This window comes from Mucilaginibacter sp. P2_A4 (assembly GCF_056405015.1).
Genome location: NZ_JBFUCX010000014.1, coordinates 1 through 57671 on the forward strand (window position 1 = coordinate 1; position 57671 = coordinate 57671).

General features: G+C 41.6%; 56 protein-coding genes. 32 read left to right on the plus strand and 24 right to left on the minus strand.

Annotated elements, in window-relative coordinates; genetic code table 11:
* Nucleotides 1–509 (minus strand): 6-phosphogluconolactonase (locus tag AC1DYB_RS22750; RefSeq protein ID WP_477438260.1); only part of this gene is annotated, 509 nt, incomplete at its 3' end.
* A 103-nt stretch (nucleotides 510–612) separates the two neighbouring features.
* Here AC1DYB_RS22750 and AC1DYB_RS22755 point away from each other — a divergent pair.
* The 3 genes from AC1DYB_RS22755 to AC1DYB_RS22765 all read left to right on the plus strand — a co-directional run bounded on the left by AC1DYB_RS22755 (nucleotide 613) and on the right by AC1DYB_RS22765 (nucleotide 4166).
* Nucleotides 613–1800, plus strand: coding sequence for an anhydro-N-acetylmuramic acid kinase (locus tag AC1DYB_RS22755; protein ID WP_477438262.1), 1188 nt, complete (start codon nucleotides 613–615; stop codon nucleotides 1798–1800).
* 46 nt (nucleotides 1801–1846) lie between these two features.
* On the plus strand, nucleotides 1847–3352 hold the full coding sequence (locus AC1DYB_RS22760) for an NAD(P)H-hydrate dehydratase (protein ID WP_477438264.1): 1506 nt from the start codon (nucleotides 1847–1849) through the stop codon (nucleotides 3350–3352).
* Between the two features lie 250 nt (nucleotides 3353–3602).
* Nucleotides 3603–4166 (plus strand): pyridoxamine 5'-phosphate oxidase family protein, encoded by a 564-nt coding sequence (locus tag AC1DYB_RS22765; protein WP_477438266.1) that lies wholly within the window; start codon nucleotides 3603–3605, stop codon nucleotides 4164–4166.
* Here AC1DYB_RS22765 and AC1DYB_RS22770 read toward each other — a convergent pair.
* The 6 genes from AC1DYB_RS22770 to AC1DYB_RS22795 all read right to left on the minus strand — a co-directional run bounded on the left by AC1DYB_RS22770 (nucleotide 4163) and on the right by AC1DYB_RS22795 (nucleotide 8927).
* Nucleotides 4163–5029: an anti-sigma factor gene (locus AC1DYB_RS22770; RefSeq protein WP_477438268.1), complete on the minus strand. Its 867-nt coding sequence runs from the start codon at nucleotides 5027–5029 to the stop codon at nucleotides 4163–4165. The two genes, AC1DYB_RS22765 and AC1DYB_RS22770, sit on opposite strands and share 4 nt — an antisense overlap.
* Nucleotides 5030–5031: 2 nt before the next feature.
* Nucleotides 5032–5583, minus strand: coding sequence for an RNA polymerase sigma factor (locus AC1DYB_RS22775; RefSeq protein ID WP_295712080.1), 552 nt, complete (start codon nucleotides 5581–5583; stop codon nucleotides 5032–5034).
* Between the two features lie 24 nt (nucleotides 5584–5607).
* Nucleotides 5608–6489: a lipoyl synthase gene (gene lipA, locus AC1DYB_RS22780; RefSeq protein WP_477438270.1), complete on the minus strand. Its 882-nt coding sequence runs from the start codon at nucleotides 6487–6489 to the stop codon at nucleotides 5608–5610.
* Between the two features lie 400 nt (nucleotides 6490–6889).
* The gene (ytxJ, locus tag AC1DYB_RS22785) at nucleotides 6890–7219 is read right to left on the minus strand and encodes a bacillithiol system redox-active protein YtxJ (protein ID WP_295712087.1); all 330 of its coding nucleotides are present in this window, start codon (nucleotides 7217–7219) and stop codon (nucleotides 6890–6892) included.
* Nucleotides 7220–7568: 349 nt separating this feature from the next.
* Nucleotides 7569–8063, minus strand: coding sequence for a 6,7-dimethyl-8-ribityllumazine synthase (ribH, locus tag AC1DYB_RS22790; protein ID WP_295712090.1), 495 nt, complete (start codon nucleotides 8061–8063; stop codon nucleotides 7569–7571).
* A gap of 186 nt (nucleotides 8064–8249) precedes the next feature.
* Nucleotides 8250–8927, minus strand: coding sequence for a tetratricopeptide repeat protein (locus tag AC1DYB_RS22795; protein ID WP_295712093.1), 678 nt, complete (start codon nucleotides 8925–8927; stop codon nucleotides 8250–8252).
* A gap of 341 nt (nucleotides 8928–9268) precedes the next feature.
* On the opposite strand from AC1DYB_RS22795, the gene AC1DYB_RS22800 reads away from it, so the two are divergent.
* Both AC1DYB_RS22800 and AC1DYB_RS22805 read left to right on the plus strand, forming a co-directional pair.
* Nucleotides 9269–10075 carry a helix-turn-helix domain-containing protein gene (locus AC1DYB_RS22800; RefSeq protein ID WP_477438272.1) on the plus strand — a complete coding sequence of 269 codons (807 nt, stop codon included), beginning with the start codon at nucleotides 9269–9271 and terminating at the stop codon, nucleotides 10073–10075.
* Nucleotides 10076–10122: 47 nt separating this feature from the next.
* Nucleotides 10123–10602 carry an anthrone oxygenase family protein gene (locus tag AC1DYB_RS22805; RefSeq protein ID WP_477438274.1) on the plus strand — a complete coding sequence of 160 codons (480 nt, stop codon included), beginning with the start codon at nucleotides 10123–10125 and terminating at the stop codon, nucleotides 10600–10602.
* A gap of 740 nt (nucleotides 10603–11342) precedes the next feature.
* Here the strand turns inward: AC1DYB_RS22805 and AC1DYB_RS22810 are convergent.
* The 3 genes from AC1DYB_RS22810 to AC1DYB_RS22820 all read right to left on the minus strand — a co-directional run bounded on the left by AC1DYB_RS22810 (nucleotide 11343) and on the right by AC1DYB_RS22820 (nucleotide 12805).
* The gene (locus AC1DYB_RS22810; protein WP_477438276.1) at nucleotides 11343–12050 is read right to left on the minus strand and encodes a DNA alkylation repair protein; all 708 of its coding nucleotides are present in this window, start codon (nucleotides 12048–12050) and stop codon (nucleotides 11343–11345) included.
* 73 nt (nucleotides 12051–12123) lie between these two features.
* On the minus strand, nucleotides 12124–12372 hold the full coding sequence (locus AC1DYB_RS22815) for a 4a-hydroxytetrahydrobiopterin dehydratase (RefSeq protein ID WP_477438278.1): 249 nt from the start codon (nucleotides 12370–12372) through the stop codon (nucleotides 12124–12126).
* A gap of 184 nt (nucleotides 12373–12556) precedes the next feature.
* Nucleotides 12557–12805, minus strand: coding sequence for a hypothetical protein (locus AC1DYB_RS22820; protein ID WP_477438280.1), 249 nt, complete (start codon nucleotides 12803–12805; stop codon nucleotides 12557–12559).
* 740 nt (nucleotides 12806–13545) lie between these two features.
* Between AC1DYB_RS22820 and AC1DYB_RS22825 the strand changes: the two genes are divergently transcribed.
* The 3 genes from AC1DYB_RS22825 (at nucleotide 13546) to AC1DYB_RS22835 (ending at nucleotide 16813) form a co-directional block, all read left to right on the plus strand.
* Nucleotides 13546–14652 (plus strand): redoxin family protein, encoded by a 1107-nt coding sequence (locus tag AC1DYB_RS22825; RefSeq protein WP_477438509.1) that lies wholly within the window; start codon nucleotides 13546–13548, stop codon nucleotides 14650–14652.
* A 777-nt stretch (nucleotides 14653–15429) separates the two neighbouring features.
* Nucleotides 15430–16530: a DNA replication/repair protein RecF gene (gene recF, locus AC1DYB_RS22830; RefSeq protein ID WP_477393891.1), complete on the plus strand. Its 1101-nt coding sequence runs from the start codon at nucleotides 15430–15432 to the stop codon at nucleotides 16528–16530.
* Complete coding sequence (locus AC1DYB_RS22835) at nucleotides 16523–16813, plus strand: DciA family protein (RefSeq protein ID WP_477393887.1); 291 nt, start codon at nucleotides 16523–16525, stop codon at nucleotides 16811–16813. The genes recF and AC1DYB_RS22835 overlap by 8 nt, the downstream gene beginning before the upstream one ends.
* A 77-nt stretch (nucleotides 16814–16890) precedes the next feature.
* Here AC1DYB_RS22835 and AC1DYB_RS22840 read toward each other — a convergent pair whose 3' ends face one another.
* Nucleotides 16891–17100, minus strand: a complete 210-nt coding sequence (locus tag AC1DYB_RS22840; protein WP_295715485.1) for a hypothetical protein — start codon at nucleotides 17098–17100, stop codon at nucleotides 16891–16893.
* A gap of 160 nt (nucleotides 17101–17260) precedes the next feature.
* Complete coding sequence (locus AC1DYB_RS22845; protein WP_295715487.1) at nucleotides 17261–17680, minus strand: nucleoside-diphosphate kinase; 420 nt, start codon at nucleotides 17678–17680, stop codon at nucleotides 17261–17263.
* Nucleotides 17681–17880: 200 nt separating this feature from the next.
* On the opposite strand from AC1DYB_RS22845, the gene AC1DYB_RS22850 reads away from it, so the two are divergent.
* The 5 genes from AC1DYB_RS22850 (at nucleotide 17881) to AC1DYB_RS22870 (ending at nucleotide 22794) form a co-directional block, all read left to right on the plus strand.
* Entirely contained in the window at nucleotides 17881–18891 is a 1011-nt protein-coding gene (locus AC1DYB_RS22850; protein WP_477393884.1) for a DHH family phosphoesterase, read from the plus strand.
* Between the two features lies 1 nt (nucleotide 18892).
* Complete coding sequence (locus AC1DYB_RS22855; RefSeq protein ID WP_295715490.1) at nucleotides 18893–19858, plus strand: FKBP-type peptidyl-prolyl cis-trans isomerase; 966 nt, start codon at nucleotides 18893–18895, stop codon at nucleotides 19856–19858.
* A 61-nt stretch (nucleotides 19859–19919) separates the two neighbouring features.
* The gene (locus tag AC1DYB_RS22860) at nucleotides 19920–20909 is read left to right on the plus strand and encodes an FKBP-type peptidyl-prolyl cis-trans isomerase (protein WP_477438282.1); all 990 of its coding nucleotides are present in this window, start codon (nucleotides 19920–19922) and stop codon (nucleotides 20907–20909) included.
* A gap of 48 nt (nucleotides 20910–20957) precedes the next feature.
* On the plus strand, nucleotides 20958–21725 hold the full coding sequence (locus AC1DYB_RS22865; RefSeq protein ID WP_477438284.1) for a TatD family hydrolase: 768 nt from the start codon (nucleotides 20958–20960) through the stop codon (nucleotides 21723–21725).
* Between the two features lie 46 nt (nucleotides 21726–21771).
* On the plus strand, nucleotides 21772–22794 hold the full coding sequence (locus tag AC1DYB_RS22870) for an asparaginase (RefSeq protein ID WP_477393877.1): 1023 nt from the start codon (nucleotides 21772–21774) through the stop codon (nucleotides 22792–22794).
* A gap of 420 nt (nucleotides 22795–23214) precedes the next feature.
* Here AC1DYB_RS22870 and AC1DYB_RS22875 read toward each other — a convergent pair whose 3' ends face one another.
* Nucleotides 23215–23925: a LytR/AlgR family response regulator transcription factor gene (locus tag AC1DYB_RS22875; protein WP_477438286.1), complete on the minus strand. Its 711-nt coding sequence runs from the start codon at nucleotides 23923–23925 to the stop codon at nucleotides 23215–23217.
* A complete protein-coding gene (locus AC1DYB_RS22880) occupies nucleotides 23922–24941 on the minus strand; it encodes a sensor histidine kinase (protein ID WP_477438288.1) in 1020 nt (339 codons plus the stop codon). The genes AC1DYB_RS22875 and AC1DYB_RS22880 overlap by 4 nt, the downstream gene beginning before the upstream one ends.
* Nucleotides 24942–25179: 238 nt before the next feature.
* Between AC1DYB_RS22880 and AC1DYB_RS22885 the strand changes: the two genes are divergently transcribed.
* Both AC1DYB_RS22885 and AC1DYB_RS22890 read left to right on the plus strand, forming a co-directional pair.
* The gene (locus AC1DYB_RS22885; RefSeq protein WP_477438290.1) at nucleotides 25180–25992 is read left to right on the plus strand and encodes a DUF3108 domain-containing protein; all 813 of its coding nucleotides are present in this window, start codon (nucleotides 25180–25182) and stop codon (nucleotides 25990–25992) included.
* Between the two features lie 264 nt (nucleotides 25993–26256).
* Nucleotides 26257–26787, plus strand: coding sequence for a hypothetical protein (locus AC1DYB_RS22890; RefSeq protein WP_477438292.1), 531 nt, complete (start codon nucleotides 26257–26259; stop codon nucleotides 26785–26787).
* A 207-nt stretch (nucleotides 26788–26994) separates the two neighbouring features.
* Here AC1DYB_RS22890 and AC1DYB_RS22895 read toward each other — a convergent pair whose 3' ends face one another.
* Nucleotides 26995–28479, minus strand: coding sequence for an aldehyde dehydrogenase (NADP(+)) (locus AC1DYB_RS22895; protein ID WP_477438294.1), 1485 nt, complete (start codon nucleotides 28477–28479; stop codon nucleotides 26995–26997).
* A gap of 679 nt (nucleotides 28480–29158) precedes the next feature.
* On the opposite strand from AC1DYB_RS22895, the gene AC1DYB_RS22900 reads away from it, so the two are divergent.
* The 3 genes from AC1DYB_RS22900 (at nucleotide 29159) to AC1DYB_RS22910 (ending at nucleotide 32726) form a co-directional block, all read left to right on the plus strand.
* Nucleotides 29159–29491: a hypothetical protein gene (locus AC1DYB_RS22900; protein ID WP_477393865.1), complete on the plus strand. Its 333-nt coding sequence runs from the start codon at nucleotides 29159–29161 to the stop codon at nucleotides 29489–29491.
* A 125-nt stretch (nucleotides 29492–29616) separates the two neighbouring features.
* Nucleotides 29617–30036 carry a winged helix-turn-helix domain-containing protein gene (locus AC1DYB_RS22905; protein ID WP_477438296.1) on the plus strand — a complete coding sequence of 140 codons (420 nt, stop codon included), beginning with the start codon at nucleotides 29617–29619 and terminating at the stop codon, nucleotides 30034–30036.
* Between the two features lie 101 nt (nucleotides 30037–30137).
* Complete coding sequence (locus tag AC1DYB_RS22910; RefSeq protein ID WP_477438298.1) at nucleotides 30138–32726, plus strand: TonB-dependent receptor; 2589 nt, start codon at nucleotides 30138–30140, stop codon at nucleotides 32724–32726.
* Nucleotides 32727–32815: 89 nt separating this feature from the next.
* On the opposite strand, the gene AC1DYB_RS22915 is transcribed toward AC1DYB_RS22910, so the two are convergent.
* From AC1DYB_RS22915 to hemA, 4 genes are all read right to left on the minus strand, one after another.
* Nucleotides 32816–33802: a helix-turn-helix domain-containing protein gene (locus AC1DYB_RS22915; protein WP_477438300.1), complete on the minus strand. Its 987-nt coding sequence runs from the start codon at nucleotides 33800–33802 to the stop codon at nucleotides 32816–32818.
* Between the two features lie 24 nt (nucleotides 33803–33826).
* On the minus strand, nucleotides 33827–34330 hold the full coding sequence (locus AC1DYB_RS22920; protein ID WP_477438302.1) for a cupin domain-containing protein: 504 nt from the start codon (nucleotides 34328–34330) through the stop codon (nucleotides 33827–33829).
* Nucleotides 34331–34369: 39 nt separating this feature from the next.
* Nucleotides 34370–35446: an alkene reductase gene (locus tag AC1DYB_RS22925; protein WP_477438304.1), complete on the minus strand. Its 1077-nt coding sequence runs from the start codon at nucleotides 35444–35446 to the stop codon at nucleotides 34370–34372.
* Between the two features lie 162 nt (nucleotides 35447–35608).
* Nucleotides 35609–36952 carry a glutamyl-tRNA reductase gene (hemA, locus tag AC1DYB_RS22930; RefSeq protein WP_477438306.1) on the minus strand — a complete coding sequence of 448 codons (1344 nt, stop codon included), beginning with the start codon at nucleotides 36950–36952 and terminating at the stop codon, nucleotides 35609–35611.
* A 243-nt stretch (nucleotides 36953–37195) separates the two neighbouring features.
* On the opposite strand from hemA, the gene AC1DYB_RS22935 reads away from it, so the two are divergent.
* Entirely contained in the window at nucleotides 37196–40027 is a 2832-nt protein-coding gene (locus tag AC1DYB_RS22935; RefSeq protein WP_477438511.1) for an FAD-binding and (Fe-S)-binding domain-containing protein, read from the plus strand.
* Between the two features lie 237 nt (nucleotides 40028–40264).
* Here AC1DYB_RS22935 and AC1DYB_RS22940 read toward each other — a convergent pair whose 3' ends face one another.
* Nucleotides 40265–41128 carry a helix-turn-helix domain-containing protein gene (locus AC1DYB_RS22940; RefSeq protein WP_477438308.1) on the minus strand — a complete coding sequence of 288 codons (864 nt, stop codon included), beginning with the start codon at nucleotides 41126–41128 and terminating at the stop codon, nucleotides 40265–40267.
* Nucleotides 41129–41252: 124 nt separating this feature from the next.
* Here AC1DYB_RS22940 and AC1DYB_RS22945 point away from each other — a divergent pair, with 124 nt between their 5' ends.
* The 3 genes from AC1DYB_RS22945 to AC1DYB_RS22955 all read left to right on the plus strand — a co-directional run bounded on the left by AC1DYB_RS22945 (nucleotide 41253) and on the right by AC1DYB_RS22955 (nucleotide 44699).
* Entirely contained in the window at nucleotides 41253–42968 is a 1716-nt protein-coding gene (locus AC1DYB_RS22945) for an IlvD/Edd family dehydratase (RefSeq protein WP_477438310.1), read from the plus strand.
* Between the two features lie 9 nt (nucleotides 42969–42977).
* A complete protein-coding gene (locus AC1DYB_RS22950; protein ID WP_477438312.1) occupies nucleotides 42978–43748 on the plus strand; it encodes an SDR family NAD(P)-dependent oxidoreductase in 771 nt (256 codons plus the stop codon).
* Nucleotides 43749–43811: 63 nt separating this feature from the next.
* On the plus strand, nucleotides 43812–44699 hold the full coding sequence (locus tag AC1DYB_RS22955; protein ID WP_477438314.1) for an SMP-30/gluconolactonase/LRE family protein: 888 nt from the start codon (nucleotides 43812–43814) through the stop codon (nucleotides 44697–44699).
* A gap of 335 nt (nucleotides 44700–45034) precedes the next feature.
* On the opposite strand, the gene AC1DYB_RS22960 is transcribed toward AC1DYB_RS22955, so the two are convergent.
* Together AC1DYB_RS22960 and AC1DYB_RS22965 are read right to left on the minus strand one after the other, a co-directional pair.
* Nucleotides 45035–45835, minus strand: coding sequence for a hypothetical protein (locus tag AC1DYB_RS22960; protein ID WP_477438316.1), 801 nt, complete (start codon nucleotides 45833–45835; stop codon nucleotides 45035–45037).
* A gap of 58 nt (nucleotides 45836–45893) precedes the next feature.
* Complete coding sequence (locus AC1DYB_RS22965) at nucleotides 45894–46505, minus strand: hypothetical protein (RefSeq protein WP_477438318.1); 612 nt, start codon at nucleotides 46503–46505, stop codon at nucleotides 45894–45896.
* A gap of 571 nt (nucleotides 46506–47076) precedes the next feature.
* On the opposite strand from AC1DYB_RS22965, the gene AC1DYB_RS22970 reads away from it, so the two are divergent.
* Both AC1DYB_RS22970 and AC1DYB_RS22975 read left to right on the plus strand, forming a co-directional pair.
* Nucleotides 47077–47295 (plus strand): hypothetical protein, encoded by a 219-nt coding sequence (locus AC1DYB_RS22970; protein WP_477438320.1) that lies wholly within the window; start codon nucleotides 47077–47079, stop codon nucleotides 47293–47295.
* Nucleotides 47296–47329: 34 nt separating this feature from the next.
* Nucleotides 47330–49117 (plus strand): tetratricopeptide repeat-containing sensor histidine kinase, encoded by a 1788-nt coding sequence (locus AC1DYB_RS22975; RefSeq protein ID WP_477438322.1) that lies wholly within the window; start codon nucleotides 47330–47332, stop codon nucleotides 49115–49117.
* On the opposite strand, the gene AC1DYB_RS22980 is transcribed toward AC1DYB_RS22975, so the two are convergent.
* A complete protein-coding gene (locus AC1DYB_RS22980; protein WP_477438324.1) occupies nucleotides 49112–49753 on the minus strand; it encodes a response regulator in 642 nt (213 codons plus the stop codon). The two genes, AC1DYB_RS22975 and AC1DYB_RS22980, sit on opposite strands and share 6 nt — an antisense overlap.
* Before the next feature lie 390 nt (nucleotides 49754–50143).
* Entirely contained in the window at nucleotides 50144–50629 is a 486-nt protein-coding gene (locus tag AC1DYB_RS22985) for a cupin domain-containing protein (protein ID WP_477438326.1), read from the minus strand.
* 431 nt (nucleotides 50630–51060) lie between these two features.
* On the opposite strand from AC1DYB_RS22985, the gene AC1DYB_RS22990 reads away from it, so the two are divergent.
* From AC1DYB_RS22990 to AC1DYB_RS23025, 8 genes are all read left to right on the plus strand, one after another.
* Entirely contained in the window at nucleotides 51061–51585 is a 525-nt protein-coding gene (locus tag AC1DYB_RS22990; protein ID WP_477438328.1) for an RrF2 family transcriptional regulator, read from the plus strand.
* A 223-nt stretch (nucleotides 51586–51808) separates the two neighbouring features.
* Complete coding sequence (locus AC1DYB_RS22995; protein ID WP_477438330.1) at nucleotides 51809–53098, plus strand: NAD(P)/FAD-dependent oxidoreductase; 1290 nt, start codon at nucleotides 51809–51811, stop codon at nucleotides 53096–53098.
* 31 nt (nucleotides 53099–53129) lie between these two features.
* Nucleotides 53130–53576 (plus strand): DoxX family protein, encoded by a 447-nt coding sequence (locus AC1DYB_RS23000; RefSeq protein WP_477438332.1) that lies wholly within the window; start codon nucleotides 53130–53132, stop codon nucleotides 53574–53576.
* Nucleotides 53577–53610: 34 nt separating this feature from the next.
* Nucleotides 53611–54432, plus strand: coding sequence for an isocitrate lyase/PEP mutase family protein (locus AC1DYB_RS23005; RefSeq protein WP_477438334.1), 822 nt, complete (start codon nucleotides 53611–53613; stop codon nucleotides 54430–54432).
* Nucleotides 54433–54789: 357 nt separating this feature from the next.
* Nucleotides 54790–55647 carry a helix-turn-helix domain-containing protein gene (locus AC1DYB_RS23010; RefSeq protein WP_477438336.1) on the plus strand — a complete coding sequence of 286 codons (858 nt, stop codon included), beginning with the start codon at nucleotides 54790–54792 and terminating at the stop codon, nucleotides 55645–55647.
* 96 nt (nucleotides 55648–55743) lie between these two features.
* Nucleotides 55744–55968 (plus strand): hypothetical protein, encoded by a 225-nt coding sequence (locus AC1DYB_RS23015; protein WP_477438338.1) that lies wholly within the window; start codon nucleotides 55744–55746, stop codon nucleotides 55966–55968.
* A 73-nt stretch (nucleotides 55969–56041) separates the two neighbouring features.
* Complete coding sequence (locus tag AC1DYB_RS23020) at nucleotides 56042–56950, plus strand: NAD(P)/FAD-dependent oxidoreductase (protein WP_477438340.1); 909 nt, start codon at nucleotides 56042–56044, stop codon at nucleotides 56948–56950.
* A gap of 89 nt (nucleotides 56951–57039) precedes the next feature.
* Nucleotides 57040–57636, plus strand: a complete 597-nt coding sequence (locus AC1DYB_RS23025) for a short chain dehydrogenase (RefSeq protein WP_477438342.1) — start codon at nucleotides 57040–57042, stop codon at nucleotides 57634–57636.
* The last annotated feature ends 35 nt before the right edge of the window (nucleotides 57637–57671 follow it).

Here is a 57671-nt window from a genome sequence, read left to right on the forward strand (position 1 = left end):
GAGTTGGGTGCAGAGCCCGGCTCGTTAAAACCGATGTGACCGGTACGGCCAATCCCCAGGATCTGGAGGTCCAGGCCACCCAGTTCCTCAATCTGGTGCTCATAAGCGAGACAGAAAGCGGCCACGGCATCTTTATTTAGGGTACCATCGGGAATATGCACATTGGCGGGTTCAATATCCACATGGCTAAATAAATTCTCGTACATGAAAGTAACATAGCTTTGAGCGGCATTGGGCTTCATGGGATAGTATTCATCCAGGTTAAAGGTGATGACATCCTTGAATGATAAACCTTCCTGCTGGTGCAGGCGCACCAGTTCGGCATACACGCGCACGGGGGTAACCCCGGTAGCCAAACCCAGCACCGCTTTTTCGCCTTTGCTTTGCTTGTCGCGGATCAGTTTTGCTATCCTTGATGCTACCGCAATTGATGCTTCCTGCTGGTTGCCATAAACGGTTACCGGCAGCTTCTCGTACCGGGTTTCTTCCAATAAATTTAATCGAGCCATGGGATGGGGTTGAATTTGGTTGAAAACAAATATATCAGATATTTACTTAGTGCGCCTATTATTTTAACTTTTGTAAATGCCCAACAAGTAGTAATTTAACCGGATGTTACCTTTTAATCCAAATTTGCAGCAGCTTTTCCATATCGCCCAAAAAACGACTAAAATTGGGATTGGTTTAATGTCGGGAACCTCGCTGGATGGCTTGGACATTGCTTTGTGCAGTTTTACAGGTAACGGTTTGCAAACCAGGTTTAAGTTATTGCAGTTTGTCACTATTCCATACCCGGAAAGTTTTAAAAACGAAGTACAGCTGATATTTGCCCGCAAGACTATCGACCTGGAAAAGTTGACTGTTTTAAACGCTTATATTGGTAATTATCATGCCGACCTGGTGCTTCAGGCACTTTCAAAATGGGAGATAGCGCCGGATACGGTTGACTTTATAGCAAGCCATGGGCAAACCATTTATCATGCGCCTAAAAGATTGCATAAACAGGCGGATTATCCTAACGCCACCCTGCAAATTGGTGATGGCGATCACCTCGCTGTAAAAACTGGAATATTGACGATTAGCGATTTCAGACAAAAACACGTAGCTGCAGGCGGCGAGGGGGCACCGCTGGCATTATACGGCGATGTGCTATTAGGTAGCAAACCCGGCGAAAACAGGATATTGCTTAATATTGGTGGCATTGCCAACCTAACTTATTTACCTGCTGATGGCGATACCGCCAACGTGTTATGTACGGATATTGGCCCGGGGAATACCCTCATTGATGCCGCCTGCCGCAAATATTTTAATAAGCCTTATGATGAAGATTCCAATATTGCCAATAGTGGTAATGTAAATGATGAATTGATAAGGGCTTTACTTGGTCATCCATTTTTTGATGAATCGGCCCCAAAAACTACCGGCCCCGAATTGTTTAATTTGAGTTTTGTTGAAAACGTACAAATTAGTTCGGCAACTGAGGGAATCAGTCACGAAGATTTGGTAGCTACTTTAAGTGAGTTTACTGCAACATCTGTCATCAATTTTATAAAAACTAATATTAAAGCTGCTGATCTTAAAATATTTGCAAGTGGCGGCGGCGCCAGGAATCCTTTTGTGATGGCCCGTTTAAAAAAAGCTTTTGGTAACATTGAAAACACCAACAGCTTGGGTATTGACCCGGATGCTAAGGAGGCTATTTTGTTTGCCCTGCTTGGTAATGAGGCTTTGTGCGGCGAGCCTATGCATATTGGCAAAAATCCAAGAGTCTTGATGGGGAAGTTTAGTTTCGCGGTTTGAAAATATTTATCAAAACAAAAGATATAGTTCCTTACTTTAGAAGTATATGCTACCCCTACTCATTTCCGAACAAATACGAAAGGCCGATGCATTTACCATTGCTAATGAGCCTATCACTTCCGTAAACCTAATGGAGCGGGCCTCTAAGGCATTTGTTGGCTGGTTCATCAATCATTTTCCTGATAGGGCTTTATCCATATCCTTTTATTGTGGTACGGGCAATAATGGCGGCGATGGGCTGGCTATTGCACGCTTGCTGAATGAACACCATTATAAATGTATAAAAGTTGTTATAGCCCGCTTTAGCGATAAGCAGTCAAATGATTTTACTATTAACCTGGGGCGGCTAATACAAACGGATATTCCTATTACAGAAATAGACGCTGGTGGCGGCATCCCAGATGAAAACAGCGCTATAATTATTGATGCCTTATTAGGAACCGGCTTAAATAAACCCCTTGCAGGTGACTATGAACGCCTGGTAAAACATATCAATACTTTAAACAGTACGATAGTTGCAGTAGATGTACCCACCGGATTTTTTTCGGAAGGGGAAGTTGACCCGAACGCAACGGTTATAAAAGCCGACCTTGTAATTACTTTTCAGCAACCGAGGATCAATTTTTTATTGCCGGAATCTGCGCTACATATTAGCTGCTGGGAGGTAGTAAACATTGGCCTCAGTGAAAAATTTATACACGATTTAAACTCTTCCTACCAGTTTGTGGAGGAAAGGGACATTCGTCGTATTTTGAAACCGCGGCACCGTTTCAGCAATAAAGGCACCTATGGGCATGCCCTTATTATTGCTGGGCAGGCAAAAACAATGGGCGCAGCATTGCTTTGCGCGTCGGCCAGTGCTCATGCCGGTGCGGGATTGACAACAGCCTGCGTTCCAGATAGTGGTTTAGTGGCCTTAAATAGCTATTTACCCGAAATTATGGCCATCGTTCGTAACGAAGATGAACCGCCGGAAATTGAATGGGATAAATTTAACGTCATAGCGGTTGGCCCAGGCTTAGGTAAGGGGGCGGATGCCGTTGAATTATTATCAGCCATCATCAAAAACTATAAAAAGCCATTAGTAATTGATGCCGACGCGCTTAATTTATTAGCTGCGGATAACAAATTATTAAAAGCGATACCCGCTGGAAGTATTTTAACGCCGCATATGAAGGAGTTCGATCGCTTATTTGGTGAGCATAAAAGCTGGTGGAAGAGATTGCAAACCGGGATAGAACAAGCGAAGAGCCTTAATATTTATATCGTATTAAAAAACGATTATACTATAATAATAACACCCGACGGTAAATGCTATTTTAACCCAACGGGTAATGCCGCAATGGCGTCGGGGGGTATGGGTGATGTGCTTACCGGGGTTATTGCCGCTATGCTGGCTCAAAAATATTTTCCTTTAGAAGCTTGTTTGATTGGGACATATGTTCACGGCAAGGCTGGCGATGAGCTTGCCCTGCCAAACCGCCTCAATGTTATTTTACCGGGTAAGCTGGCTGCTCAGCTTCCGGCTACCATGGCAAAATTAATGGCATAAAAAAGGGATGCAAGTATCGTACATCCCTCTTTGATTAACTATTAACTGATCTTATAAAGAACAAAATACTCATGTTTATGAGTTAGATCTATCACTTTAATTTTCGTTACTTCACAGGTTCTTTTTAATCTAACTGGTTATAAGACGTCTCTACCGTCCTAATAGTTACAAAAAAACGAATAAATGGTTTGGGTTATTGTTAAATAACCATTAAATAATTTACAAAGTGCATATTTCTTTAACAAATATTGTGAAAAATAGCTGGGAGTGCCTTGAAAAGGGGAGTTTGCAGCCCGGTCATCCTTTCAGGAACATGGTGATATCTACACACGGGGATGGCAATATAGGTATGGCTACTGTTATTTTAAGAGCAGTTTCTGCCGATGATGGCTTGCTTATATTTTATACTGATGTGCGATCAAATAAGGTGTTTAATTTGCAGAATAATAATAGCATTAGCATGTTACTTTATAGTGATGCCGATAAATTGCAACTTATATTAAAGGGAAATGCAACTCTTCATAATCAGGATGATGTTACTGCCGGGCATTGGGCCGCTTTAACAAATCAGGGCAAAAGATCATACATGGCGTATCCTGCCCCCTCATCAAACATAAATGATCCGGCTGATGGATTGGAGTACATCAATGATGATACCTGGAATGATGCATTAATAGCGGGGTATCAGAATTTTGCTGTTATAAAGGTTGCAGTTAACTTAATGGAATATTTGAAACTAAACCAAACCGGGCATCGCAGGGCAAGCTTCAATCTTATAAAAAATAGTTGGATGGGTAGCTGGCTGGTGCCTTAGTACTTGCCAAGAACCATCATTTGGTCCATCGTTGGGTTAACACTACCGCCCCGTGGCTCCAGGGTTACTGCAAAGGCATCGGCGGAGGCAATTGATTTCATCTCCTTAATATCGGTAATGGTATCTCTTTTGGCATCAAATACGCCAAGATCAACCGGTTTGCCACCTACAAGTGCCCAAAGCTGGTACTGATGTTCCTTATCATTTTCAGGCATTTTCATATTTGCCATGTCGATAACTACTTTTTTCTGCCCCGGGCTAAACGCAACGGTTACAACAGAGGAAGGAGTTTTGGCTGTACCTTTTAAATGAATCAGCTTATATGAAGTATCACGAAAAACAGATAATTCCTTATCCATCAGGTTAACCCTGTTGGCAAAATGCTGCTTATCGAGCTGCAATGCAACCAGCTGATTGTTTGAATCCTGTAATTTGCTGTAAACGCTTACCAAAGCAATGGTGCTGGCTATTAATAGGGCAAGACTTGCTGCGAAGGCGTATTTGTAGAAATCGTTTTCTTTTCGCGCAGGTAAGGGTATTATATTGTCGTCTTCTTCATCTGCCACATCGGTATCATCTTCAACATCAGTATCGGTATGCCGGGGGGCGGCGGTAAAGTTTCTGTCATCACCTAAGTTGGTAAGCAGGCTGCCTAAAACCCGGCTGCGTAAATTTTTTGAAGGCTCAACCTCATTTTCTTTTGCATACAGTTCCATTGAGCGCTCTATTCCATCCAGTTCTGTTTTTATTTCCGGATATTTTGAAGCCATCTCTTCCACCTGTCGCTTTTCGTTGGGGGTTACATCCCCCAAAACGTAAAGTTCCAGAATGCCTGATTCTATATATGCCTTTATCTCTTCCACTTTCAATTAAAATATTTTCTGAGCTCCTGTATGCCCATTCTTAACCTGGTTTTAATGGTACCCAAGGGGATGCCTAACTCTTCGGCAGCTTCCACATGCGTGAAGCCTTTAAAGTAAACCAAATCGATAATCGATTTTTGATCGGGTTTTAGTGACTGTACCAGTTCTTTAACGCCCATTAACTCAGGTTTGTAAACTGTACTCCTTTGCGAGTCTATGGAAGTTACGTTATTTTCAATCTCCTGGTTTTTGTTTTGATTCTTAAAGTCTTTTGATCTGATTTTGTCAATTGCAAGGTTACGTGCAATATTAACCATCCAGGTAAATAAGCGTCCTTTTTCGGTAGTGTAGCTTGAAAAGGAATGCCAGATTTTTACGAAAGTTTCCTGTAAAACATCTTCCGCTATTGCGGTATCAATAACAATGCGTGAAATAACACCATACAATGATGATGAATACATATCATAAAGCGCTTCAACGGCGATCTTTTCATGATTTCTCAATGCAAGAACCAGTTCTTCTTCAGAAAGCGATATTTTATGTTTTTTACTCAACTTGGTGAATATATAAAGGATTTTCTACAAATCAAACAGGTGTTTTTCTGCATGATAGGATGAACGAACCAATGGCCCGCTTTCCACGTACTTGAAACCTTTATCAAGGCCAATTTGTTTTAAATGAGCAAATTGATCTGGATGGATCCAATCGAGTACCGGGTGATGGTTACGTGTTGGCTGTAAATACTGGCCAAGTGTTAAAATATGTACACCGGCTGTTAACAGATCATCCATAGCCTCCAAAATATCGTCTTCTGTTTCGCCCAGACCAAGCATTATGCCCGATTTTGTACGAAGGCCGGCTTCAGATACGTGTTTTAAACACTCCAGGCTACGATCATATTTGGCCTGGATGCGCACTTCTTTGGTAAGTCGCCTTACGGTTTCCAGGTTGTGTGAAACCACCTCGGGCCGGGTTTCCAGAACGCGGGCAAGGTTATCCCAGTTACCCCTGAAATCAGGAAGTAAGGTTTCTAAAGTAGTATCGGGGCTTTCGCGGCGGATGGCATTTATAGTTTCGGCCCAGATGATAGAACCACCATCTTTAAGGTCGTCACGATCAACAGAGGTGATAACGCAATGTTTCACCTGCATTAGTTTTACGGAAGTGGCTACACGGTTAGGCTCATCAACATCAACAGCTAAAGGCCTGCCGGTTGCTACGGCGCAAAACGAGCATGAGCGGGTACAAATATTACCCAATATCATAAAAGTAGCTGTGCCGGCTCCCCAGCACTCGCCCATATTGGGGCAATTACCACTCTCGCAGATAGTGTGTAGTTTATGTTCATCAACCAAACCGCGCACATGTGCGTATTCTTTTCCAATTGGAAGCTTTACCCTCAGCCAATCTGGCTTACGTTGTACCTGGCTTACTGCGGGAACTACCGGCAATTCAATCATGTTACAAATGTAGTTAAAAACCGTATAACCAATTATAGGATTACGGCCTGGTTGTACGAATTATTACAGAACACTGATGTGGCCGACGTGCAGCCGGAGGTGTTCGCTTTTATGGATGTACACACCCGATTTTGATTTTATTAAAAACAACCTACTTATAACCAGTTACTTAAGTGTTCGTGAAATGTGTGGGCGTTTTTGGAGGTGTTTTATTGTGCTTGAATATCAGCAAGTTATGTATTTGCCTGATAAAAATCCGAACACCCCGAACACTTGGTTTATAAAAATCCGAACACCTGTTTTACTTCGCAATCTGTACAAACAAAAAATAGCCCCGGAATGGTTTGCCGGAACTATTTTTTATCAATTATAAGTATTGAAATTATATTTTGGTCTGTTATCAGCTTAAAACCGATAGCGCTTCTTCCACCGAAATTGCGCCGTGGGATTGATCAAGCACACACTCGCCATCCTTAATGAGCAACAATTGCGGCGACTCATGATGCACCTGGAAAAGTTGTGCTACCAAACCCGATAGTTCGCGGTGTTTGATGAGATCCAAAAAATAAAGGGGCATATCTTCAGGGAGGTCTTCCCAATCCAGCTCAAAACGTCTTTTGGCCATCATGCTGATGGAGCAACGTGTACTATGTTTAAATATCAGGCTATGGCCCTGGTGTTGTTTTATCTCGTTAAGTTGATCTGCCGATTCAAGCGGTATCCAATTCATAAAAAAAATATATATAGTGAAAGAGTCAGGAATCAAGAGTTAAGAATCAAGACAATTGTATGGTAATCTGCACTATGCTTTATGCATTTGCTTAAATACTCCAATTATCTCAATTCTTACTTTTAAGTCCCGGCTCCAATCATAACGTTATTATAACACCAAAACTGATGATAGTTTTTAAGGAGCTGCAAAAAATGACATTTGCCTGTTACCGGCCGGCTTTAGGATATGATCCGTAAGCGGGGCATAATTTGTTTGAGCATGATGATATGCTGCCAATTACCAGGGCTATAATAGCTATGTAAATTATTTTTTTCATCGTTTTAACGCAATAGTTGTTTAACGCAAATTAGCTGTTTAAAGTTGCGGCAAGCGCTGCCATTTTTATAGCAGTAATTGCAGCTTCATCACCTTTATTGCCATGTTTACCGCCTGCGCGGTCAATGGCTTGTTGTTGGTTATCAGTTGTTAATACACCAAATATAACAGGTTTTGAATATTTTATGGCAACATTACTTACTCCGTTTGCAACCGCGTTGCAAATAAAATCAAAATGCCTGGTTTCGCCTTGTATCACACAGCCTAAGCAGATCACTGCATCCAACTTACCGCTTTTTAGTAAAAGATCGGCACCTGATGTGAGCTCAAAGCTGCCTGGTACGGGATGCACGAAAATATTTTCTGGCAGGGCGCCGTGAGCAATCAGGCTATTATAAGCACCCTGGTAAAGGGCGTTGGTGATCTCTGCATTCCACTCGGCTACAGCAATGCCAAAGCGGTAGGCCGCGGCAGACGGGATTTCGGTATTTGAAAAATCTGAAAGGTTTTTTAATTGTGTAGCCATTTTTTTATTTCGGATTTCGGACGTTCGATTTGGAATTTATTTTTTTATTTCGGAATTGAGCGTTCGGATTTTTTACTTACTGTTTGATATAAAAAAGAAATGTTCGATTCCTGATTCGTGCAAAGGTAATATTACCAATTCACAAATCCGAAATCGAACATTCGAAATCAAAAAATCCGAAATCAATTATAATTTCGCTTCGGCACGAGCGATGTACTCGTCTATATTTTGTGCTTCTGCGCTTTCAGGATATTCCGTTTTTATCCTTTTGTAAGCATCAACAGCAGATTTATTGTCTTTAGTTTCTTCGTAAACAAGACCCAGCTTCTTTAAATAAAGAGGCGATAAAAATTTGTTTTTTGCTTTATCAACAGCCTTGCTAAAAGAAGTTGCTGCTTTATCGTATTCTTTTAATTCTACGTAAGCATCACCGGTGTTGCCAAGAGCTTCGGCAGCAACCATGCTATCGTCGCCACGGTAGCTGTCTAAGTTTTCAATGGCTTTGCGATATTCACCTTTGTTTAAATAAGCGGTACCTAAATAAAAATAAGCAAGGTTTGCAGCTTTAGTATTGCTGTAATCGCTGATGATCTTTTTAAAGCCGGGGTAGCTGGCATCACCATTAATGGCTTTATCCCAGTCTTTTTTGGCCCAGAAATCCTGAGCTACATACATTTGATTGGTAGCAGTAACTTCACGTGGACCTAAATACAATTTCAGGTATAAAAAATAAATTGCGATGAGAGCAATAACGGCTCCACCGATAAATAATAAGCTCTTTTGGTTCTCGCGTACGAAATTGCTGCTCTGTCCCAAATTGGTTTCTGTTGCTGCAACTTTGGTATTCGCCTGGTTTTTTGACATTGTTATAACAAAATTAAGTTTGCAAAGTTACGGTTTTCAAAATTTCTGGCAATAGCTTTTGTGTTAATTCTTTAGGGTATGTTTTTTTAGTGGTTTTGCGGGGTGGGCGGTGAGTGGAGAATGGTTGATTGGGTGAGTGGTTGGGCGCCTGGCTCGCAGGCGTTTTATGCCTGTTTCACCCTTATTTTACGCCATGTTGTTTTGGGCTGCATTTAGCTTATGTTAAACTCCGGAAAGCGCAAAGTTCTCAAAGTTAATTACTTGCATCTTGAAATAAAAATCCGTTCCTTTATTATGCTTACCGAAAATTTTTATGGTACTAATAATCAATTGCCTGGAAATTGAACTACAACTATTACATACCAAAGGAGCCCTGTTTTAAGAATGTGATACATTCTGTTTGGCAGGTTGATGTTTTCCATCTCTTTCAAAAGGAATACATTATACCCAAAGGAGTGGTAGAAGTTATTTTTAACTTTAGTGACAGCGCTTCTATCCCGGCTCAATTGGGCAGTAAATTACAGTATTTATCAAATTGCTTTATTAGTGGATTTAACACAGCGCCCATACAGCTCCATCTTCCAAAGCAACAGGTTTTTTTTGGTGTCCTGTTTCAACCTTCGGCGGTAAAAGAGATTTTTAAAGTACCTGCCTGCGAATTGTTAAATATTACAGTGGACTTAACCCTGCTTGATTCAACTTTTCAATCGCTTTGGCACCAGCTTGCCGAACAAAATGATTTTGATGCCCGGCTATCTGTTTTTCTTGCCTGGCTGAGGCGGAATTTGGTTGATTGGCAACCCCGGGAACAATTAATGAATAGTTTTATATATGCGCCCAATCAATATGATGCATCCGTAACAGCGCTGGCCAATTCATTATGTTACTCGCCCCGGCATTTATCAAGAAAACTTTTTGAAGCAACGGGAATGAATACCGAAGAAATTTTGCTTTATAAAAAATACCTCCATGCGGTGGATTTAATTCACCAGGGTAATTTATCACTGACGGAAATTGCTTTACAAAGCAACTTTGCCGACCAATCGCATTTTATCAGAACTTTTAAGGCTTATGCAGCAATAACACCCGGCGAGTACAAACGGAGCATGAGCAATATCAAGGGGCATATCTATGAAGATGTCCGTTAAATACAATTCTGCGGCTTATTGGTGAAGCATCTTTGCAGAAAAAAAACATGAAAACAATATTCTTATTTGCGTCCATCAGTATTGCCAGCGGGCTGCTGTTTGTAAACCTTTATACTTCTTTGGTTGATGCGAGGTCGTGGGGCGGCGACATTCCTAACTCTATAGCTACAGCAAGGGAGTATTTTAAAACGGTAAGTCCGGGCAACTTTTTCAGACTAATTTCGCCTGTTAACCAGGTATTGGGCCTGCTGGTTCTGATCCTTTTTTGGAAATCGGCGCCGTCTATCCGGCTGTGTTTAGGGGCTGCGTTTGTTTTATACATTTTGGCAGATGTATTCACCTTTGCTTATTTCTACCCCCGTAATGACATTATGTTTAAAACTGCGCAACTCAGCGATGTTGATTTGCTTAGAAAAACAGTATCAGAATGGAGTTCTATGAACTTGATCCGCTCCTTAATTATCCTGGCAGGGCTCTTTTTCTCTTTTATCTCGCTGCATAAAATTTATTCGCTTAATATTAAATAGCGGTATTGAGGGGGATAAGTCCTTCCTTGCGGGTTACATTTTGAATGGGGAAAAGGTGTAAACTAACCAAGGCTTAGACTCACCCTGTCGAGGCTTCGCCCGACTTTCCCTCTCTTCAACTTCGTTGGAAAGAGGGGCTTTAACTTACGGTAATAAAAAAAATCTTCCCCTCTTCCCGCCGCAGGCGAAGAGAGGGGCGACCGGCAAAGCCTGGTCGGGGTGAGTCGTTGCCAGTATACAGAGCCGATTACAAGGTTTAACCTAAACAAGTTATAGACTAAGTATAAAATCAGAGAGATCTTAAAAGCGAAATGACGTTTGAAAAGTTTGTCATGCTGAGTTTTAAAATCCGTTTTGGCCTCTGAAGGAGAAAATGACGTAACAAAAATGGCTGTCATCCTGAGCCTGTCGAAGGATAGTGGGCAAAGGCCTCTCCGCGCGAGTCTTCGACAGGCTCAGACTGACAGGTCCACACGCCTCAAAATTCAATACGTCATGGGTAGGAACAAAGGATCTTCTTCGCCATGCTCTTCGCCGATTTTTATAGTGAACAAGATCCTTCACTGCGTTCAGGATGACAAAAAGTTTTTTTAGCCAATATGTTATAGGTAAGAACGAAGGATCCATTTGCAGACTGTAAAGGGCGGAGAAGCATGGCGAATAACAGATCCTTCGCTACGCTCAGGATGACAAAGGAAATTTGAATGCCGAAGCTTCTTGCTTATAAAGAAGCGCAAAGTTCAGCACTTCACCGTTTTTTTCTTTTTGCCGAGTGATCCGCGGTCTTTTACCTTGTTTATATAGTCAATGGCATCGGGTACTTTGCAGCTGGTGCCATTGGTATCAACATAAACGGGGCCAATTTGGGCGGCGGCGGCCATGGCTTCGTTGCTGAGGCTGCTGATATAGCAGCCTACATTTATTACAAAAATATTCATGCGTGACCTTACCCTATTGGCCGCAGTATGGATATTTTTTATCACCCTGGCCAGCAAAGTGCGGTATGCATCCAAATTCAGGTCGCTATCTGCCTTTAAGGCGCTGAGGTTGCCCAGGGTTGACCATCCTGCTGCCGCAATATGGTCATGTTCGCTATCTATCCATTCCATAGCCAGTTCAAAACCGTAGTTGCTGCCGGCAGCCACCCATGGCACCGTATATTCATTAATGTTATTGGAGAGGGCCTGCTCTGCCCAGGTTTGCAAATCGGCCTTCGTCATTTTGGCATCATCGGTAACAAGGCCGGCCAGGTACATGGCATCGGCATTGCCGGTGGCGTAAAGCTCCTTAGCCAAAGGGTAATCTTTCTTTACCTTTTTTTGGATGGTTTTTAAATGCTCAATCTTTACACCAAAAAAAGGTTCTTTAACGCCATGCTTTAACAGAATGTTTTTGATGCTTTCGCTGCCATGCGCTTGCAGGTCGGCCATAATTTCGGTTACAGTCATTACTAAGCAGTTTAAATAATTGATTTAAAAATACCTATTTTCAATTATTAAAAATACCCCGACTATTAAAAATTTACACCGAAGCAATTCCCAATAATTTATCAATGCTGCTGGCCAATGCCCTGTCCTTATCAGTAACGATATTGCCCTTATCATGAGTAGAAAGCCAAATTTCTACTTTGTTCCATTCATTTCTCCAGGTAGGGTGGTGATTGTTCGTCTCCGCCAACAGCGCAATACGGGTCATAAATGAAAATGCTTCCGAAAAATCCTTAAATACAAATGCTTTATAAAGCTTGTTGTCAATTTCCTGCCACGCCATAATTTTATTACCTCCAATTGCTTAACAGGCGAGTTGATGACATGTTTTATTATAGCAGCTTTTGTCATCCTGAACGGAGTGAAGGATCTATTATTCGCCATGCTTCTTCGCCCTGTAAAGTCTGCGAATAGATCCTTCACTCCGTTCAGGATGACAAATCTTTTAAGGGTGTACAAACAGCAGTTCACATCTTTTCCGCTGTAATCAGCGCCGTTCCGGTTTCATCAATGTGCACATGACAATCGGCGACAGAAATATGATGTTTAAATTTATTGATAGGTTCAATCCAATCGCGGGAAGTAAAAACCGGCGCGTGGATGTTTACAGAATCGACCAGTATTTCTTCACCATCCAAAACCAGGCGCCAGCACAGATCCTGGCCATTACTCTCGGTATTAAAACGTATTTGGGCAAGCGCCACTTGTTTGTTCATGTTGCAAATTGTGATGGAGGCAAAACGCTTGATTGGTGGGATTAGTATATAGGTGAGCAGGTTTTAAATGAAAGGATATATAATTGATACATATCATAATAAAATAGTTTATTACTGAGCATGCGGCTTCCAACGGATTAAAATCCGTTGTTACAATATGAGCCGGGGCCACGCCCCTGGGTTATTTAGAAGAATAATATTGGGCCTTTTAAAATGTAACCCTGCCCCTTAGTATGCGTCTTCAGGATGCTTATTTCAAAGAGAGCCTGAGGGGACTAAAGAGAAATTCGATTTTCAAGCCGGGTTAATTATCTTTTTTTCATAGAGCCATCGGCTCGAAAATATTGTAACAACGGATTTTAATCCGTTGACCATAGGCCAAAAGGAAAATGAGTGCCGTAGGCATGGCGCATAACTTTAAATAGAATTTAGCCTAACCCTCCTTCTATATTATCGTTCACGATTTTCTTATATAAAAATATTATATTGCCCTTATATCTAAATCGCTATCAATGTTTCATAATAATATTTCCGTTGTGGCCTGGTTTTTATCAGGTACAATTCTTCCCGTAGGTATAGTACCCCAACAAGTCGATTTTTTAGCTATTTGAAATCAATGGGCGTTTCAAATAATCCCCTCAAAATGTGTGTAAGACCGCACGCAATCTAATGATGTTAATTAAAACTTTGTGATGCAAAAAATATCAAGTACACTAACCTTCTTTTTTTGTTTTTTTTTAATGTTCCAGGCAAATGCGCAAATTACCAGGGAGAAAGGCTATCTGATTAATGGTACTATAATAGGTATAGACACCGGTGTTGTGCACATGGTTTCAAACGATTCGGATGTAATAGATAGCGCAATCATTGTGAAAGGTAAATTTGTTATGCGAGGAAAAATAGGGTTGCCCGATAGAAGGTCATTTTTGATCGCGCCGGGAAATTGGGCATTCCGGGGTTTTGTAGAGGATACAGTAATATCATTTGGCATTGATACCTCGGACGCTATGCACCAATATTCCGGAAAGAAAGATTACCCGATGATATGGCAAATCAAAGAAACGGGATCTAAACTATCTGATATTTACACCAAATATCAAAATGAAACAGGACAGACATACTATCTTTCCCTTGTTAAAAAACTTAAAACAGCTCACCCTGACTCCATTGTTAATATCAAGAACAAAATAGATTCTATCCACGAGCTTCTGATAGTTAAGGCAAAAAAATGGCTTGAAAGTTATATTCAGCAATACCCTGCATCTACCGCCGGGATTTACATGTTTAATGAATTGTGCAGTACATTACCTGATATCTCGCCAACTTATTTGCAGTCCGTTCTTAATCAATTTTCAGGTTTAGCAAAAAGTTCCACTTATTATGAGGCGTTAAACAAAAAATTGGCAAACTTAGAAAATAAGCAGGTAAATAACCTTGCACCTGATTTTACGCTGTTAAAAAAAGATAAAACAAGATTTACGCTTTCTGCCACTCGTGGAGACTTTACAATGATAGACTTTTGGGCAAGCTGGTGTGTGCCCTGTAGAAAAGGTATTCCTAACTGGAAAAAAGTATATGCAAAATATCATCAAAAAGGGTTTAATATCATAAGCGTGTCTGACGACAGGAATTGGGATAATTGGATACGTGCGCTTGATAAAGAGAAAATGCCATGGTTACAAGTTGTTGATGAATATCATTCAAAGAGCTCAGCAGGTAGGGTGGGTGAGTTATATGGAGTAAGATTTTTGCCTTTTTTTGTATTACTGGATAAAGAAGGCAAAGTGATTCTTGCTTCAGGTGATGAAGGTGTAATGACAAAAAAAATAGAGGAAGTTTTGCAATAATATACGGCGTATGACTTATATCCTTATCTTATGTGTTATAAAAAAGCCTAACTATTAATAGCAAGCAGTAGCCGCCAATTATTCAATGAATAAACTAAGCAAAAGTAATTCTATTTTAATGGTCGTTTAATCATCTTTTTTCCTCAGAGCCATCGGCTCGAAGATATTGTAACAACGGATTTTAATCCGTTGATCATAGGTCAAAATGAAAATGAGTGCCGTAGGCACGGCACATATCTTTAAAGATGATGCCAATATTTTCGTGGATGCTAAATAACAGTTAACCGGCCAGGTATATGGGCCGAACCTATGGTTCTTTCTATATGCTGCTTCTTTTTCAACGGATTAAAATCCGTTGTTACAATATGAGCCGTGGCTACGCCACTGATTTATTCAAAAGAATAATATTGATTTCCTTAAGCACTACTACTTTTTTATCCCCCAACCCCGCGTAAGGGATTGACGTGGATACCGGCCAAAGCGCGTAAGGCCTGCAGGCGTATGAACAAAAAGCCCGACCCGCCCCTATCGGCGGGTTACGCCATTATGGGTGAATGGTTAATTAGTGAGTTGTTGATTAGATTAAAGTTTTGTTGGTAAAAAGGTTAAATTATTTTAAACATAGGCAGTGGATGCAAGTTCCAACCTAATCAACCTAATCAACCTAATCAACCTAATCAACCTAATCAACCTAATCAACCTAATCAACCTAATCAACTTAATATTCCATTTGCAAATCAATTCAAACCAAGCCAAAAACCTTACCTTTGTAACCCCATGTATTTGCAGCAACTATCAGTTATTAATTTTAAAAATTACGAAGAGGCCGAACTTGTTTTTAGTGAGGGTGTTAATGCTTTTACGGGTAATAATGGCGCGGGCAAAACTAACCTGCTCGATGCTATACATTACTTAAGTTTATGTAAGAGTTATTTTAACCCGATAGATAGTCAGCAAATAAAACAGGGGACTGATTTTTTTATAATTACGGGGCTTTTTAACAAAAACCAACAGAACGAAGCCGTTGCCTGTTCTGTAAAACGGAATCAGAAAAAGCAGTTTAAGCGTAATAAAAAAGACTATCAGCGCCTGGCAGATCATATTGGTTTATTGCCGCTGGTGATGATATCGCCGTATGATACCAGTATTATTACCGAGGGGAGTGAGGAGCGCCGTAAGTTTATTGATAATGTGATATCGCAAACGGATAATCATTACCTGGATGAATTGATTACCTATAATAAGGTGTTGGCTAACCGCAATGCCTTGTTAAAATTGATAGCCGATACCGGCCGTTATGATCCTCATTTGCTGGAGGTGCTTGATGAGCAGTTGGTACTATCGGGCAATAGAATATATGAGCGACGCAAAGCTTTTATGGAGGGTTTTACTGCTATTTTTAATAAGCACTATAGCTTTATAAGTGATGATGCCGAGCTGGTTGAACTGGTGTATGAGTCGCAATTAATTCAGGACGACTTTGCCGCACTGTTAAAAAAGACGGTTGAGCGGGATAGGGTGCTGGAGCGTACTACGGTGGGGATTCATAAAGACGACCTGCAGTTTGGCATTCACGGTATGGCCATGAAAAAATTTGGATCGCAGGGGCAGCAAAAATCCTTTTTAATAGCGCTTAAGCTGGCGCAGTATACTTTCCTGTATCAGCAAAAGGGTTTTAAACCATTGCTGTTGCTTGATGATATTTTTGATAAGCTTGATGATGAGCGTGTTACCAAGCTGATGAAAATGGTAAGTAACAATGATTTTGGGCAGGTGTTTATTACCGATACCAGTGTGAGCCGTGTGGAGCAGATATTTGCCAAAATAACTGTGGATGTAAAATTGTTTAATGTAACTAAAGGAGCTATCGATGCGTAAAACTAACGACAAACCATTAAAAGAGGCCATTGAGCAGATGCTTAATGTATATAAAATTAAGCGCCGGTATGATGAAACGGCCGTTGTGGCAGCATGGCCCGAGCTGGTGGGCAAATCAGTAGCCAACCGCACCAAGGAATTGTTTATAAGAGACAGGAAATTGTTTCTGCGGATAGAATCGTCTGTTATAAAAAATGAATTGATGATGATACGTACCCAGATAATTGATAAGATAAACGAAGAGGCAAAGGGAGTTTTAGTAACAGAGATTGTTTTTTTATAAATTCAGGCATAAAAAAACCGGTGTTCCCGGTTAAATAGTGTTTTTATAAAAAAGCCCCGCTGGCGTTGCAGGAGTGATTATCTGCCTCTTGAAAAACGAAAATTACGGGAACGTACATGTTGTTTTATGCCCATATCATCGGTTATGAGCGAGTATACAAAAATAAATACTCCTGGAATTATAAAGGCTAACTGCACTTCGGGGTGCACCCTGTAAAGCAATATAGAAGCTGTAATTAAACACACCACTACAAGGGCGTAAATGATTGATTTTAATAACAGTTTCATAATATTTATGCTTTAGAAGGAAAAGGTTACGTTTAATTTTTAATGCGAGGCTAAGTAAACCCCGTTTGGTAAAGTTACAAACCTTAAAATCAAATAACAAACAAACAACTAAATAATTTACGGATGTAATATTGATGTTACACCCGTAAATTGTTGATTGTTAGAATTTTTCGAAAGCCGAGAAGAAGAAGCTGCCTTCAAGAGCTGCGTTTTCATCAGAATCTGATCCGTGAACGGCGTTTGCATCAATTGATTTTGCAAACAGGTTGCGGATAGTGCCTTCTTCTGCTTTAGCAGGATCAGTTGCGCCAATCAGCTTGCGGAAATCTTCAATTGCATTGTCTTTCTCCAATATAGCTGCTACGATAGGGCCAGATGACATGAAGCTAACCAGGTCTTTATAAAAAGGACGCTCTTTGTGTACTTCATAAAACTGACCAGCTTTTTCCGGGCTTAAGTAAGTGTATTTAAGCGCGATGATTTTAAAGCCGCTTTTGGTTATTTTATCTACAATTGCACCAATATGCCCGTTTGCTACAGCATCGGGCTTTATCATGGTAAAGGTTCTGTTAGTTGCCATTATTTTTAATTGTTTCTTTGTGGGTAATGTTTATCGCAAGCATATTCTATTGTTTAGAAGTAGCTTATGATATTTTATCTGTTTGTTTAAAATTGGCGCAAAAGTAGCGTTTTACATCTGTATGATAAAGCTTTTTGAATTAAATTAGATGGTTTGTATTTAATTTATTTATTTAGCTTTGCAACTCTTTTTTAAAATTGATGTTAGATTTAGCCGCGCTTAAGGAACTTTTAGCAAGCCCTCAAAAAATAGTGATCACTACCCATCATAAACCTGATGGAGATGCTATGGGTTCGTCTTTAGGTTTATATAATTATTTAATACAGCAGGGGCATCATGCCACCGTTGTTGCGCCTACCGATTACCCCGACTTTTTAAGCTGGATGCCCGGCAACGATGGGGTAATTATATATACCGAGCAACCTGAAAAGGCTGCCACGCTTATTGCCAATGCAGCGCTTATATTTTGCCTTGATTTTAATGCTTTAGGCCGTATTAACGAAATGGGAGCTTTGGTTGGCGAGAGCAAGGCTTATAAAATAATGATTGATCATCACCTTGAGCCCGAGGATTTTGATGATTACAGGCATTGGAATATAAACGCCTGCGCTACTGCCCAGCTTATTTATGATTTTATAGTTAATGAGCTGCATCATAAAGAACTGGTGAATAAAGATGTGGCTACCTGCCTTTATACAGGCATCATGACCGATTCTGCCTCATTCCGCCTGCCAAATACAACATCAACCGTACACCGCATAGTAGCCGACCTGATTGATGCGGGCGCTGTTAACTGGCGCATACATGAATTAGTATACAATAGCGCGTCAGAAAGCCGTTTAAGGTTCCTGGGGCATTGCCTTGCAAACTGCCTTGAAGTTTTGCCCGAATACAATACGGCCATAATATCCGTTAATAAAGAAGACTTGGAGAAATACGATGTTGATACCGGCGATACGGAGGGCATTGTAAACTATGCACTATCAATGGCCAGCATTAAGTTAGCTGCATTTATAGTAGAGCGTAAGGATAAGGTAAAGCTTTCGTTACGTTCAAAAGGAGAATTCCCCGCAAATGAAATTTGTAAAAAATATTTTGGTGGTGGCGGTCACCGCAATGCGGCCGGCGGATTCTCAACAGATAGCCTTGAACAGGTTGTACAACAATTTAAAACCCTATTACCCGAATATAAAAAACTATTAAAACAATAAAATGAAACAAAAATTAATGTTCTTAGCCATTGCTGCAATTGGATTTGCAAGTTGTAACGGCGGCTTTAAAAAAGGAGATGCAGGCTTGCTTTACAACATTCACACCTCAAAAGGTGGTGTGCATATTAAAGAAGGCGATTTCGTGAGTCTTAACATGGTTGTAAAAACTGATGGCGACTCCATATTGGTTAACAGCTACGAAGCAGGCAGGCCTATTATTATGCCAATGCCAAAACCACAATCAAAAGGTGACGTATACGCAGGTATTGAAATGCTTGGCGAAGGCGATAGCGCTACATTTAAAGTAGCTACTGATTCTATATTTAAAGGCGGTCAGCAACGTCCACCAAATATCAAGGGTAAATTTTTAATCTTCCAGGTTAACATCAATAAAGTAATTGCTAAAGGCGCGCTTACTGAGCAGGTTTTCCGCGGCAGGGTTACCGATTATTTAAAAACCCTTACTGATGTAATGAAAAACCAGGAGCCAGGTAAGATCAAAAAATACATTGCTGATCATAACTTAAAAACTACTAAAACTCCATCAGGTTTAAATTATGTGATCACTACACCAGGTACTGGTCCGGTACCTGCAGTTGGCGATACCGCTGTTGTAAATTACACAGGCAGGCTTCCAAATGGTAAAATATTTGAAACCAGCGTTAAAGAAGTAGCTATTAAAGAAAAACAACCTATGGAGCCAGGTCGTCAATATGCGCCTATCCGTATCCCTGTTGGCCAGGGTAAAGTAATACCAGGTTGGGATGAAGGCTTGCAATTGATGAACAAAGGTTCGAAAATTGTTTTAGTTATTCCTTCTGATATCGCTTATAAAGAACAAGGTGTAGGCCCAATTGGTCCATACACGCCAATTGTTTTTGAAATGGAAATGGTTGATATTGTTCACCCGAATCCAAACGCGCCAAAACCGGTTATGCCGCAGATGGCTCCACCAACAACAAGGTAATTAAAAAGAATTTTTACAGCCTTCCTGACAACCTGTCGGGAAGGCTTTTTTATTTTTATTTATGAAAAGCATTTTTTATTTCTTAACCCCCCTGTTGGGGATAGCTACTTTAGCCGCTCATGCGCAAGGTGGTTTACAAACTACAGCCAAAGGTGTGCAATGCCAGATATTTACCCATAACCTTGGCGAAAAGGTAAAGCAGAACGATGTAATCACCTTTCATTACATCCAGAAAACTGATAAGGATTCTGTTTTATTTAGTTCATACGTAGCGGGTCATACTGTACAGGCTCAAATTCATCCTTCTCAGAATGTAGCCGATTTAATGGATATATTCCCTTTACTTACGCTTAATGACAGCGCCATGGTAAAGGTGCCTACCGATTCTATTTTTAAAGGACATGAAGAGGCGCGCCCTCCGTTTTTTCCTAAAAGCAGCTATTTAACCTTTATTATTAAGATAACTAAGGTGCAATCATTAGAGGCGGCCATGGCAGAAAGAACTGCAGCAGGTGAAAAACTAAAACAGCAGGAAGCAACTGATGTCAATGCTTATCTTGCTGCTAATAAGCTTGCGCTTGTTACCACAGCTTCGGGTTTAAAGTATACAGTTACAAAACCATCCGCACTACGCAAGGCCTTGGCCGGTGATACGGTATTGGTAAATTACGTGGGTAGTTTAATAAACGGAAAAGTTTTTGATACCAGCATCGAGTCTGTAGCGAAAGCTTCAGGCCTTGATCAGCCGGGCAGACCATATGAGCCTATCAGCGTAGTTTTGGGCCAGGGCCAGGTAATACCGGGCTGGGACGAAGGTTTAGCCTTATTGCACGAAGGTTCAAAAGCTAAATTTGTCATTCCATCTGCCTTAGCCTATGGCGAAAAAGGTGGAGGTCAGGTTATTCCGCCATACAGTACCCTTTTATTTGATATAGAAGTTGTAAAGGTAAAACCAGGCAAACATGCTCCTGCAGTTGCAAAACCAGGCGTTAAACACCCGGTAAAAAAAGGAGCGGGCAAAAAAACAGCCGTAAGTAAAAAGAAAAATTAAGCAAAAAGCCTTCCCGATTTATCGGGAAGGCTTTTTTACTTTTGCAGCATGGTATTAACAGATACGCATACCCACCTATACTACGAAACCATTGCCGATAAACGCGCGGCCCTGGTACAGCGCTGTATTGATAATCATATCAACAGGCTGTTTTTACCCAATGTGGATGCCGAATCGGTGCCCCTGGTGTATGACCTGGTAAAAGCCTACCCCGAGTTATGTTACCCCATGCTTGGTCTGCACCCTTGCTCGGTAAAGGCAGATTGGGAACAGGAGCTGGCAGCAATAAAAGCAGCCCATCAGCAAAATAAAATATATGCCATCGGCGAAATAGGTATTGACCTGTATTGGGATAAAACATTTTTAACCGAACAGGTTGAAGCTTTCAGGCAGCAGATTAACTGGGCAAAAAGTTTAAAACTGCCTATAGTAATACATTGCCGCGATGCCTTTAACGAGGTGTACGAAGTATTGCTGCAGGAGCGTGACGAAGATCTGCGCGGCATCTTCCACTGCTTTTCGGGCAACCTGGAGCAGGCTAAACAGGTAATTGACCTGGGCTTTTATTTGGGAATAGGTGGCGTTGTTACCTATAAAAATGCGGGTTTGGATAAAGTAGTATCTGAAATTGACTTAAAGCATATAGTTTTAGAAACAGATTCTCCGTACCTTACGCCCGTTCCGTTTCGTGGTAAACCTAATGAAAGTTCATACTTGATTTACATAGCCCAAAAGGTGGCGGATCTGCACCAAACCGGTGTGGAGGAGGTGGCTTTTATCACCACGCAAAACTCCAGGCAGGTGTTTGGTATATAATATAAATAATAACAGCAATTGATTTAAACAGCATAAACCTTAATTAATGAGTCAGATACTGATCATTTATACCGGGGGGACAATCGGTATGATGAGTGATCCCGTAACAAAGGTGCTCAAGCCCATCAACTTTGAGCAGATAATGGATAACGTGCCCGAGCTCGAGAAGCTTAATTGTAGAATTAAGGTGCACTCTTTTGAGGAGATCATCGATTCATCAAACATGAATCCTGAAATCTGGAGCCAACTGGCGGGCTTGATTGAGTCTAACTACGATGACAACGACGGCTTTGTAATATTACATGGCTCAGATACCATGGCCTATACGGCATCGGCATTGAGCTTTATGCTCGAGAACCTGGAGAAACCAATTATTTTCACCGGCTCGCAACTGCCCATAAGCGCTATACGTACCGATGCCAAGGAAAATTTAATGACCGCCATTGAAATTGCCAAAGCCAAAAAGAATGAACGTTCACGTGTGCCCGAGGTTTGTATTTATTTTGATTACAAATTATTTCGCGGTAACAGGGCGTTTAAATATAACTCTTCCAAATTCGAAGCTTTTCGCTCGCCAAACTATCCCATACTGGCCGAGTCTGGCGTGCACCTGAAGTTTAATGTAAATGATATCAGGCAGCCATTGGATGGTGAAAAATTAATTATTCATAACAACCTGGTAAGCGAAGTAGCTGTACTGAAACTGTACCCCGGCATTGGCCCCAAAGTGGTTGAAGCCATTTTAAATGCCGATGTAAGAGGCGTTGTAATGGAAACCTTCGGCGCGGGTAATACCACAACCGACAGCTGGTTTATTGACCTGTTGGAGAAAGCCATTAAAGAAGGTAAAGTTATCGTTGATATTTCCCAATGTAAAGTAGGTACCGTCGAGCTGGGCCGCTACGAAACCAGCAAGCAATTGAAGGATATCGGAGTAGCCAACGGATACGACATGACCTTTGAATCGGCCGTAACCAAAATGATGTACCTCTTGGGCGAGTTTGATGATCCCGCCATGGTGAAACATTACATGGAAACGGATTTAAGGGGCGAGATTACGGTATCGTAGAAGTAGGTGCCGTAAACTCCCGTTCTTCCCCTCGTCATTGCGAGTTGATAAAATTCGGAAAACTCTAAAGGGTGGAAATGAAAAGCGGCGAAAGACTTACGAAGTTTTTAAAACTTCGTAAGTCTGGGATTCAACAACTTGTCATAGTGAGGTACGGAGCAATCTCCGAACCATACAGGGACGTCCCTTCTCCGTCATTACTTCATGCCTACGCGTATGACAAGTTATAAAACTGAAGTCGTCCTGAACTTGTTTCAGCACCCCATGGGACAGGTGGACCGCATGAAGTACACTTAGCATATGGGGTGCTGAAACAAGTTCAGCATGACGTGATGGAGATCTCATTTTCCGTTCAATGTGCCCGGGATAAAAAAAATCGCGATGACGCGTTTAATAAGCCCATTGATGTACTTCCTCTCCTCAAAACACCCTTTTATTAATCACCGCCATAAACCCATCCTTAAACTTTTCACTTACCGGGATGCGCTTATCGCCTATAAAAATATGATTATCCTGGATTTTTACCAGTTGTTTGGTGTTTACAATATAGGAGTTGTGGACCCGCACAAAGGGCGGCAACAGTTGCTCTTCAATGTCTTTTAAGCGGCGGTAAATGAGCAATTGCTCCTGAGCGGTAACCAGTCTTACATACTCCTTTTCGCCTTCAAAATAAAGGATGTCATCAAGTAATATCTTACGCAGCTCCTTGCCCGATTTTACAAAAAAGTATTCCTGGTTTGGTGCAGACGGTTCGGTTGCAACATGCCCCGGCTTGTCAAAATAATGTTCTATCTTTTGCATCGCTGCCAAAAAGCGTTTAAGGGTTATGGGCTTTAGCAGGTAATCTATTGTTTGAAAGGAATAGCTTTCGGCGGCGTACTCTGAGTACGCTGTTGTAAACACAATTTTGGTTTGCGATGGCAACAGGCCGGCCAGTTCCATGCCGGTAAGGTTGGGCATATTGATATCTAAAAATATAAAATCAACCTTGTTGCCCTTTAAAAATGCCAGTGCTTCCAAAGCGTTGTAGCATTTGGCTTTTAGTTGCCATGGCGTGCTTTGCTGTATCAGCATTTCCAGCAGGTTTACCGCATTGGGCTCATCATCTATTATAATACAGCTTAAGCTCATGCTAATGGTATTTTTAAAAACGTGTTGAAATTTCGGTCATTTTTATCAATGGCAAGTTCAAAGTTTTCGCCGTAAAGCATGGTAAGTCTTTTTTTTAAATTGGCAATCCCAAATCCGTTGGGTTGGTTATTTAAAGGTACATCATAAATAGAATTGCTGGTTTTAAAAAGCAGGTAACCCTGCTGCTGCTTCAGCGAAATGGAAACCCGGTTTTCGATACTTGATTTATCAATGCCGTGTTTAAAAATGTTTTCTACAAACGTCATCAGCAACATAGGCGGAATGCGCAGATCTGAATTGTACATTTTTTCAAAACTGACCTCTACCCCATGCCTGATGCGGATTTTTTCCAGCTCGATATAATTTTCGAGGAATTGCACTTCGGTTGTAATAGCCACATCATCCTTCGGACTTTCATCCACAAAATAGCGCATGATATCTGATAGCCGCTCTATGAGCGCCGCCGTGCGCGGAGCTTCTTTATAAGCCTCGTAATAGATGTTATTCAATGTATTAAACAAAAAATGAGGCTGCACCTGCGATTTTAGCAAATTGAGCTCGGCCTGGCTTTTTTGTACCATGATCTCTTCGGTTTGCTGCTTGAGTTTAAAATAGGCCAGCGCTATCCGGAAGATAAGGCTCATGATAAATATCAGTATCCCGCCCGAGATAAAGTTGAGGAGTGTTTTTACCGTAATAAGCTCGGGTGTTTTGGCGAAGAAATGATTGTATAGCCACATTGTTGTATAACCCCTTACCAGCCCTATAGCCAATAAAAACAGGATAACCAGCACTACATACCATACATATTTCTCTTTTTGGTAAAACCGCGGATACAGAAACAAAATGTTGCCATATATAGTAATCGCGTAAAACGAAGTATTTACAATGGTATAAATAGCCGATTGCTTAAAGCCGTCCATCGGCAATAAAGAAAAAAAGAGGATAAAGATCACAGATACCCAAACCAATAACTGTAGCTGCAGAATGGTTGGCCTGGTTTTTAACAGTTGCATGCTTAAAAATACAAAGCTTTTTGATTGATAGCACCTGTTTTAAACGGATGCCGCAGTTTATTCAATAAAAACCTCTAAACTTTAAACGGACAGCCTAAACCATACCTTATTGAATAAATAATACCAGCTATTAAATAAAGACCAACAATGGTTGAATTGATTTTTTGTACAGGTGATAACAAGGCAAATTTGGTTAATCAACAAAATTAACCAATCGATCACCTATCATTAAATTGCCATGAAAACCGAACAGATTGTTGAAAAAGTTATAGCCATCAGTTTAACAGTATTGTTGCTGTTGTCGCATACACCAAAGGTATTCGCACAAACAGATACCATCCGCTTACAGGACTTGCGCCTTATCACGTCGGCCCTTAAACCCGGACTTAAACAATACCTGGTTTATTACCAAAATGTAAAAGACAGCCGCCGGATGCGTTTTTCGCTTTGGCTGCGCAATGTGGAAATTGAGAAACGTAATAAAGTAAATTACTTTGCAATTGCCCAGCACTGGTATGGCGCCGATAGCGCGGCATACCGATCTGTTTATTCGCTTAATAAAATGGCCGATTTTTCACCGGTTTATCATGCGGAAACCATTGGCAAAAAAACAAAAGCCTATAATTGGGAAACGGATAAAATTACGGGTGCCGATACCGTTGCCGGTAACGATCAAAAAAACTTTAAGCTTGATTTTACCATGCCCAATTTTAACTGGAACCTGGATATTGAAACTTTTGAGATGCTGCCCCTTGAAGCAGGCAAAACGTTTGCCATTAACTTTTACGATGCCGGGATTGATGTACCGCAATATGTGCTTTATAAAGTGACAGGCAGCGAGGTGATAACCACATCGGCAGGGGATAAAGCGGATTGCTGGAAACTATTTACAGAAAGTGATTACAAGGGCCGCCATTTTACCGAAACCTATTGGATAAGTAAAGAAGGCCATGAGTTTTTAAAAGAAGAAGATTTTTTTGACGGTGGCTATCGCTATAAAATAAAGATGATAGGTGCCGCGCCTGATGTGTTGGCGAGGTTTGTGAAGTAGTATAATACCAAAACAGCAAAGAGTTATACCGAATACATTAGTAAAGAAATTTGTCATCCTGAACGATAGTGAAGGACCTGTTATTCGCCATGCTTCTTCGCTCTGCATAGTTCGCGAATAGATCCTTCACTACGTTCAGGATGACAAATCTTTCAAAATATAACTGGTTTAATGCGTTGCAGCAATATATGGCTATTTACTATATTGCTGCAACTCATTAAACCTTAGTGATTAACAGCCGTCATACTACAAAACCGCCACATCATGAAAAAACCTATCCTTATCCTGTCAGCAATGCTGTTTGCCTGCCATGCGTTTGCGCAAAAAAAAGATACATTTAATTTAAATGATTTAGCTGTTTACAATGCTGTAGCATCAAGCAGGGATAGTGCGTACACCTTTACTTTTACCTATCCTACAGGTAAACCTGGGGTAGTGATCAAAAACGGCATGATATCCACAATTGTTAATCCGGATGGTACCAACACCCTGATCACTAAAACAGGTCAAACATCCGTGGTGGTCAACGCCGATGGAACTCATTCATTATGGATAGATAATGGTGCTACGGCTACTATAGTCAATCCAAACGGTACGCATTCTGTTGTAATAAAAAATGGTCAAACAAGTACTATTGTTAATCCAAACGGAACACATTCTACCATGATCGATAACGGATCAACTTTTGTTATTGTAAACCCGGATGGTACACATACCGTCGGGATCAAGGCAGGCGGAAATACTACTATTGTTGTAAATCCGGATGGTACGCATACGGTTGTGACTACGCCATAAAGCGGTGGAGATTGATTTTGCCTTCTAAAAGATTTTGTCATCCTGAACGCAGTGAAGGATCTAATCGCAGACTTTACAGGGCGAAGAGTATGGCGAATAATAGCTCCTTCACTACGTTCAGGATGACAAAAAAAATGCTAAAACCTCGTCGTCGATTTATTATGGCATCCTACAAGAACCTTTCCTTGTAGGATGCCGAACACTTATTTACTTCTTCCACTCATTATCTACTAAGCGCCAAATCCCGGTTGGGTTAGCGTTTTGCAAGGCCAGTGGCAGCAGGCCATCAGGACAGCTTTGAAAACATACCGGGCGTACCCAGCGTTTTACGGCATTGGTACCTACCGCGGTAAAACGGCTATCGGTAGTTGCAGGGTATGGTCCGCCGTGTACCATGCTGTGGCAAACTTCAACACCGGTTGGCACACCATTAAAAAGGATGCGGCCGGCAATGGATGGCAATAATTGCAGCAGGCGGGAGTGACCGGCGAAATCATCATCGGTACCCATCACCGTGGTAGTTAACTGGCCCGATACTGATTTTAATACTTTAAGTAATTCCTGCTCGTCCTGGCAGTTCACCATGAGGGAGTAAGGACCAAAAACCTCTTCGTGCAATAAGGGGTTTTCTAAAAATGTTTGTCCGCTAACCAATGCAACGGTTGGCAAGGCTTCAATATCCTTTGCTTCCGTGGCTGATTGTTGAATCACTTTTACACCATCCTGCTCCAAAGCGGCGTGGCTCTTTTTTTCATAGGCCGAATGGATGCCGGCATGCAGCATTCTTGCTGGCTGCACAGCCTCAATGCCCTTGCCCAGGCTATCCAGGAAACTGTAAAGGCCATCGCTTTCAATAGCTATCATGAGGCCGGGATTGGTGCAAAACTGGCCCATGCCCAGGGTAATGGAACCCGCGTATTGCGCTGCAAGACTGGCCGCGTTTTTATTTAAGGTATCCGGTAAAAATATAACCGGGTTTATGCTGCCCATCTCAGAAAATACCGGGATAGGGTTTTTACGTTGTGACGAATAATCATATAAAGCCTTGCCGCCTACGGTTGAGCCGGTAAAGCCAACAGCAGCTGTATCTGCTGCCTGTACCAAAGCCTTGCCGCTCTCGAACGAAGTGCCATGCACATGCTGAAAAATATGCTCAGGCATATTGCTGCTTGTAATGGCTTTGCGGATGGCGGTATATACCATCTCTGATGTTTCTGCATGTGCCGGGTGTGCTTTTACCACTACAGAACAGCCTGCCGCCAAAGCGCTTGCGGTATCGCCGCCGGCGGTTGAATAAGCGAAGGGGAAATTACTGGCGCCAAAAACAACTACCGGCCCCAGGGGGATCAGCATTTTACGAACATCGGGTTTGGGTAGTGGGGCTCTGTCTGGTATGGCAGTATCAATGCTGGCTTCCACCCAGCTGCCTTCGCGCAGCATGGTTGCAAACATGCGGAGCTGACCTGTTGTGCGGGCGCGTTCGCCCGTTAAGCGTGGAATTGGCAGGTTGGTTTCTTCGGATGCTTTTTGAAGTAAGGCATCGCCCAAAGCTTCAATTTCTGTGGCGATAGCCTCTAAAAATAAGCTTTTTTCTTCGATGCTTGTTTTTTGGTAAGCCTCAAACGCTGCCTGCGATTGCTGCATTACCTGGTTTATTTCTTCAACGCTTGCTTCTTTAAAATTATTAGCCATGACAGATGTTTGTTTTGAATTAAGAACGGTTTGCACCGTTATATGTTTAAGCAAATATATTTAAAGTGGGGCTAAAGCTGTGGATATTTTCTATCTGGTAGTAACAGGATTTTGCCTTTTTTGAGAGGCTATTTTGTTGTGGTTTGTGTGGTCATAATAGGTGCTCGGAAGATTTCAATTTTCTCTCAAGGGGCTGCCGTGCGTATCTTTTCAATCCTTAAAACCGATTGTCATTTCGAACGAACCGGGTGGGGATTGCGCGACTGGGTGAGGAGAAATCTTCTACACCCTGCTCTAAGCCATACATAGATCAAGCATGTCGTAGAAGATTTCTCCTCGTACCTCGTTCGAAATGACAACGATTTTAATACAAAATGGGAATAAAGAGATTCATCCACCTAATAACCAATGGTATGTGGAATGAATCTTCCGAACTGCTATGGTATTCTCACAACAGCCGAAAGAGTTTTTTTAATTTTATAACGCATAGCTACCTTTCCCCAGCGCCCAATTTTTTAATTAATATTTAAAACCTGCCACTTTTTGGTAAATTAAAGCTACCTTTAAGAAATTCCTTCCCGCTAAATACTTAGGCATTGCCATTTTCTTATACGGTGATAGTTAAGCTTTAACATAATACCAGCCTGCTGCAGGCTGCAACAACCATAAAAAAATTCTCATGATAGCTGCTAAAGAATCTGTTGAAACCGAAACCCGCATGTATATGTACGACTTGCTGAACACTGCCAAAGAGTTTGGCTTTAAGGCAGACGACAGCTGGGAACTGAGCATGGTAACCAATACCGAAAGAATAAGGATTCAAAAAGATTATTATCCAACGATTGCTGCCAAAGTTGGTCCCGAAATTTTGATGGAGGTGTTTCATACTATTAAAACAAGACTTAACCAGTCGTTCCAGAAAGAAGAGCCTAAGACTGATAGTCGTGGGGTTGCTATAACAGAGGATCTTAATTACCTGGTTGCCTTTAATCCTAAAAGACCAAGAACCTAATAATCGATTTAACTTTCAAATAAGTATTTCCTTTTTGGGGCTTTAAAATAAAGATTGCGCTTCCTTTTTTAAATTGGGGGCGCTTTTTTGTGAAATGAACTTTGCTGCTCACAGGGTGTTTAAAAATGATCTGCAAAATTCAAAACCTCCGGTTAGCTGTTAATGATATATTTGTACCATGTTTGGTTTCAATTTATAACATGGTAAGCAAGGCATTAAGTATAAACGGGAGGATTTGGTTTGAAACTCCCGATGGTAAGTTATTAGGTCATGGCCGGGTGGAGTTGTTGGAGCGGATACAGCAATCGGGATCATTAAGGCAGGCGGCTTTGCAAATGAAAATGTCATACCGGCAGGCTTGGGATATGATCAATTATATGAATGAACATTTTGGGGCGCCTGTGGTTATTTCGCACCGAGGCGGTAAGGGTGGCGGCAGTGCCGAACTTACCGAAAAAGGCCTTAAGGCAATTGAACAGTTTAAATTGTTTCAACAAAAATTCGAGGAATTTTTAAAAACTAACAGTCCGCTTATCCAGGTTTAACCAGGCGGGGGAGCATAAATTTATAGTCCGGTCTGTCGACCGGTTTATTTTTATTTATCGTTATATAAATAAAAGCATATCGATTTGTAACTTGCGGCTATATGAAGAAATTTTACTCCTTAATATTGTTGATGGCGTTTACCTACGGCCATCTTTTTGCGCAAAAAAGCGGAAAAGCAAAAGATACAACTGCTGTAAAAAGCGATACTACGCGGATAAAGAAACAGGAACTTAGTGAGGTAGTAATATCCGCATCGCGCATCAGCGAAAGCATATTACGATCGCCGGTGAGTATTGAAAAAATAACCGCTGCCGACTTCCGGCGCTCGGCCGCGCCATCTTTTTTTGATGCGCTGGAGAATGTAAAGGGCGTGCAGCTGATAACACCCAGTCTTGGTTTCAGGATAATTAACACCCGGGGTTTTGCCAATACCACCAATGTGCGTTTTACCCAGCTGGTTGATGGTGTTGACAACCAGGCGCCGCATATTGGTGCTCCGATAGGTAATGCCATGGGGCCAAACGACATGGATATCGAAAGCGTGGAGATCATTCCCGGTACGGCATCGGCTTTATATGGCTTAAATGCTATTAATGGGCTGGCTAATTTTATAACCAAAGATCCATTTACCAGCCAGGGGATCAGTATCCAACAAAAAACAGGAATCAATCATCTTGGCGACTCGGAAACATCAGCTAAGTTGTTTTCAGAAACCAGTTTTAGGTTGGCAAAAGCTATCTCAAAAAAATTCGCCTTTAAAATAAATGGTACCTATACCACTGGTTATGATTGGATAGCCGACAACCGTACCGACTTGAACGCGGCTGCTAATGCTAAACTCGGGATTCCCGGCGGTGTGGATAATCCGGGGTACGACCCGGTGAATGGCTACGGCAATGAATCATCCGATAGGAAAACCGTTACGCTTGGTGGCAAGCAATATTCCATTGCCCGTACCGGCTATGCCGAAAAGGATGTAACCAGCTACGATTTGCACAACGTGAAAGTTGATGTGGGCCTGGTTTATAAAATTAATGATGATACCCGTTTAACCTACACCTACCGTTTTGCCAACCTGGATAATATTTACCAGCGTGCCAATCGGTTCAGGCTGTCAGGCTATGTACTGCAGCAGCATGCGCTCGAACTAAAAAATAACATTTACCAGGTACGCGCTTACTGGACGAGCGAGAACACCGGCAAATCATATAACCTGCGCTCGGCAGGCGAAAACGTTGATCGTAACTATAAAGATGATAATACCTGGTACGCCGATTTTACCAAAGGTTTTAATACGGCGACAGCAGGTGGAGCCACAGTGCCCCAGGCTTTGCAACAGGCCCGTCAATTGGCGGATGCGGGGCGTTACCAACCGGGAACAGCCGCTTTTAAAAATACGCTTGATAAACTGGCCGATATCAACAACTGGGATATTGGATCGGCCCTGCGGGTAAAGGATGATATGTGGCATGCAGAAGGGCAGGTTGATATCTCCAACGCCATTTCATCAACCTTTAAAAAAACAACCGGGCTTGAGTTGTTAGCCGGATTTGATCATCGTACCTATATCATTCACCCTGATGGTAATTACTTTATTAATTATGTAAAGGGCAAAGAGTACAGCAATATTGATTACAGCAAAACCGGTGGCTTTGTACAGGTAGGCAAATCGTTTTTTGATAGTAAGCTGAAACTATCTGCCACGTTGCGTGCCGATAGGAATGATTATTTTAGTTTGAAATTAAATCCAAGGCTTACGGCTGTTTTTTCGCCGGTTCCCGAGCAAAATTTCAGGGTATCATACCAGAGTGGCTACCGTTTCCCAAGTATTTTTGAGGCTTTCTCCAACGTGAATAGCGGTGGCGTAAAGCGGGTTGGCGGTTTAAGGGTGGTATCAAGCGGGGTATTTGAAAACTCCTATATCCGTACTTCTATCGATGCTTTCCAGGCTGCTGTTAAAAACGATTTTAACGCGGGCAGCAGCACCAGCGCGGCCATTGAAAAGGAAAAAGGTTTGCTTAAAAAGAATACCTATACTTACCTGCAGCCAGAGCATATCAACTCTTTTGAAGCAGGCTATAAATCCCTGTTTTTTGAGGGCGACCTGAGTGTAGATGCCGATTTTTACTATAACAGGTACAACAATTTCATCGGGCAGATTGAAATTAACGTACCCAACACCCAAAAGGCAGATTCCATTCCCTATTACCTGAACGATAAAACCAAACAGGCCCGTTACCGCGCCTGGACAAACTCGCAAAGTACGGTTTACAACATTGGCGGCAGTTTAGGTTTGCAGTATAAAATATGGCAAAAGTTTATCCTCTCGGGCAATGTATCGTACGCCAAATTACAGCGTACTGCTAATGAGGATGCCTTGGAAGATGGTTTTAACACACCGCGATGGATCACCAATTATTCTTTCGGCGGTAACCGGGTGATTGGCAATTTTGGGTTTAATGCAACCTATAAATGGCAAAGCGGCTTTTACTGGCAATCGTTTTTAGTTAATGGAAATGTGCAGGCCTATGGCACTATTGATGCACAGGTTAATTATGATTTCCTGAAAACCGGGCTTAACGTAAAAATTGGAGCGAGCAACCTAACCAATAAATACTATTACTCGTTTTTAGGCGGACCGGCCATAGGTGGGTTTTATTATACCACGCTCACGCTCAACTTAAAATAGAAAACAGGCTATTGTCATAGTATAAGTTTATTCCGTTGATCCATAGTGAGGGTCAACGGATTATTAAGTTTCTGATAGAAAATTACAATCTATTTTAGTGCTAAGCCGTCCTTATATTTCTTGGGTTTTATTTTAAAATGCTTTTCAAATAGTCGCCCAAAATGACTCAGGTTGCTAAAGCCAAGCTGGTACCCGGTTTCGGATACTGAAAGGTTGCCGAGCAGGCGGGCGGCTTCATTCATTCTTGCCGATTGATAGTAGTTGTAAATACTATCGCCAAATATTTGCCTGAAAAGCTGTTTCATTTTGGTAAGACTGATACCTATCCTGCCAGATAATTCTGGCAACTGGGGCGTTAAACTCAGGTCGGTTAAAATAGCTGCTCTAAGCTTGTATATTTTTACTGCATCAGCCTGGTCTACCGTGATAGAGGCGCTTGCGGCCCGGGTCATTAATTTGGAGAACAGCAGATAAATCAATTCTTCGGCCTTTGTTTTATAAAGCAACATGGCCAATGGGGCGGTTTGGTCAACGTGACTCAGTTGTTTTAACGTATTTTCCATCTCCCGGGTCATTACCTCATGCAATACAAATGAATGACTATCCCTGATCAGAGATTCTATTGGGCAGCCTTCTTCCTGCAGGTTTAAAATGTCAAGTAAGGTCTGGCGCGCGGAGCCAATTACCAGGAAATTAATATGCTGATTGGATGGTATAATAAGATCAGAGAAAAAATTGCCGGTACCCAGTTCTACCTCGCTGCCATTGCTGCCGGTAAACAGAGGGTCATGTGGTAAATTGTTTTGGCCTGCAGGGATCCTCCTGCAATCAAACTTCATGGTAAGCATAGTCGAGGATGATGTATCCATGCGTCGCAATACCAATTCCTCTTTTAAGTGGTAATGGTGAATACATAAGGAGAGCCCATTATTAAGAAAAACTTCCTGTATATAGCCCTCGCCAAGCATTCCAGGCAGGTTTACCCGGTTCTGTACAACATCAACATTAAAACGACTGGCAAAGGCTTCGCCAAAATGAAAACCTTTATCTACCTCAAACTCAAATTCTATTGCCATGATCTTGTGGTTTTAAAGATATGGTTAACGGTCAAGGTAATCTGGCGGGTAAAGTTTCTGTCCATATTTTTCGGCGATGGCTCCTAATTTTTTCTTTAATTCGTCATCCATAGGTGGCGGCGGCAAAAAGGTGCCGAAAGGTGCTGGCCGGCCTATTTCTTCAAAAAAAAGTTCGAGGCCAGCAGGTGTTACCGTGCAAAGCAGCTGCGCAATTTTATCCGTATTATTATGAAAGCAGTGAACAATACCACCAAAGGGAATATTAACGAATGAGCCTTTGCGCGCGGTGTAATTACCTGCCTCGGATTTTACTTCAACCTCGCCTTCAACCACATAAAAACTTTCCTGTATCTCGGCGTGGGCATGAGGACCGGGACCGCCACCGGGTGGTACCAACATTTCAATAAGTGCATACTTGCCATCAGTTTGCTTGCCTGATATGATTACCCGGTATGAATTGCCCGCAATTGATAAGCCTTGCCCATCCTGCGGGCCAACAATTGTTACCGTTTTATTTGAATTTTCCATATTGCTTTAATTAGATTGCATAGTGTTGTTTGTAAAGGATTAAACAGTTATCGCCAACTTTGGATAGTCAGTATATCCCTGTGCATCTGGTGTATATAGTGTTGAAAAATCTACCGCGTTTAATGGTGTGTTGTTTGCAATGCGAACGTCCAGATCGGGGTTTGCTAAAAACGAGCGGCCAAAAGCAACAAGGTCGGCAAAACCTTTAGCTAAGGTGTCAGCCGCGCTCTCGGGTGTATTACCATTACAAATAATTATGGTACCGCTAAACCCTGCACGGATTTCATCGAATGTTTTTTGAGCGATTTTTGGAGAACGGCAAATGTGAATATAGGCAATACCTATTTTGTTTAATTCATGCGCCAGGTAAGCGTAGGTATTATGTATTTCTTCTGCATCATATTCCTGTAGGTCGCCAAGTGTTGAGAAGGGCGAAAAACGGATACCTACCTTTTCTTTACCGATAGCATCGGCAATTTGCTGTGCTACTTCAAGCCCAAATGATGCCCGGGCTTTAAAATCACCACCATATTGATCTGTACGGTTGTTGGTATTGGGGTTTAAAAACTGTTCAATCAAATAACCATTGGCACCGTGTATTTCAACGCCATCAAAACCGGCCTCAACGGCGTTTTTGGCGGCAGCTACATGCTCCGCTATAGTGGCTTTTACTGCCGCTGTTGTTAAGGTTACGGGTATAGGATAATCTTGCAGGCCCAGGCTATCGGTATACATTTGCCCCGCAGCTTTAATATCCGAAACACCTACCACTTCGGCGTTTGGGGGCAAATTATCGGGGTGAGTTATCCGGCCGGTATGCATTAACTGAACAAATATTTTACTGCCGCCATCATGTACCGCGGTAGTTACTTTTTTCCAGCCTTCAACTTGCTCGTTACTAAAAATACCGGGGATACGGGCATAGCCCAATCCATTGGGCGATGGGGAGGTGCCTTCTGTTATAATTAAACCGGCGCCGCTGCGCTGGCCGTAATATTGAGCCATAAGGTTATTAGGGATGTTGCCTATTGCCCTGCTGCGTGTCATAGGGGCCATCACCAGGTGGTTTTTTAATTGAAATCCCTTTTGGTGATAGGGTGCTAAGATATTGTTCATGCTATTTTTATTAAAGTATATAAATACACAACAAATGTAGATGTATGTAGATACTTAAAATAGCCGTAAAAGTTTTAAAAATAGTCCGATCGGTCGGCTTTTGGTAGCCGGGTTGCCTTAAATACGCTTATATTATAATTAGCATTTGGTGCTTGTTAAGTATTATTGATAAGCGGCCTTAACAAATTCATTAATCGCCTGGATATAATAGCAGCCCCCGTGATTGTGGTGGCGCATTTTATTTGCTGTGGACTTTAATACTTTTTGTATTAGCTGCTCATGTGGTAATGGGGGGTAATTAGTTTCTCCGGTTTTAAAACCAGCGTCTCTTAATGTTGCTATCTCGTTTAATTTAGTTTTAATGGCTTTTAGCATCGGCGCGTTTTTGCGCATCAGGTTCCAGGCTAAAAAATTGCTGATATAGGTGTTTATGATTTTTTTTGCCTTGGGCACTTCGGCCTGGCGTTGCGTTATAGTAACATCATTTAGTTTTGATAGTTCATCAACGTTTACCAGTTTAATGTTTGAAAGCTGGGCGGATGATGCTTCCACGTTATAAGGGATAGATAGATCTATCACTAATTTGGGGCCGGATGCCTCAAGCTGGGTGTAAAGTACAGTTGGTTTTTCTGAATTAGTGGCAGTTATAATGATATCAGCTGATGCAATATATTCATCTAACCGAGCCATTGGAGCATGTTTCAGGTTCAGTTTTGCTGCAAGGTTTATGGCTTTTTCTTCGGTCCGGTTAATCAGGGTGATATCGGTGGCACCAAGATAGTCCACCATGTTTTTACAGGTGTTACTTCCTATTTTGCCGGTTCCCAGCAACAGTATCTTTTTATCGGCTAAGTTGGTTACCGTTTCTTTGATATATTTAATAGCGGCAAACGATACAGAAACAGTCCCATCACTTAGCGAGGTTTCATTTTTTATTGTTTTGGATGATTGCAGTACATCGTTAACCAAACGCTCTAAAAAACAGTTGATAAAATCCCTGTCCTTAGCAAATTTTACGGCTTGTTTTAGCTGGCCTATGATCTCATAGTCACCTAAAATTTGTGAATCAAGGCCTGCCCCTACATTAAACAAATGTTCAATGGCTTTCTTCCCGTTTTTTACGTAGGCAAGCTGTTTAAATGAGGTTGCGTTGCCCAGGGTTTGGGTACATAATAAATTAATGAGTTGCGCAGGTTGGTCTGCAAATCCATAAATTTCTGTTCTGTTACAAGTGGAAATAATAAATAACGAGGAGATACCAAAAGCAGGTGCCAGATTTAATATATTTTCATACTGATCATGGCTGATTGTAAACATGCCCCTCATGGAAGCATCCGTTTTTTTGTAATTAATACCTGCAATAAAGAAGCCGCCAATGTTACAGGGCGTGGTTATATTCAAGAGTTTCAGATCCGTATCCATAAATAGCAAAATGTGCTTTTTAGCATCTTTTAAGTATTGAAAAATATTACTTAACCTGCTGTAAGCAACAGTACAAAGATTCATTAAACCTGTTAATGTATGTATGATAGGTGTCAGTAATAATAATGACCTGGGTCACAAATTGGCAGGCAACAATTATTGATGATCTGTACTATGATAGACTATCCATCATGTAAATAATGTACTATAAATAGCAAACCCAGTGTTTTTTATAGCTTTGATAGTTGAATAAATTTGATTTACCAGAATTTAAGGAATTGGATTTTGAAAGTATAGATTTGGATAAATTACGCGACTAAAACTGTGATGGAAATTGAGGAAGAATTAAAAAAGATACTACCCGCCGCCCGTATCAAAACCCGGTACATTGACCTGGTATCATTTGCATCAGATGCCGGCTTTTATTATTTAGTACCAAAGGCTGTAGTTCAACCCGCCGGCGAGCAGGAGATTGTTGCATTATTTAAGTTTTCACATCAGCATAATATCCCCCTGGTTTTTCGTACCGGTGGTACCAGTCTTTCGGGCCAGTCAATAACAGATGGCATATTGGTTGATCTTAGTCAGTTTTGGGATAAGATCACAATAGAAGAATCCGGGAATCTGGTGCGGGTACAGCCGGGTATTACGGGGCAAATGGTTAATACCTTCCTGAAAAAATATAACAGGAAAATAGGTCCCGATCCGTCAAGTATCAGCGCGGCCATGATGGGTGGTATTTTATCCAACAACGCCAGCGGTATGTGTTGCGGTGTTAAACTTAACTCCTACCATACTACCAAATTTATAAGGTTTATATTACCCGATGGGAAGGTGTTTAGCACCGAAGATATAAACGATTACTCCCGGTTTAAAAATGAATGTGCTGACCTATATCAGATCTTGACAGACTTGAAAGCTCGTATTGAGTTAAATGGCGGTTTATATAATAAGATCAGGAATAAATATCAAACTAAAAATACGGTTGGTTACTCGTTAAACGCCTTTATTGATCATAAACATCCGTTAGATATTCTTGCACATTTATTAATTGGGGCCGAAGGTACACTGGCATTTATTGCCGGGGCTGTGTTAGAAACTGTTCCCGATTATCCGTGCAAATCAACCGCGTTACTTTATTTTCCTGATATTTATTCGGCTTGCCAGGCAATTATTCCGCTAACTGATGCCGGGGCCCTGATGGTAGAATTGATGGACAGAGCATCATTACGATCGGTTGAAAACATGGTTGGGATGCCTGCAATTGTAAAGGAATTGCCCCCGGCGGCGGCCGCATTGCTGATTGAATTTCAGGAAAATACCTATGATGAACTGGAATTTAAGGTAAATGGGTTTCTACAATCAGTAACAGAACTTTCATTACTAAACGCCCCCGTTTTTACGAGCGACCCTATAGAACAGGATTTTTTCTGGAAAGTTAGAAAAGGGCTTTTCCCGGCGGTAGGTGCGGTGCGGGCAAGCGGAACTACGGTGATCCTGGAAGACCTTACCTTCCCGGTAAGCAAATTGGGCGATGCTATTTTAGATCTGCAGGAGTTATTTGTAAAATACAATTACACCAATGCCATCGTCTTCGGGCATGCAAAGGATGGCAATATCCACTTTGTGGTAACGCAATCATTTGATGAGCCCGAAGAAGTAAAACGCTATGATTTGTTTTTGCGGGAGGTTGTTGCTTTAGTGATAGATAAATACGACGGCAGCTTAAAGGCCGAGCATGGTACCGGCCGCAACATGGCCCCGTTTGTAGAAACCGAATGGGGTGGCGAAGCTTACGATATCATGAAAATCATCAAGCAGGCCATCGACCCTAAAAGGCTTTTAAACCCGGGCGTGATCATCAATGATGATGCAGAAGCCCATCTAAAAGATTTAAAAGAGATGCCGGCTGTGGAAAGCGAAGTAGACAAGTGTATAGAATGCGGGTATTGTGAGCATAAATGCCCAAGCCGCAATTTAACTACCACACCACGGCGGCGCATTGTAATAAGAAGGGTGCTAAAGAAACTGCAAAAAGCCGGTGATGAATCTAAATATAAACTCCTGCTTGATCAGTACCAGTACGATGGTTTGGAAACCTGTGCGGTTGATGGTCTTTGCGCTACCGCCTGCCCGGTAGATATCAATACCGGCGACCTGGTTAAGCGTTTACGAAGAGAAAATCATTCTCCATTTCAAAATAGGCTTGCGCTCATGGTTGCCAAAAACTTTAAAACGGTGGAGTGGAGCATTCGTACAGGTTTGAAGATAGGCTTTGGGATCAATAAGGTTTTGGGTGATAAAGCCATGTATAGGCTTACCAAATTTGGGCAGCGGGTTATACCGGCAATGCCTTTATGGTCAGATCAAATGACCTATCCTCCTGATCTTTCCTTTAGCAAATCTGTAAATAACCTTGCTCATGCAAACCCGGCAAATACAATTGTGTATTTTCCTGCCTGTATCTCAAGAATGTTGGGTACTTACAAAGGGAAGGATAAGAATATCATGGATACCTTTATGAGTGTATGTGCTAAAGCTGGTGTGGCAGTACGTATATTAAACAACCTGAGTGGCAGCTGTTGCAGTCAGATCTATTCGTCTAAAGGATTTAAAGACGCCTATGAGTATACCGCTAATGATATTGTACAGCGACTATGGGCATCAAGTAATGATGGGCATTTACCGGTAGTAACAGATGTAAGCTCTTGTGCTTATACTTTGCATAATATGCGGGCTGTGCTTACTGCAGATAACCAGGCAAAGTTTGATAAACTCCGCATATTGGATAGTGTTGATTTTTTTCATGATCATGTAAAACCTATTGTTACCGTAAAACAAAAGAAAGGCAGCATTACCGTACACACCGTTTGTTCTTTGGAGAAAATGAAAACGGTAAATAAATTTGTAGAGCTGGCCAGGCATTTTGCGGCAGACGTAACTGTGCCGAAACATGGAGGTTGCTGTGGTATGGCCGGCGACCGCGGATTTTTGTTCCCGGAGTTAACGGATTCAGCAACTATGGCCGAGGCGCTGGAAGTAAAGCAAAATAATTATGATGGGTATTATTCATCAACAAAAACCTGCGAAATGGCTATGTCAAAAGCGGTTGCTCAAAATTACGAATCCATCCTTTATTTGATTGATGAGGCGATATAAACTCAGGGAAAAGTCTTTTAAAATTATAGCGGCTTTTCTATTAGGATGAGGAAGTTCGAAAGCTAAAAAGCGGACGTCATGCCGAATTTATTTCGGCATCCCACAGGACATTCACGCCTGCTTGGTTTCCGACTTGTCTGCTGTAGACCTTTCCCGTGCTTACCTGCACGTGGGATGCCGAAATAAATTCGGCCTGACTTGGTTTTTTTTAGCGATTTCCCGTGTAAACTCAATTGCCTACAAAAACTGCTTACGATACGCAAACGGCGTTTTTCCCATTATAGCTTTAAACTGCCTGTTGAAATAAGAAAGGTTATCAAACCCACATTCAAAACTTACCTTGGATATGCTTAGTTCTTTTTCGGCCAGTAAAGAAGAAGCGTGGGTGATCCTGACGTTATTAATAAATTGCGATAGCGTTTTATGGGTGCGCCGTTTAAAATAACGACAAAATGCGGCTTCATTCATGCATGCCAGCGAAGCTGCTTTTTTGGTATTAACATCTTCTTTGAAATTTTCAAGCACATAAGTGAAAACAGCCTCCAATCGATTTTCGCCCTCACGGGCACGGATCGGCTCTTTAAACTGTTCGGAGCTGATCATGGTAATTTTATCCCTTTGGAGGGAAGAAACGTTTTCCAGCAGTTGCATCAGCGTGATTAAGGCTTTTAATCCTTTCTGTTTGTGAATATCAAAAATCAGCTTCTTTAACTGCGTTGTTGGGTGATTGATCCGGATACCCCTTTTTGCCAATTTAAACAGCTCTTTTACAATTTTAAATTCGGGTTTCAAATAAAAATCGTGCCCTAAAAAATCGTCCTTAAACTGGATGATCATGGAATGTGCCAATTCTCCGGAATCCACAAAAGATTTTTCATTGATGAAATAATGCGGAAAGCCCGGCCCGAAAATGTACATATCACCCTCGGTGAAATTCATGATCCTATCGCCACCGTAAAATTTTCCATGTCCCTTTACAATAATGGTAAATTCATATCCCTCATGAAAATGGAAGGGCGCGGCAAACTGGGAAGTGATCTCTTCTTTAACTACAAAACTTGCATCTGTAGAAAGTGAAAGCTCACGTAAAATCTTCTTCAAATGATGTTTTTTTGGGTATTGGTTGAAACAAATGTAAATATTGTATCAGTAATGGCAAAATTTGTGTTTTTTATGCTACTTCTGCTTCTATAAATTTGAATAGGTATAAAACCCCAATTATACAATGGACGACAAAGAATTAAGAAGCAGGGCCTGGTTTGGCCGCAAAGGGAAAGATGGTTTTATATACCGTGCCTGGATGAAAAACCAGGGTATCCCTGATTATGAATTTAACTGTAAACCGGTAATTGGCATCTGTAATACCTGGAGTGAGTTAACCCCATGTAACGCCCATTTTCGTGAACTCGCCGAATCTGTAAAACGGGGCATTTTGGAAGCCGGTGGTTTCCCGGTGGAGTTTCCGGTAATGTCATTGGGCGAAACCTTAATGAAGCCAACGGCCATGCTGTACCGTAACCTGGCCAGTATGGATGTGGAGGAATCCATCAGGGCAAATCCTTTGGATGGTGTAGTGCTGCTGTGTGGTTGCGATAAAACAACGCCATCATTGGTGATGGGTGCCTGTAGCGTAAACCTGCCAACCATAGTTGTATCTGGCGGACCAATGTTAACCGGCAACCACAGGGGCAAACAGATTGGCACCAGCGATGTTTGGCGGTATCACGATGATGTACGTGCCGGCAAAATAATGGAAGAGGAACTGTTGACCATTGAATCGGCCATGTGCCGCAGCCAGGGGCATTGCGCGGTTATGGGCACAGCATCATCTATGGCCTGTATGGTTGAGTCTTTAGGTTTGTCGCTGCCTGGCAATGCCGCTATTCCTGCTGCCGATTCAAGGCGTAAGGTTTTGGCCCAGCTTTCGGGACTGCGGATAGTGGAAATGGTTAAGGAAGATCTGAAGCTATCAGACATATTGACCAGGAACGCTTTTGAAAATGCCATAAAAACCAATGCAGCCATCGGCGGTTCAACTAATTTTGTGATCCATTTATTGGCTATTGCAGGCCGGATCGGCGTGCCTTTGGAGTTAAAAGATTTTGATCACCTCTCCAAGAACATCCCGCTGATCGCAAACCTTCAGCCGTCTGGTAAATATTTCATGGAAGATCTTTTTTATGCGGGTGGCTTACCGGTTGTGTTAAAGGCGCTGGATAACATACTGCATCGTGATTGTATCACTGTGAACGGAAAATCCATCAGTGATAATTATAGTAATGTAATAGGGTACAACAGTGATGTGATCACTACGGTTGATGCGCCGTTTAATACAGCCACCGGTCTTGCCGTATTAACCGGGAACTTGTGCGAAGCGGGAGCGGTTATCAAACCTTCGGCTGCAAGCGCGCATTTGATGCAGCATACCGGTAAGGCTGTTGTTTTTGAAAATATAGAAGATTTTAAGGCACGTATTGATACGGATGAGTTGGAGGTGGATGAAAATAGTGTGCTGGTATTAAAAAATGTGGGCCCTAAAGGATACCCCGGAATGCCCGAAGTTGGCAATATGGGTATCCCTAAAAAATTGCTCGAAAAAGGGATCACGGATATGGTGCGCATCTCTGACGGTAGGATGAGCGGAACAGGATTTGGCACCGTGGTATTGCATGTATCGCCGGAGGCTGCAACCGGAGGGGATTTTGCCATGATTAAAACCGGCGATCTGATAACGCTTGATGTGCCCAACCGGCTATTAAATGTTGACATTAGCCCGGCGGAACTTGCGGAAAGAAAAAAACAATATTTGCCACCCCCACCTATTACAGATCGTGGCTACGTTAAGCTATATACAGATCATGTTCAGCAGGCGCATTTAGGCGCCGATATGGACTTTTTGATTGGTGGTTCCGGGAGTAAGGTTTTAAGGGATTCGCATTAATTTTATAAAATGAGTTTTAAAAATAAAGTAGCTATAGTAACGGGTGCGGGTCAGGGTATTGGCTTTGAGATCTGTAAAATGCTGGCTGCAAAAGGAGCCTCAGTAATCCTGAACGATATTGATGCCGATCTGGCCAACAACGCGGAAACACTGATTAATGAAAACAATAGCGATCAATGTTTAGCCATGGTTGGTGACTCAAGCGATTTATCCTTTATCAACAAAATGGTGGAAACCGCTGTTGAGCGCTATGGACGATTGGATATCGTTATCGCCAACGCGGGCATCACCCTGTATGGTGATTTTTTTACCTATACTAAAGAATCATTTTCTAAAGTAATGGATGTTAACCTCGGCGGCTCATTTTTTTTAGCCCAGGCGGCCGCAAAGCAAATGAAACAGCAGGAAAACGGGGGCGCTATCCTGTTCACATCTTCGGTAGTTGGTCACCAGGCATTGAAAAGCCTTGCGGCCTATGCCATGACCAAAGCCGCTTTAGAAATGCTGGCCAAAAACCTGGTTATTGAGCTTTCGCCGTATAAAATTAACGTAAACACGGTAGCGCCGGGGGCAACACTCACCGAGCGTACTATGGAGGAGGCCGACTATGAACGCGTCTGGTCGGACATTACCCCGATGGGTCGCCCTGCTTATGTGGCTGATATAGCAAACACCGCTTTGTTTTTAGTATCTGACGAGGCCAAACATATTACCGGCCAAAGCCTTATTGTTGATGGTGGATGGACATCGGTAAGCGCTTTGCCCAACGGAATTAAATAAAAGGCGTTAACTATTACCTGCGGGCAGGTAATAGTTAAAATAAATACTTAATCAAAAAAAACTATGGTAGAAATTGCTTTTAAAAGTGAATGTTTTTTAGGAGAGGGGCCGGTTTGGGATGATAAAACTAAAACCTTGTGTTGGGTAGATATACTGGGCGGCCATATTCATGAATTTAACCCGGATACGGAAAGCTGCAAAACGCTGGATGTTGGGCAGATGATTGGTGCAGTAGCTATCTGCAACGATGGGGATTTCCTGGTGGCGTTAAAAAATGGTTTGGGTATCATTAACCGCAAAAGCGGAAACCTTAGCCTGTTTGCTCATCCGGAATCTCATTTGTTGGAGAATCGGTTTAATGATGGCAAATGTGATCCTACCGGGAGGTTCTGGATTGGTTCAATGGCGATTGACGAACAGCCAAATGCGGGAAGCCTGTACATGTTGGATCTCAATAACGACATTATCCTGAAGATTGATAATACCACAATATCCAATGGGCTGGCCTGGAGCCTGGATAATAAAATTTTTTATTTTATAGATACGCCTACCATGAATGTGGTTGCCTATGATTTTGAACTAAGCACCGGGAATATAACTAACAAAAGAACGGTTATTGTTATTGAGGAAAGGGACGGCTACCCTGATGGCATGACTATAGATAATGAAGGCATGCTATGGATTGCCCATTGGAATGGCTGGCAGGTAACACGTTGGGACCCTGTTAAAGGCGAAAAACTATTTGCATTGCCTCTGCCGGTAGCCAACGTAACATCCTGCACTTTTGGAGGTTCAAATTTTCAGGATTTGTATATAACTACTGCAAAAAAAGGATTGACAGATGATGAGCTTAAACAGCAGCCCCTTGCGGGTAATCTCTTCATGTGGAAAAATACAGGTTACACCGGTATGGCAGCCGTTGAATACAAAAAACACGATAGCATAGGATGATGGATTTTTCTATCTCTTAGAGGCTGTTTAAAAAAAATAGATCTTCATTGCGAGTTGTAAAATCTGGTGGCCTCTGAAGGAGAAAATGACGTAACAAAAAAAGGCTGTCATCCTGAGCTTGTCGAAGGATAGCGGGCAAAGGCCTCTCCGCGCGAGTCTTCGACAGGCTCAGACTGACAGGTCCACACGCCTCAAAATCCAATACGTCATGGGTAGGTTTACTATCCGGGGAACACTGAAAGGAAAATGACGTTTGAAAAGTTTGTCATCCTGAGGAACAAAGGATGACAAAAAGGGCTTTAACAATTACCTTCCTGGATAGGTATAATGATATTTTATTTTTTAATGCTGACCTCCGTAATGGCGGTTCTGCGGGTGGCTGTGTAAACGATGCCATTTACCATTTCGTACCCGGTAGAAACGGTTTGCGAATATCGTTTTAAAACAACACCCGTGTTATTATCTATTAATAATGAACCATTAATGCGGCTGTTTAAATTACCGCCTAAAACGGAGGTTTTGTAGGTTATAGTAGTGGTTAGGCCATTTATAGCGTAAATTGTATAATTGGTTGTTGCTGATGGCGTAACATCGGCCCATGAATACCCTTTTTTCAGCGTGGGATTTACCGGGAAATCTACCATGAATTGTAACGTGCTGCCTGGCGACAAATGCTCTGGCTGTATCCCGGTGAACGATAAAAGAGTATCATTTACAAAAGCAGGGCGTTTTAAATTCAATATTTCGCCTTTGTTATTTACCGAAACCATTGATTGGGCATTTACCATTTTTTGCAACCCGCTTTGAATAACTGAATTAGGGTCGGCTGGCTTGCCTGAGTTGTATACCAGGTTTTGATCCATGGCATTTATTGTATCAATAAGCTTATCTGTGGTGATTGTAAATGAAGCTGCCTTTGGAGAAGCATCAGTTACTTTGTAAGTTTTAACAACTATGGAAACCGAGCCAACATGTAAGGTTTGGCTACCGCGCTGCAGTACACAGTTTGATTTTGTAATTACATGTCTTTGAAATTCATCCCCCGCCTTAAATCTCATCTGTGCAGATGTAACACCACTAATCAATGTTAATATTATAATTAATATATGTTTAAACCCCATTGGTGTAGTTTTCATTTTTGTGTTTTTGTAATAATGCCTATAGGTATCTATTGACATTATGCCATTATTGCCATTACTTTTTGGGTGATGGAGATTTAACTTTTTTTGCGCCTTTACCGCGGGATCTGATCGCTTTTTTTGCTGCCGGTTTTACCAGCTTAAAGCTTACATTTTCCAGGATACCGGGAGTAGACCATATAGCCGGGCCATTACCCTGGGGTAACACGGGAGTAGGCTGGTTCATCACATCGGGCATAACAGGAAGTGGTCCCTTTAAAGTTGAGGCTTGCCCCGATGGTGTCGGCTCTGTGGCAGAAACCGGCATCTCTGGGGATTCCGGAACAGGCAGATCAAAAGTGGAGGTAACCGGGATGTCCTGGGGTGATTGTCGCGGCAGCGGTGGTGCATCGGGCACGCCGGGCAATGGTATTGCTGCCGATCCCGTTTCAATACCCAATATAGTTGGCTGGTCGGGGGCGTTTACCAATGGTGATGTAGTGGCAATAGCAGCCAGGGCCTGCATTTGCACGGCCGGTCCGGGTGGCAGCGAAATTGCAGGAATATCCTTAAGCGTTAGTACAATTGGCTTACCGGGTACCAATTTCCCTGTATTGCCTTTTGGCAGGTTACGGGGTGGCAATGGTGGCGGAACGTTCCAGTCCGATAAATTACTTTTTTGGGCCATTGCCTCATTTAAGGAGCAGGCAAGAGCTATAAACGTCAAAATCAAGATCGGCAGTAATTTAGTGCGACCCCGGATTCTTTCCGTTTTTTTTTGTGGGTATGATGTTTTCATTCAATAATTATCTTTTTATAGAAAGCGGACGGCATCCTTATCAACGATGGATTTGGTTAGCTGATGGATATCCAGGAAATTTTATTCAAAAACCAAAAGTCATGTGTTTTTAAACGGTTTTATACCCACCAGATGTTTCAAATTCATTCCAAATCATTCATTATTAAAGTTAATCTTTTTTATTAATTCGCAGGTTATAGGTGCATTAATGCTAAAAGCATCTGCACTTTTTGATAGCATCATGCCGCTCTTTTTTTCTGTCTTTATCCACCCTACTCACTATTGGTAAACTTACGTTTTAACAGGGTCGCAAAAAATACCAATTGCTTTGTATTGTAGGCCTTGGCGCAGGTCCATAAAATTGTGTTATAAAAAACAGCCAAAAGTCATGATGGAAAATCGATGACTTTATTAAACACAGGGCTATAACAACAGATTTTTTAACCTAAAGAAAAATGTCATGAGCAGCTATTTGGAATATTTGATTTACTGTATCCCCATCCCATTTATTGTATTAGCATACAGGTATAAGCTTAGGTGTAAAAGATTGCAGAGTACGGGTAAAATACCAGATATTATTGACGCCAGGCAACGGCAAACGCTGTTCTCTTTATTGGCTATACTATCGGCTTTGATAATTATTATTACACAATTGCAGTTTTTTTCCGACAGCATATAAATCACTATCTTTAGCTGGGAACATATACCCGGATATGAAATACTCTTTTTTAGTTCTGTTTATTTTAGCCGTAATTCCGTGTTCCGGTCAAAATATTGATAGTTTAAAAAAAATAGTCTTCAGTAAGTCCCCAGCGCAAAAACGGTTAAACGCTGCTAAGCAAATTACAAGCTATTCATCACTAAAAAATCCAAATGCAACTTTTGCAATTGCAAAGGTAGGGTTAGGGCTTGCAACCAAACTAAATAATAAAAAAGCTCTCGGCTTTATATGGAGAGATATGGGGAAAGCCTGGTATTTAACAGGCAGCTATGATTCTACGGCTTACTATTATAACAAGGCTGCGGGCATTCTGAGTAAAATAAACCAGGCAGATATTTTAGCAGACAACTATAATGAGCTGGCAACGCAATATGCTAAACTAAAGAATTACGATAAAGCGCTGGAGTTTTACAACCGGGCAATTTCCTACGCCCCTAAAACCGGGTCGCGGCGCACGTTGATGACTGCTTTAAACCAGGTTGGCTTGTTGTATGAAACCAAACATAACTACCGCGAGGCCTTAAATTATTTCAGGCAGTCTTTTGATATAAGCGACTCTTTGGATTTTGTTAAAAAAGCAAAAGAAAATACATCCGAAGCTTACAGTCATAACTTTATGGTTGATGTTATGGGGAGCATTAAACAGAAAAATGAATCTGCCCAGGATATTTTAAAAACTATCGATACCAAAAAAGCCTTAAACGATACCCTGGCGCTTACCATCAATTATTTTAACCTTGGGTTATTGTACAAGAGTAAAAGAATGTACCCCCAGTCACTTGATGCCTTACAAAGCTGCTTACAATATGCCACTAAAATAAATTACACAGATATGCAAGCCAGCGCCGTAAACGAGATAGCTGATTTGTACGGGCAAACAGGCGATTACAGGCAAGCGCTTATTTATTTAAAAAAGCACATGGCGTTAAATGCTTTGAGTAATACCAAAAATTCAAAAAGCATTGATGAGCTACAGACTAAATACGAGATAACACAACGGGAAGACCAGCTACTGCAACAGCAGTTTGAGATAACAAAGCGTAATTACTGGATGACGGGCATCGTTATTTTTATACTGCTGATACTTGTAATAGGGTTTATTTATTATAAGCAAACACAGCTTAAGCAACGTAACATCGCCATGCAGGCTATCATTGCAGCGGAGGAAAGCGAACGCAGGCGAATAGCCCAGGATTTGCACGATAGCGTAAGCCAAACGATGTCTGCAGCAAAAATTAACCTGACAGTTATTGGCGGCGAATTGCCTTTCGTAGACGATGAACAACGAAAACGGTTTGAGAAGGTAATTAACCTGGTTGATTATGGCTTTAGGGAGGTAAGAACAATATCGCACAACATGATGCCCTGGGCGCTTCATAAAACAGGCCTGGCGCAGGTGGTTAAACAGTTTATTGAAAATATTGAAAACGAAGCCACCGCTATAAATTTCTTTAGCAGGGGCTTTGATGCGCCATTTGATGATACTACGGAAATTATTTTATACCGGGTATTACAGGAAAGTGTAAACAACGTAATGAAGCATGCCAATGCAAGCAGGCTTGATATTTCATTGATAAGGGACAAGGATAATATCAGCTTAACCATTGAAGATAACGGTAAAGGGTTTGATGCCAGCAATCCCGATATCAACAAGGGGATGGGGCTGAGCAACCTGCGATCGCGGATCAATTTTTTAAATGGTAAGGTTGAGCTTGATTCGCAGGTGGGTAAAGGTACTTTGGTATCAGTTTATATTCCCGTTATCAATAAAGCTCTATAAATCATATTGCAGTATAAACCGGGTAAGCTCTACCGGGTTTTTTAAATTCAGTTTCTGCATGATGTTTTTACGGTGCGTTTCAACCGTATAAATGCTCAAATGAAGGTGATTGGCCATTTGCTGATTGGTAAAATCCTGTTTAATGAATTGTAATAGTTCGGCTTCTCTTTTGGTAAGCTGGAATTGTTTTAAAAAAGGATCCGATTCATTAAACGTTGAATTGGTAACCTGTTGTTTGTATGGAAAACATAGTTCGCCTTGTGCTACCAGGCGCATTGCCTTTAATAATTCACTCTTTTCGGCATTTTTAAACAGGTAGCCGTTGGCGCCGGCGGCTTTTGCTTTTTCAATCAGGTGCTCTTCATTATAGGTGGAAAGCATGATCACTTTAATTTTAGGATGATAGGATTTTACCCGTTTAAGCACCTCGAAGCCATTGATGCCCGGCATATTTATATCAAGCAATAACAGGTTGGGCGTATTGGTATGTAACAGGCCCAATACTTCTTTGCCATTAGCGGCAATATTCATGATCTCAATATCGGGCTCATTTTGCAATAACATACAAAGTCCGTTTATAAATAGGGTATGATCATCTGCTATGATCACTGATATTTTTTCGGCTGTCATTTCCATCGTAGTAATTATTTATAAATCTACTTTTTCTTCATGCGGCAAAAAATACCAACAGCTTTGTATTGTGTGCTGACTGGCTGCTCCATAAAATTGTACTACCAAAACAAAAAAGGGAAAATAAAAAATAGCGTCTGTTAAGCCTGTTTACAACCGGGAATAACAGGTACAATATACAATTTATAAGCACTTGTTAACCTCAAAAACAATGGAATACCTTATCGCTACACTTATAATCATGCTGTTTTGCATAACAGCTTTAGCCCAGGACAGATCCTCAGAAAACACAACAAGTATCTCGAGATCAAAACCTAAACCATTAAAACCTGGGAGTAACCTGAAGCATCAGTAATATACTGGTGCTTCCTGGTTTACTTTCTTTTACAGGTACATTTAATCCCTGCAAAGCCTGTTTAAAATGTTCTTATGCTCCGGGTATAGCAGTTGTAGCACGTCCTTTTTACCCATTTCAAATTCGCTAAAATCAAACCCGGGAGCAACCGCACAACTAACAAGGGAGAACCCATGCGGTGTAATGGTTTCTGAGGCAAACCAGCAACCCGCCTCAATGGCTAAAGATAAACTGCCCGTTGATATATCCGATAGCTCAAAGCTCCCCAGCTTACCATAGTGATCAATAACGTGGATCAACAACGGGATTCCTTTATGAAAATACCAGATCTCATCAGACGATAAGCGGTGGAACCCGGAAAAATCATTTCCTTCCAATAAATAATAAATAGAAGTGCAGGCCTGTTTAAGGGGCCCGCCGGTTTCCCTAAACACCGTTTGATTTGATCGGAATGTTTCTTTATAATATCCGCCTTCGGGATGTGGCTGGAGCTTCAAATGGGCGATCCAGCCTTTTGCGTTTTCCATGGTCATGTTTACAAACTTAAGGGTTGTTTTAAAAAAACAATACAGGTTTGTTTAATAACCTGCAACCGGGAAGAGTTGGTGTCGCGGCTGAATTAGGAAGCTATGCTTTTAATTAATCGATAAGGGGCTTTGCACCGCTGTTTCTGACATAATTACGTCAATTTCTGACAAATACGGGGTTTGCGAATGGGCGGCAATAAATACTTGATTTTATTTTCCGTTATTTGCGATAAGTATTATCGTAATTATCTAAATTAAACAAAAATGGTAAAACAATTGCTAATTATTGGAGGCGGACTTGCTGAGAATTTAGAACAGGCCCTGGGCGATTCGTTTACGGAAATGCCTGTATATTAGAATACATACGATCAGCATAGTAATCAATTGCTTATTTTTGAGCAACAAACAAAAACATCACTTAAACTAACCGGATGCCAACTTTAGGAAAAAATGTGGAGTATGCGATACACTCTTTAGTGTATTTTGTAGGTAATCCTAAAGGGAGTACGATCACCGTTCGCGATCTGGCTAAATTTCAGAATATATCTGAAACGTATCTCGCCAAAACTTTTACCAAACTCAAAAAATCGGGAATTGTAAAGTCGAATATCGGCGTAAAAGGCGGCTATTCTTTGGCCAGAGCTCCAGACGAAATTACCTTTTTGGATATTGTTTTGGCGGTTGAGGGCGAGATATCTTTTTTTGAATGTAATGGGATAAGAGACAATTGTATCTTATTAGATCAGGAAAATCTGCCCTGGAAAAAGGGCGACTATTGCACCATTCATAAGGCCATGATTGATACCGAAAATAAGATCAAGGAGTCTCTCAGGGAAAAAAACCTGCAATGGGTTTTTGATACGATTAATAAAAAAGCATCCCCTGAATTAACGGGGGCAACAAAAGGCTGGTTTGAGGATAATGTGTTTAAAACATCCAAAAAGGAGCTTTCGTAACCCGGTTATTTACTACTGAATCCACACTTGAAGGATAGTGCCTATTATAGGGTAAGCCTTCTGTTAAGGCTGCCCATCTGGTAGTAATTAACCGAACTGTGTTTTGCTGACGGTAACACCCCATGACTACCGCAATAAGCTTGGGGCACATTAATAATCAAATACCAGGATTAGTAAGCAATGCCTATACCTGCCCTACTGATCCCTCATAAATTAATACTATATGGAAAATTTAAAAGAATTTGACAACAGGGAAAAGATCATTGTAGTGGGTGGCGGTTTTGCAGGCTTAAGTTTTGCACGGCTGCTTTTCAAAAACAAGCATTACCAGGTTACGCTGGTTGATAAAAATAATTACAACTACTTTACGCCCCTGCTTTACCAGGTGGCCACCAGTTTTCTTGATCCGTCAAGCATCAGTTACCCTTTTCGTAAGATGTTTAGGGACAAAGGTGTGCGTTTCAGGATGGCAGAATTATTAAGGGTTGATACAGAAAATAAAACTATCCAATTGAGTGATGGTGCACTTTCATATGATCACCTGGTATTTGCGGCCGGCACAAAAACAAACTTTTTTGGTAACGAGGGTATCAGGGAAAAGGCTATTTCGATAAAAGGAATTGATGACGCATTGTATATGCGAAATGAGTTGATGAAAACTATGGAAAAGGCCGTTATTGAAACCGACCCGGCCGAGCGAAAGAGGTTATTAACTATTGTTGTGGCGGGCGGTGGTCCTACCGGGGTGGAGATTGCCGGCATGCTGGCCGAAATGAAACGATATATTTTAGGAAAAGACTACCCCGAACTAAAAGGTGCCGGGGGGAGTATTCATATTGTAGATGGCACGTCAGTTTTATTGGCCCCAATGAGTGATAAAACCCATAAAGAAGCCTATCAGGCGTTGACAGAACTCGACGTGAAGATTAAACTAAATACACGCGTAAACAGCTATGATGGTCATATAGTGAAGCTTTCTGATGGTGGGGAGATTGAAACAAAAACCTTGATTTGGGCGGCCGGGGTTACCTCGCATACTTTTGAAGGTATTCCTGAAACCAGTCTTGGAGCTGGCAACAGGATGGTTACCAATGCTTATAACCAGGTAAAAGGCCTGGATAATGTATGGGCTATAGGTGATATCAGCATACAGGAAACAGATCCTGCTTATCCTAAGGGGCATCCGCAACTGGCGCAGCCGGCCATACAGCAGGGGAAGGCATTAGCTAAAAACTTCCTGGCTATTGCCAAAGGAAAGCCTATGGAGCCATTTAAATATTTTGATCGCGGGGATATGGCCATAATAGGGCGAAATACGGCGGTTGCTGATCTGCTTAAACACAAACTCCACTTTAGCGGTTTTTTAGGTTTGTTCAGCTGGTTATTTATCCACCTCATATCGCTGGTTAATTATAATAACAAGATCAAAACCTTGTATAGCTGGCTGGTAGCCTATACAACCAGGGATCAGGCATTACGGATGATCTTCCGTTCAGAAAACCGGGGTACTTAATAAAACCAAATATCTATTTATAATATAGCAAATGAAAAAACATGTTGTTTATGCCCAGCTCTATCTGCGGCTCGCGCTCGGGATTGGTTTTATCTATCCCGTATTGGATCGTATTGGCTGGCTTGGGCCGGCGGGTCAGCATAATGTTGACTGGGGTAACTGGGGTAGTTTCCTCACTTATGTTCATGCATTGCTACCTTTCCTGGCTAAATCAGCATCTGATGTTATGGGCTGGCTGGCCACTTTTTTAGAAGTCATCTTCGGGATATTATTGATTGCGGGCTATAAAACAAGAATTATGGCATTGGGCAGTTTTGTGCTTACATTAACTTTTGCCTTGTGTATGGCACTTTTTTTCGGCGTCAAATCACCATTTAACTATTCGGTATTTGCTGTAAGTGCAGGCTCATTATTGTTATCAACTATTCCTGCTTATAAGTGGAGTGTAGATAATCTACTGTCGCCCCTAAATAGTTGAATATTAAAAACTTATTAATTTAATACAGACTGCCATGTCGTTAACACAAAAAGAAAAAGCAGATTTATTTCGCCAGCAGCATTTGGCACCGCAATTATTGATCCTGCCTAATATATGGGATCCGCTAAGTGCAAAACTTATCGCATCACTTGGTTACCAATCTCTGGCTACAGCAAGCGTCGCTACGAACCTTATCGCAGGCTTTCCCGATGGCGAACATATCCCGTACAAAAAGTTGATGGAAAATGTATCGCACATAACAGCTGCCGTTGATTTGCCTGTTTCGGTTGACCTGGAAAGCGGATTTGCTGATAACATTGCGCAATTGAAGGACAATATAAAAATGCTGCTGGATGCCGGCGCCATCGGCTTAAATATAGAAGATAGCCACGATCATGGTAAAATGATGACACCCATTCACGAACAGTGTTTGAAGATAGAAGCCATAAGGGAAGTAGGCATTCAATATAATGTGCCGATAGTCATCAATGCCCGTACCGATCTGTTTTTTCAGCCCGTGCAAAAGGATACCGTGAACCTGGCCGTTGAACGTGCAAAAGCTTACCAATTGGCAGGAGCCGACTGCGTGTACCCTATTGTAATTCCTGGTTATCATGAAATAGCTCAGTTGCTGGAAAACGTAGATGTACCCATCAACATCCTGTTATATGGCCAGATCCGCGATTTGAAAGAATTGGAAAGTCTTGGTGTATCAAGGGTAAGCGTAGGTCCGGGTTTATTAAAATTGGCCTTATCGCAAATGAATCAGGCTGCCGAAGGCTTACTGAACTACAGCACAGACGAGTTTTTTAAGGAAGGCCAGATTACTTTCGACGTGATGAGCAGCCTGGTCTAAATGAAGTACATACCCGCACTTCATTGCGAGTGATAAAATCCGGGAGACACTGAAGGAGAAATGAGGTTAAAAAAGTTTGTCATCCTGAGGAACGAAGGATCTATTCGCAAACTGTACAGGGCGAAGAAGCACGGTGGAGAGTAGATCCTTCGTTCCTCAGGATGACAAAAGGGGTTTTAGCGAATACTTCATAGGTAAGCACGAAGCAATCCCAAACTGTGCAGATCGGATTTGTAAAGCTACTCTGTAAGGTGGGGATTGCTTCGTGCCTCGCAATGACGGGTGGTTAAGTACTTCATTATAAGCATAAAAACATTAATAAATCAAAGTTAAACAGCTTCTTAGTATTAAGTTAAAATGGACAGAATACCTATAAGACATATTAATGTAACGCAAAAGGAGCCGGATTTTTCTGGAAGCTTTAGCATCCGGGATATACATAATTTACTTGCCGGGGAAGACATGGTTCAGGAGCTTCACCGGCATGATTTCTTTTATATTCTCGCTTTAAAAAAAGGAGCCGGCCACCATGAAATAGACTTTATACCATACACAGTTGATGACAATTCTGTTTTCTTTATGCGCCCGGGCCAGGTGCACCAATTGGTGCTAAAAGCAGGAAGCACCGGGTATTTGATGCAATTTAGAGATGAATTTTATTTCCCTTATGATAGGGTATCAAACCAGCTATTACACAAAGCCAGCAACGCCAATCATTATCAGTTTACAACAGCTAGGTTACAAAAGGTACTTACTATAATGACCTATATTTTTCAGGAATATGCCGATAAGCAAGAAAGATATGAGGAGGTCATCAAAGCAAATATGGGTGTTTTCTTTATTGAGCTTATCCGTCAAAACAGTAGCGCTCCTTCCGATGATGTCAGCCTTTATACCCAGGAACGACTTGAAAAGTTTTTAGAACTTTTAGAGACAAATATTTTTAGCCACAAGCAAGTATCCCAATATGCTGTTATGTTGAATCTTTCCACCTATCAGCTTAATGCAATCACCAAGGCAACCTTAAACAAGACCTGTTCAGAGCTTATTAATGAACATATTATATTGGAGGCCAAACGATACCTTCTGGCAACTTCTAACCAGGTAAATGAAATAGCATACCACCTGGGGTACGAAGATGTTTCTTATTTTATCAGGTTTTTTAAAAAGCACACGGGATATTCGCCCGAGGCGTTCAGGCATAACTTTAGATAAATCCTACATAATCACATTTTTGTCCTACCCTTCAGTTTACCGCTGAAATTACCTTTGTACAGAGCAAAACGCTTCCCGAAAAGTAATTTCTAAAGTATGAAAACAAAAGCTAAGTTAATAGCATCTTTAAAGGTTTGGATAGTAATCTACCCCTCTATCACATTATTCCTTTATTTGTTTGGTAAGCCGTTATCGGTATTGCCATTGTATCAGAGAACGCTGTTATTGACCATTCCATTAGTTCCATGGATAGTGTTTGCCGGCGTACCTTTGGTGGATTCTATTATCCGCCTGGTTTCATCTAAGGATAACAACAAGTAGTATGCGATGACAGCCGGTACGAATCGTCATCGCTTTTTTGCTTCAATTAATACAATTTTAAAAATATCATAAAATGACAAACCGAAAAAATTTTGACGTAATAATCGTTGGAGGAAGTTATTCAGGGCTTGCAGCAGGTATGGCTTTGGGCAGGGCATTAAAGCAGGTTTTAATTATTGATAGCGCAAAACCTTGTAACCAGCAAACCCCTCATTCGCATAACTTCCTCACCCAGGACGGAAAAATTCCGGCAGAAATTGCAACTCTTGGAAAACAGCAGGTACAAATGTATCACACCGTAACGTTTTTAAACGATTTGGCCATAAACGGCAATAAGACCGAAAATGGTTTTGAAATTCAGACGGCATCGGGCGAAAGATTTAGCGCACAGAAATTAATTTTTGCAACGGGCATCAGGGATCTTTTGCCTGGCATGGAGGGTATTGCAGCATGTTGGGGCATTTCGGTTCTTCATTGTCCTTTTTGTCATGGATACGAGGTGAGAAATGAAAAGACCGGTATCCTCGGCAGTGGAGAAGATGGCTATGAATTATCAAGCCTTATTTCAAATTGGACACATGATTTAACGCTTTTTACCAATGGTCCATCAACGTTGACCGCCGAACAAACCGGGAAACTTGAAAAACATCAGATCAAAATAGTAGACAAGGAAGTTGAAAAATTGGAACACATCAACGGGTATCTTCAAAATATCATCTTCAAGGATGGCACAAAATCTTCTGTGAAGGCTATATACACACGGAGTCCTTTTGAACAACATTGCCGGATACCGGAATCTTTGGGATGCGAATTAACTGAAGATGGCTACGTTAAGGTTGATCCTTTTCAAGAAACCACAGTTAATGGGGTTTTTGCCTGTGGCGATAACACAACGCGTATTCGTACAGTAGCAAATGCGGTAGCCATGGGAACAACAGCCGGTATAACGGTGAGCAGAAAAATGATTTCGGAGGGTTTTTAAATTAACAGTTATGAGTGAAGCCTGGGGGTAAAGCGTGCTTCAGGGGTTTAAACATGCAAGCTTAACAAAGTAAAATATTTATAAAAAGAATGAAAATTATCATAGTAGGCGCAACAGGAACCATGGGGAAGCACCTGGCAAATGTGTTGGAAAAAGATCATGAAATAATAAGAGTAGGCTCCAAAAGCGGAGATATTCGGGCAGATATTACCTCGCCCGAATCCATAGAAAATATGTTTAAGCAGGCTGGTCCGTTTGATGCGCTGATATGTACGGCAGGGCCTACGTATGTTGGTCCCTGGAAAAATATGACGGATAAGGAATTTAGGAGAGGTATCGACGGCAAACTGATGGGGCAGGTTAATTTAGTACTCATTGGGCAACACTACATCAATCCTAAAGGTTCGTTTACATTAATCACCGGCGCTTTAACGCATGAGCCGGTTTTGAAATTCGCCAACGCATCGGCTGCCAACGGCGCGGTTGAAGCATTTGTGCGCGCAGCGGCTATTGAGCTGGAAAATGGTGTTCGTATCAATGCTGTTAGTCCTACAGTGATTGAAGATTCTCCGCAATATTTTGCTTTTTTCCATGGAGATATTCCCGTAACCATGAAGCAACTGGAATATGGCTTTCGGAAAAGCGTGTTCGGTGCAAACACAGGGCAAGTAATAAAGCCCTATTAATTTTTATTGGTGGAAAGTGGTAGCCGGGCCAATTT

Bases quoted from the DNA above. Each gene is read 5' to 3' on its own strand.
- AC1DYB_RS22755 (WP_477438262.1), top strand. From the start codon at position 613: ATGTTACCTTTTAATCCAAATTTGCAGCAGCTTTTCCATATCGCCCAA.
- AC1DYB_RS22760 (WP_477438264.1), top strand. From the start codon at position 1,847: ATGCTACCCCTACTCATTTCCGAACAAATACGAAAGGCCGATGCATTT.
- lipA (WP_477438270.1), bottom strand. From the start codon at position 6,489: ATGATTGAATTGCCGGTAGTTCCCGCAGTAAGCCAGGTACAACGTAAG.
- ytxJ (WP_295712087.1), bottom strand. From the start codon at position 7,219: ATGAATTGGATACCGCTTGAATCGGCAGATCAACTTAACGAGATAAAA.
- ribH (WP_295712090.1), bottom strand. From the start codon at position 8,063: ATGGCTACACAATTAAAAAACCTTTCAGATTTTTCAAATACCGAAATC.
- AC1DYB_RS22795 (WP_295712093.1), bottom strand. From the start codon at position 8,927: ATGTCAAAAAACCAGGCGAATACCAAAGTTGCAGCAACAGAAACCAAT.
- AC1DYB_RS22805 (WP_477438274.1), top strand. From the start codon at position 10,123: ATGAAAACAATATTCTTATTTGCGTCCATCAGTATTGCCAGCGGGCTG.
- AC1DYB_RS22810 (WP_477438276.1), bottom strand. From the start codon at position 12,050: ATGACTGTAACCGAAATTATGGCCGACCTGCAAGCGCATGGCAGCGAA.
- AC1DYB_RS22815 (WP_477438278.1), bottom strand. From the start codon at position 12,372: ATGGCGTGGCAGGAAATTGACAACAAGCTTTATAAAGCATTTGTATTT.
- AC1DYB_RS22820 (WP_477438280.1), bottom strand. From the start codon at position 12,805: ATGAACAAACAAGTGGCGCTTGCCCAAATACGTTTTAATACCGAGAGT.
- AC1DYB_RS22825 (WP_477438509.1), top strand. From the start codon at position 13,546: ATGTTCCAGGCAAATGCGCAAATTACCAGGGAGAAAGGCTATCTGATT.
- recF (WP_477393891.1), top strand. From the start codon at position 15,430: ATGTATTTGCAGCAACTATCAGTTATTAATTTTAAAAATTACGAAGAG.
- AC1DYB_RS22835 (WP_477393887.1), top strand. From the start codon at position 16,523: ATGCGTAAAACTAACGACAAACCATTAAAAGAGGCCATTGAGCAGATG.
- AC1DYB_RS22840 (WP_295715485.1), bottom strand. From the start codon at position 17,100: ATGAAACTGTTATTAAAATCAATCATTTACGCCCTTGTAGTGGTGTGT.
- AC1DYB_RS22845 (WP_295715487.1), bottom strand. From the start codon at position 17,680: ATGGCAACTAACAGAACCTTTACCATGATAAAGCCCGATGCTGTAGCA.
- AC1DYB_RS22850 (WP_477393884.1), top strand. From the start codon at position 17,881: ATGTTAGATTTAGCCGCGCTTAAGGAACTTTTAGCAAGCCCTCAAAAA.
- AC1DYB_RS22855 (WP_295715490.1), top strand. From the start codon at position 18,893: ATGAAACAAAAATTAATGTTCTTAGCCATTGCTGCAATTGGATTTGCA.
- AC1DYB_RS22860 (WP_477438282.1), top strand. From the start codon at position 19,920: ATGAAAAGCATTTTTTATTTCTTAACCCCCCTGTTGGGGATAGCTACT.
- AC1DYB_RS22865 (WP_477438284.1), top strand. From the start codon at position 20,958: ATGGTATTAACAGATACGCATACCCACCTATACTACGAAACCATTGCC.
- AC1DYB_RS22870 (WP_477393877.1), top strand. From the start codon at position 21,772: ATGAGTCAGATACTGATCATTTATACCGGGGGGACAATCGGTATGATG.
- AC1DYB_RS22875 (WP_477438286.1), bottom strand. From the start codon at position 23,925: ATGAGCTTAAGCTGTATTATAATAGATGATGAGCCCAATGCGGTAAAC.
- AC1DYB_RS22880 (WP_477438288.1), bottom strand. From the start codon at position 24,941: ATGCAACTGTTAAAAACCAGGCCAACCATTCTGCAGCTACAGTTATTG.
- AC1DYB_RS22885 (WP_477438290.1), top strand. From the start codon at position 25,180: ATGAAAACCGAACAGATTGTTGAAAAAGTTATAGCCATCAGTTTAACA.
- AC1DYB_RS22890 (WP_477438292.1), top strand. From the start codon at position 26,257: ATGAAAAAACCTATCCTTATCCTGTCAGCAATGCTGTTTGCCTGCCAT.
- AC1DYB_RS22895 (WP_477438294.1), bottom strand. From the start codon at position 28,479: ATGGCTAATAATTTTAAAGAAGCAAGCGTTGAAGAAATAAACCAGGTA.
- AC1DYB_RS22900 (WP_477393865.1), top strand. From the start codon at position 29,159: ATGATAGCTGCTAAAGAATCTGTTGAAACCGAAACCCGCATGTATATG.
- AC1DYB_RS22905 (WP_477438296.1), top strand. From the start codon at position 29,617: ATGATCTGCAAAATTCAAAACCTCCGGTTAGCTGTTAATGATATATTT.
- AC1DYB_RS22910 (WP_477438298.1), top strand. From the start codon at position 30,138: ATGAAGAAATTTTACTCCTTAATATTGTTGATGGCGTTTACCTACGGC.
- AC1DYB_RS22915 (WP_477438300.1), bottom strand. From the start codon at position 33,802: ATGGCAATAGAATTTGAGTTTGAGGTAGATAAAGGTTTTCATTTTGGC.
- AC1DYB_RS22920 (WP_477438302.1), bottom strand. From the start codon at position 34,330: ATGGAAAATTCAAATAAAACGGTAACAATTGTTGGCCCGCAGGATGGG.
- AC1DYB_RS22925 (WP_477438304.1), bottom strand. From the start codon at position 35,446: ATGAACAATATCTTAGCACCCTATCACCAAAAGGGATTTCAATTAAAA.
- hemA (WP_477438306.1), bottom strand. From the start codon at position 36,952: ATGAATCTTTGTACTGTTGCTTACAGCAGGTTAAGTAATATTTTTCAA.
- AC1DYB_RS22935 (WP_477438511.1), top strand. From the start codon at position 37,196: ATGGAAATTGAGGAAGAATTAAAAAAGATACTACCCGCCGCCCGTATC.
- AC1DYB_RS22945 (WP_477438310.1), top strand. From the start codon at position 41,253: ATGGACGACAAAGAATTAAGAAGCAGGGCCTGGTTTGGCCGCAAAGGG.
- AC1DYB_RS22950 (WP_477438312.1), top strand. From the start codon at position 42,978: ATGAGTTTTAAAAATAAAGTAGCTATAGTAACGGGTGCGGGTCAGGGT.
- AC1DYB_RS22955 (WP_477438314.1), top strand. From the start codon at position 43,812: ATGGTAGAAATTGCTTTTAAAAGTGAATGTTTTTTAGGAGAGGGGCCG.
- AC1DYB_RS22960 (WP_477438316.1), bottom strand. From the start codon at position 45,835: ATGAAAACTACACCAATGGGGTTTAAACATATATTAATTATAATATTA.
- AC1DYB_RS22965 (WP_477438318.1), bottom strand. From the start codon at position 46,505: ATGGCCCAAAAAAGTAATTTATCGGACTGGAACGTTCCGCCACCATTG.
- AC1DYB_RS22970 (WP_477438320.1), top strand. From the start codon at position 47,077: ATGAGCAGCTATTTGGAATATTTGATTTACTGTATCCCCATCCCATTT.
- AC1DYB_RS22975 (WP_477438322.1), top strand. From the start codon at position 47,330: ATGAAATACTCTTTTTTAGTTCTGTTTATTTTAGCCGTAATTCCGTGT.
- AC1DYB_RS22980 (WP_477438324.1), bottom strand. From the start codon at position 49,753: ATGGAAATGACAGCCGAAAAAATATCAGTGATCATAGCAGATGATCAT.
- AC1DYB_RS22985 (WP_477438326.1), bottom strand. From the start codon at position 50,629: ATGGAAAACGCAAAAGGCTGGATCGCCCATTTGAAGCTCCAGCCACAT.
- AC1DYB_RS22990 (WP_477438328.1), top strand. From the start codon at position 51,061: ATGCCAACTTTAGGAAAAAATGTGGAGTATGCGATACACTCTTTAGTG.
- AC1DYB_RS22995 (WP_477438330.1), top strand. From the start codon at position 51,809: ATGGAAAATTTAAAAGAATTTGACAACAGGGAAAAGATCATTGTAGTG.
- AC1DYB_RS23000 (WP_477438332.1), top strand. From the start codon at position 53,130: ATGAAAAAACATGTTGTTTATGCCCAGCTCTATCTGCGGCTCGCGCTC.
- AC1DYB_RS23005 (WP_477438334.1), top strand. From the start codon at position 53,611: ATGTCGTTAACACAAAAAGAAAAAGCAGATTTATTTCGCCAGCAGCAT.
- AC1DYB_RS23010 (WP_477438336.1), top strand. From the start codon at position 54,790: ATGGACAGAATACCTATAAGACATATTAATGTAACGCAAAAGGAGCCG.
- AC1DYB_RS23015 (WP_477438338.1), top strand. From the start codon at position 55,744: ATGAAAACAAAAGCTAAGTTAATAGCATCTTTAAAGGTTTGGATAGTA.
- AC1DYB_RS23020 (WP_477438340.1), top strand. From the start codon at position 56,042: ATGACAAACCGAAAAAATTTTGACGTAATAATCGTTGGAGGAAGTTAT.
- AC1DYB_RS23025 (WP_477438342.1), top strand. From the start codon at position 57,040: ATGAAAATTATCATAGTAGGCGCAACAGGAACCATGGGGAAGCACCTG.